The organism is Kitasatospora sp. NPDC088160 (assembly GCF_044741445.1).
Classification (GTDB): Bacteria; Actinomycetota; Actinomycetes; order Streptomycetales; family Streptomycetaceae; genus Kitasatospora.
This window is the reverse complement of the sequence record NZ_JBIUSS010000007.1, coordinates 79,882-137,552: the sequence shown is the minus strand read 5'-3', so window position 1 is coordinate 137,552 and position 57,671 is coordinate 79,882. Positions and strand designations below refer to the sequence as shown.

At 72.5% G+C, this 57,671-nt stretch carries 46 protein-coding genes (1 of these 46 running past the window's edge); 26 read left to right on the top strand and 20 right to left on the bottom strand.

Going from position 1 to position 57,671, the window contains the following annotated elements:
* Positions 1-2,000, top strand: partial view of a hypothetical protein gene (locus ACIOGZ_RS12855; protein ID WP_400985902.1) — the 3' portion only. The gene continues 544 nt to the left of window position 1, outside the view; the window shows 2,000 of its 2,544 coding nt (coding positions 545-2,544); its start codon lies off the left edge, out of view; the stop codon is at positions 1,998-2,000.
* A 32-nt stretch (positions 2,001-2,032) separates the two neighbouring features.
* A complete protein-coding gene (locus ACIOGZ_RS12850) occupies positions 2,033-2,284 on the top strand; it encodes a hypothetical protein (RefSeq protein WP_363629476.1) in 252 nt (83 codons plus the stop codon).
* On the opposite strand, the gene ACIOGZ_RS12845 is transcribed toward ACIOGZ_RS12850, so the two are convergent.
* The gene (locus tag ACIOGZ_RS12845; RefSeq protein ID WP_400985900.1) at positions 2,275-3,069 is read right to left on the bottom strand and encodes an FHA domain-containing protein; all 795 of its coding nucleotides are present in this window, start codon (positions 3,067-3,069) and stop codon (positions 2,275-2,277) included. The genes ACIOGZ_RS12850 and ACIOGZ_RS12845 overlap by 10 nt on opposite strands.
* Before the next feature lie 141 nt (positions 3,070-3,210).
* Here ACIOGZ_RS12845 and ACIOGZ_RS12840 point away from each other — a divergent pair, with 141 nt between their 5' ends.
* On the top strand, positions 3,211-4,923 hold the full coding sequence (locus ACIOGZ_RS12840; RefSeq protein ID WP_400985898.1) for a serine/threonine-protein kinase: 1,713 nt from the start codon (positions 3,211-3,213) through the stop codon (positions 4,921-4,923).
* A 580-nt stretch (positions 4,924-5,503) separates the two neighbouring features.
* On the opposite strand, the gene ACIOGZ_RS12835 is transcribed toward ACIOGZ_RS12840, so the two are convergent.
* On the bottom strand, positions 5,504-6,238 hold the full coding sequence (locus ACIOGZ_RS12835; RefSeq protein ID WP_400985896.1) for an SDR family oxidoreductase: 735 nt from the start codon (positions 6,236-6,238) through the stop codon (positions 5,504-5,506).
* On the bottom strand, positions 6,235-6,501 hold the full coding sequence (locus ACIOGZ_RS12830) for an Atu4866 domain-containing protein (RefSeq protein ID WP_363585970.1): 267 nt from the start codon (positions 6,499-6,501) through the stop codon (positions 6,235-6,237). The genes ACIOGZ_RS12835 and ACIOGZ_RS12830 overlap by 4 nt, the downstream gene beginning before the upstream one ends.
* A 142-nt stretch (positions 6,502-6,643) precedes the next feature.
* Here ACIOGZ_RS12830 and ACIOGZ_RS12825 point away from each other — a divergent pair, with 142 nt between their 5' ends.
* Positions 6,644-7,477: a helix-turn-helix transcriptional regulator gene (locus ACIOGZ_RS12825; RefSeq protein ID WP_400985894.1), complete on the top strand. Its 834-nt coding sequence runs from the start codon at positions 6,644-6,646 to the stop codon at positions 7,475-7,477.
* Positions 7,478-8,181: 704 nt separating this feature from the next.
* On the opposite strand, the gene ACIOGZ_RS12820 is transcribed toward ACIOGZ_RS12825, so the two are convergent.
* Positions 8,182-10,527, bottom strand: a complete 2,346-nt coding sequence (locus tag ACIOGZ_RS12820) for a tetratricopeptide repeat protein (RefSeq protein WP_400985892.1) — start codon at positions 10,525-10,527, stop codon at positions 8,182-8,184.
* 114 nt (positions 10,528-10,641) lie between these two features.
* Between ACIOGZ_RS12820 and ACIOGZ_RS12815 the strand changes: the two genes are divergently transcribed.
* Positions 10,642-10,845: a hypothetical protein gene (locus tag ACIOGZ_RS12815; RefSeq protein WP_363629485.1), complete on the top strand. Its 204-nt coding sequence runs from the start codon at positions 10,642-10,644 to the stop codon at positions 10,843-10,845.
* Positions 10,846-11,359: 514 nt separating this feature from the next.
* Here ACIOGZ_RS12815 and ACIOGZ_RS12810 read toward each other — a convergent pair.
* The 4 genes from ACIOGZ_RS12810 to ACIOGZ_RS12795 all read right to left on the bottom strand — a co-directional run bounded on the left by ACIOGZ_RS12810 (position 11,360) and on the right by ACIOGZ_RS12795 (position 17,853).
* Positions 11,360-12,349, bottom strand: coding sequence for a restriction endonuclease (locus tag ACIOGZ_RS12810; RefSeq protein WP_363629487.1), 990 nt, complete (start codon positions 12,347-12,349; stop codon positions 11,360-11,362).
* A 186-nt stretch (positions 12,350-12,535) separates the two neighbouring features.
* Positions 12,536-12,799: an AAA family ATPase gene (locus tag ACIOGZ_RS12805; protein ID WP_363629488.1), complete on the bottom strand. Its 264-nt coding sequence runs from the start codon at positions 12,797-12,799 to the stop codon at positions 12,536-12,538.
* Positions 12,800-13,189: 390 nt separating this feature from the next.
* Positions 13,190-13,879: a hypothetical protein gene (locus ACIOGZ_RS12800; RefSeq protein WP_363629490.1), complete on the bottom strand. Its 690-nt coding sequence runs from the start codon at positions 13,877-13,879 to the stop codon at positions 13,190-13,192.
* Entirely contained in the window at positions 13,876-17,853 is a 3,978-nt protein-coding gene (locus ACIOGZ_RS12795; RefSeq protein ID WP_400985889.1) for a CHAT domain-containing protein, read from the bottom strand. Before ACIOGZ_RS12795 ends, ACIOGZ_RS12800 begins: the two co-directional genes overlap by 4 nt.
* 566 nt (positions 17,854-18,419) lie before the next feature.
* Between ACIOGZ_RS12795 and ACIOGZ_RS12790 the strand changes: the two genes are divergently transcribed.
* The 6 genes from ACIOGZ_RS12790 (at position 18,420) to ACIOGZ_RS12765 (ending at position 23,789) form a co-directional block, all read left to right on the top strand.
* Positions 18,420-18,608 (top strand): DUF1508 domain-containing protein, encoded by a 189-nt coding sequence (locus ACIOGZ_RS12790; RefSeq protein ID WP_063350276.1) that lies wholly within the window; start codon positions 18,420-18,422, stop codon positions 18,606-18,608.
* Positions 18,609-18,716: 108 nt separating this feature from the next.
* Positions 18,717-19,934, top strand: coding sequence for a glycosyltransferase family 4 protein (locus ACIOGZ_RS12785; RefSeq protein WP_400985887.1), 1,218 nt, complete (start codon positions 18,717-18,719; stop codon positions 19,932-19,934).
* Entirely contained in the window at positions 19,931-21,127 is a 1,197-nt protein-coding gene (locus ACIOGZ_RS12780; protein ID WP_363585967.1) for a glycosyltransferase, read from the top strand. The genes ACIOGZ_RS12785 and ACIOGZ_RS12780 overlap by 4 nt, the downstream gene beginning before the upstream one ends.
* The gene (locus ACIOGZ_RS12775; RefSeq protein WP_363585966.1) at positions 21,102-21,983 is read left to right on the top strand and encodes an SGNH/GDSL hydrolase family protein; all 882 of its coding nucleotides are present in this window, start codon (positions 21,102-21,104) and stop codon (positions 21,981-21,983) included. Before ACIOGZ_RS12780 ends, ACIOGZ_RS12775 begins: the two co-directional genes overlap by 26 nt.
* 108 nt (positions 21,984-22,091) lie before the next feature.
* The gene (locus tag ACIOGZ_RS12770; protein ID WP_400985885.1) at positions 22,092-23,219 is read left to right on the top strand and encodes an NUDIX domain-containing protein; all 1,128 of its coding nucleotides are present in this window, start codon (positions 22,092-22,094) and stop codon (positions 23,217-23,219) included.
* A 153-nt stretch (positions 23,220-23,372) separates the two neighbouring features.
* Positions 23,373-23,789 carry a DUF6188 family protein gene (locus ACIOGZ_RS12765; protein ID WP_363585194.1) on the top strand — a complete coding sequence of 139 codons (417 nt, stop codon included), beginning with the start codon at positions 23,373-23,375 and terminating at the stop codon, positions 23,787-23,789.
* A 79-nt stretch (positions 23,790-23,868) separates the two neighbouring features.
* On the opposite strand, the gene ACIOGZ_RS12760 is transcribed toward ACIOGZ_RS12765, so the two are convergent.
* The 5 genes from ACIOGZ_RS12760 to ACIOGZ_RS12740 form a co-directional block, all read right to left on the bottom strand.
* Positions 23,869-24,243: a hypothetical protein gene (locus tag ACIOGZ_RS12760; protein WP_063350272.1), complete on the bottom strand. Its 375-nt coding sequence runs from the start codon at positions 24,241-24,243 to the stop codon at positions 23,869-23,871.
* A 68-nt stretch (positions 24,244-24,311) separates the two neighbouring features.
* Positions 24,312-24,707, bottom strand: coding sequence for a roadblock/LC7 domain-containing protein (locus ACIOGZ_RS12755; protein ID WP_350879110.1), 396 nt, complete (start codon positions 24,705-24,707; stop codon positions 24,312-24,314).
* An 82-nt stretch (positions 24,708-24,789) separates the two neighbouring features.
* On the bottom strand, positions 24,790-25,812 hold the full coding sequence (locus tag ACIOGZ_RS12750; RefSeq protein WP_400985883.1) for a transcriptional regulator: 1,023 nt from the start codon (positions 25,810-25,812) through the stop codon (positions 24,790-24,792).
* Between the two features lie 88 nt (positions 25,813-25,900).
* The gene (locus tag ACIOGZ_RS12745) at positions 25,901-26,284 is read right to left on the bottom strand and encodes a hypothetical protein (RefSeq protein WP_063350270.1); all 384 of its coding nucleotides are present in this window, start codon (positions 26,282-26,284) and stop codon (positions 25,901-25,903) included.
* Positions 26,285-26,951: 667 nt separating this feature from the next.
* Positions 26,952-27,560 (bottom strand): TetR/AcrR family transcriptional regulator C-terminal domain-containing protein, encoded by a 609-nt coding sequence (locus ACIOGZ_RS12740; protein ID WP_363585199.1) that lies wholly within the window; start codon positions 27,558-27,560, stop codon positions 26,952-26,954.
* A 272-nt stretch (positions 27,561-27,832) separates the two neighbouring features.
* On the opposite strand from ACIOGZ_RS12740, the gene ACIOGZ_RS12735 reads away from it, so the two are divergent.
* Positions 27,833-29,443 carry an amidohydrolase gene (locus ACIOGZ_RS12735; RefSeq protein WP_363585201.1) on the top strand — a complete coding sequence of 537 codons (1,611 nt, stop codon included), beginning with the start codon at positions 27,833-27,835 and terminating at the stop codon, positions 29,441-29,443.
* Positions 29,444-29,590: 147 nt separating this feature from the next.
* The gene (locus ACIOGZ_RS12730; RefSeq protein WP_400985881.1) at positions 29,591-31,153 is read left to right on the top strand and encodes an APC family permease; all 1,563 of its coding nucleotides are present in this window, start codon (positions 29,591-29,593) and stop codon (positions 31,151-31,153) included.
* Between the two features lie 73 nt (positions 31,154-31,226).
* On the opposite strand, the gene ACIOGZ_RS12725 is transcribed toward ACIOGZ_RS12730, so the two are convergent.
* Positions 31,227-32,216, bottom strand: coding sequence for an MsnO8 family LLM class oxidoreductase (locus ACIOGZ_RS12725; protein WP_400985879.1), 990 nt, complete (start codon positions 32,214-32,216; stop codon positions 31,227-31,229).
* An 89-nt stretch (positions 32,217-32,305) separates the two neighbouring features.
* The gene (locus ACIOGZ_RS12720) at positions 32,306-33,496 is read right to left on the bottom strand and encodes a peptidoglycan-binding protein (RefSeq protein WP_363585207.1); all 1,191 of its coding nucleotides are present in this window, start codon (positions 33,494-33,496) and stop codon (positions 32,306-32,308) included.
* A 374-nt stretch (positions 33,497-33,870) separates the two neighbouring features.
* On the opposite strand from ACIOGZ_RS12720, the gene ACIOGZ_RS12715 reads away from it, so the two are divergent.
* From ACIOGZ_RS12715 to ACIOGZ_RS12660, 12 genes are all read left to right on the top strand, one after another.
* Positions 33,871-35,196: a DUF6271 family protein gene (locus tag ACIOGZ_RS12715; protein WP_363585209.1), complete on the top strand. Its 1,326-nt coding sequence runs from the start codon at positions 33,871-33,873 to the stop codon at positions 35,194-35,196.
* Complete coding sequence (locus tag ACIOGZ_RS12710) at positions 35,193-35,696, top strand: GNAT family N-acetyltransferase (RefSeq protein ID WP_363629493.1); 504 nt, start codon at positions 35,193-35,195, stop codon at positions 35,694-35,696. Before ACIOGZ_RS12715 ends, ACIOGZ_RS12710 begins: the two co-directional genes overlap by 4 nt.
* A gap of 109 nt (positions 35,697-35,805) precedes the next feature.
* On the top strand, positions 35,806-36,819 hold the full coding sequence (adhP, locus tag ACIOGZ_RS12705; RefSeq protein ID WP_400985877.1) for an alcohol dehydrogenase AdhP: 1,014 nt from the start codon (positions 35,806-35,808) through the stop codon (positions 36,817-36,819).
* Between the two features lie 301 nt (positions 36,820-37,120).
* Complete coding sequence (locus ACIOGZ_RS12700; RefSeq protein WP_400985875.1) at positions 37,121-38,110, top strand: hypothetical protein; 990 nt, start codon at positions 37,121-37,123, stop codon at positions 38,108-38,110.
* A 209-nt stretch (positions 38,111-38,319) separates the two neighbouring features.
* Entirely contained in the window at positions 38,320-40,347 is a 2,028-nt protein-coding gene (locus ACIOGZ_RS12695; RefSeq protein WP_400807652.1) for an AMP-binding protein, read from the top strand.
* Positions 40,344-42,755 carry an FAD-dependent monooxygenase gene (locus tag ACIOGZ_RS12690; protein ID WP_400807650.1) on the top strand — a complete coding sequence of 804 codons (2,412 nt, stop codon included), beginning with the start codon at positions 40,344-40,346 and terminating at the stop codon, positions 42,753-42,755. The genes ACIOGZ_RS12695 and ACIOGZ_RS12690 overlap by 4 nt, the downstream gene beginning before the upstream one ends.
* A 17-nt stretch (positions 42,756-42,772) precedes the next feature.
* Positions 42,773-43,744 carry a carbon-nitrogen hydrolase family protein gene (locus tag ACIOGZ_RS12685; protein WP_363585217.1) on the top strand — a complete coding sequence of 324 codons (972 nt, stop codon included), beginning with the start codon at positions 42,773-42,775 and terminating at the stop codon, positions 43,742-43,744.
* Complete coding sequence (locus ACIOGZ_RS12680; RefSeq protein WP_400807645.1) at positions 43,741-44,922, top strand: cupin domain-containing protein; 1,182 nt, start codon at positions 43,741-43,743, stop codon at positions 44,920-44,922. Before ACIOGZ_RS12685 ends, ACIOGZ_RS12680 begins: the two co-directional genes overlap by 4 nt.
* A 52-nt stretch (positions 44,923-44,974) precedes the next feature.
* A complete protein-coding gene (locus tag ACIOGZ_RS12675; RefSeq protein ID WP_363585221.1) occupies positions 44,975-45,877 on the top strand; it encodes a fumarylacetoacetate hydrolase family protein in 903 nt (300 codons plus the stop codon).
* 48 nt (positions 45,878-45,925) lie between these two features.
* Positions 45,926-46,684 carry an Asp/Glu racemase gene (locus ACIOGZ_RS12670; protein WP_363629503.1) on the top strand — a complete coding sequence of 253 codons (759 nt, stop codon included), beginning with the start codon at positions 45,926-45,928 and terminating at the stop codon, positions 46,682-46,684.
* Between the two features lie 53 nt (positions 46,685-46,737).
* Positions 46,738-47,592: a PaaX family transcriptional regulator C-terminal domain-containing protein gene (locus tag ACIOGZ_RS12665; protein WP_350879095.1), complete on the top strand. Its 855-nt coding sequence runs from the start codon at positions 46,738-46,740 to the stop codon at positions 47,590-47,592.
* Positions 47,589-49,214 carry an amidohydrolase gene (locus ACIOGZ_RS12660; protein WP_400807640.1) on the top strand — a complete coding sequence of 542 codons (1,626 nt, stop codon included), beginning with the start codon at positions 47,589-47,591 and terminating at the stop codon, positions 49,212-49,214. The genes ACIOGZ_RS12665 and ACIOGZ_RS12660 overlap by 4 nt, the downstream gene beginning before the upstream one ends.
* Here the strand turns inward: ACIOGZ_RS12660 and ACIOGZ_RS12655 are convergent.
* From ACIOGZ_RS12655 to ACIOGZ_RS12635, 5 genes are all read right to left on the bottom strand, one after another.
* The gene (locus ACIOGZ_RS12655) at positions 49,211-49,798 is read right to left on the bottom strand and encodes a hypothetical protein (protein WP_400807637.1); all 588 of its coding nucleotides are present in this window, start codon (positions 49,796-49,798) and stop codon (positions 49,211-49,213) included. The genes ACIOGZ_RS12660 and ACIOGZ_RS12655 overlap by 4 nt on opposite strands.
* An 81-nt stretch (positions 49,799-49,879) precedes the next feature.
* Complete coding sequence (locus ACIOGZ_RS12650) at positions 49,880-52,273, bottom strand: ATP-binding cassette domain-containing protein (RefSeq protein ID WP_400807635.1); 2,394 nt, start codon at positions 52,271-52,273, stop codon at positions 49,880-49,882.
* A gap of 261 nt (positions 52,274-52,534) precedes the next feature.
* Positions 52,535-53,449, bottom strand: a complete 915-nt coding sequence (locus ACIOGZ_RS12645) for a carbohydrate ABC transporter permease (protein ID WP_400807863.1) — start codon at positions 53,447-53,449, stop codon at positions 52,535-52,537.
* 5 nt (positions 53,450-53,454) lie between these two features.
* Positions 53,455-54,435: a carbohydrate ABC transporter permease gene (locus ACIOGZ_RS12640; RefSeq protein WP_063350256.1), complete on the bottom strand. Its 981-nt coding sequence runs from the start codon at positions 54,433-54,435 to the stop codon at positions 53,455-53,457.
* A 125-nt stretch (positions 54,436-54,560) separates the two neighbouring features.
* Entirely contained in the window at positions 54,561-55,871 is a 1,311-nt protein-coding gene (locus ACIOGZ_RS12635) for an extracellular solute-binding protein (RefSeq protein WP_400807631.1), read from the bottom strand.
* A gap of 426 nt (positions 55,872-56,297) precedes the next feature.
* On the opposite strand from ACIOGZ_RS12635, the gene ACIOGZ_RS12630 reads away from it, so the two are divergent.
* Complete coding sequence (locus ACIOGZ_RS12630; protein WP_079136066.1) at positions 56,298-57,191, top strand: IclR family transcriptional regulator; 894 nt, start codon at positions 56,298-56,300, stop codon at positions 57,189-57,191.
* Positions 57,192-57,671: the final 480 nt, after the last annotated feature.

Genomic DNA, 57,671 nt, shown 5'->3' with positions numbered 1-57,671 from the left:
TGGCCGAGCACTCCACGTTCGTCTTCACCTCGCAGCGCCGGTCGTCGGTCACCGGCGTCCACCCGATCCGACTCGACGGACTGACGGCCCCGGCAGGGGTGGTCCTGGTGCAGACGGTCCTGGCCCGCGCGCTGCGGCCGGACGAAGCGCGGACCGTGACGGCGCTGTGCGACGCCCTGCACGGCAATCCGCTCCGCCTGCGGCGCATCGCCCTGTCGGCCGCGACCGGCAAGGGCCTGCCGGGCATCGCCGACCTCCCCGCGCTCCTTCCCGCGCTGCTCAACAGGCTCCGGCCGGAGGAGCGCGACCTGCTGTACCTGCTCGGCTCGCTGTCGGGCGCCGAATTGGCCGCCCGGCAGCTCGACGCCCTGCTCGGTCGGACGGACAGCGACGCGCTCGCCGGCGAACTGGTGCGGCACGGCCTGCTGGTCGCCTCGGAAACCGGCTACGGATGTCCGCCGGACGTCGCCGAGTGCGTGCTCAAGAGCCGGATGACGCAGTTCCCCGCCGCGCCGCTCTGCCGGGCGCTCACCACGTGGGTCGAGTCGCGGGAGACCACCCCGGACGAGGTCGCGGCCCACTTCCAGGCCCTGGACGTCGCGGTGCTGGGAGCGGAAAGGAGCGGACAGGCGCAGCTCGGCGTGGAGTTGGCCCGTGCCGCCTCGCCGAAACTGGCGCTCTCCCGGCAGTTCGACGCGTGGGGCAGCCTCCTCGGAGCCGGCTGGGCCGCCGCGAAGAGCGCGGGAGACCGCGCGGGCGAGGAGTTCTTCCTGGGGGAGGCGCGCACCCGCCGCAAGGCGATCGGCCGGGCGGCACTGACGACGGCCCTGGTGCTGGAGGCGGGGGTGCTCTGGCAGGAACTCGCCGCCCTGCAAGCGCACTCGGTGGCCCACCAGGCCGCCACGACGGCGATCACCGCCGTACCGCCGATCGATCCGGTCACCACGGCACACGCCGTCGGCCAGTCCCCGCTGATCACGCACCCGGCGGTCAGCCCGCCGACGGTCACCCACCCGGTCGTCCAGCCGGTCGTCCAACCACCGACGGTCACCCACCCGGTCGTCCAGCCACCGGCCGTCACCCACCCCCTCCCCGCCTCCGGCGCTCCGGCGCCCGTGCACCCGCCGGGTACACCGCAGGTGATCGACCTGTCCCACTCCGCTCCGCAGCCCCCGGCCGGGGGCCATGTGGCCGGCGCACACTCCCCCTCGCAGGCGGCGCCGCACCGAATCGACCTCTCGGGAGCGCACCACTCCGCCGCCCAGCCGACGCACGCCGTGAGCGCCACCACCACGTCCAGCACGGGCCACGCGGTCACCACCGCCGGCGCAGCGGCCGCCAAGGGCGGAGCAGCCCTCGCCGTCGCCTGCGTGGTCGGTGCCGCAGCCGTACTCGGCGTGGGCGCCATGGTCTACACCCAGAACCAGTCGAACCTGGCTAAGCCGGCCCAGCCCACCTACTCGCCGGCCCCGCCTCCGAGGGTCTACACCCCCGCCCCGCCGGTCTACACTCCCGCCCCGCCGGCCCCGTCTCCGAAGGTCTACACCCCCAAGCCGCCGGTCCCTGCCCCCGTCGTCACGCCGGACCCCGTCGATCCCGTGTGCGCAACGGTGGTACCGGAATTGGGAAAAGAGACCCGGCAGCACAACGCCGACCTGACCGCCGTTCACAGCGCCTTCGACTCGTACAACAACGCCGTAGCCGCGTACAACTCTCGACGGACCTCCACCGTTCCCGACGACAGCACGGTGAAATCCCGTATCGACATCATCCTCAAAGACCTGCGCGCCAGCGAGTCCACGTTGCGGGGAGCCCTATCGCAAGCGCGGGACGGATCCGTGGTATCCGACCTCAAGGGTCTTCTGACCGCTAGCCAGCAGGAGGAGAACCAGTTCCGCGCAGCTCGGAACGATCTCACCACCGGCTACAACACGGCCAGCCAGGCTTCGGCATACAACTCGGCCTGGCAGAGTCTGGCGATCCACTGCATCGCCTGGTAATCCGCCACAAGACCGACCAGGAAAGGCCGACCATGTCTACGGAATCCACCCCCGGCACCATCCACGCCGGAGACGTCTCCGGCACCTTCATCGTGGGCGACAACAACCACGTGACGAACACGAAGCATCACCCCGAGCAGCCGCAGCCCCAACCGCGCCAGCAGAACTCGGCCGAGGACCAGGCAGCCGTCTTCGCCGTGGAACACGGCACCATGCACGTCACCTACAACCACAACGCCGAAGCCGCGCCCGAGACGGAGGCCCGAGAAACGCGTCAGCCCTGATCGGCCAGCAACTCCAGGTCCTGGGCGTTCAGCGTCGCCGTCTTGAGCAGTTCCCTGATCAGGTTGACGCTGAGCGTCGAGCCGACCGGCTCGCCGACCTCGTCGCGCGTCAGTCCGCGCACGCCCCGCCGGCGCAGCCGTTCGCGCACGTCCTCGACCGTGTTGGCGACCGACTTGTGGGTCCAGGACTTGGTCGCGCGGGGCGAGGCGTTGACCAGCCGGGCGGTCTCCTCCCAGGCCGACGGGAGCGGGAAGGCGTCCTGGCCCTCCAGGTAGCGCCGGGCGAGCGCGGTGAGCACCAGCCGCTCCTGTAGGGAGAGCAGGTAGACCGTCTCGGGGGCCGCGGTATCGGCGCCGCTCGTGGAACGGGGGTGCAGGTCATCCCCGTCCACGACGCGGACCTCCACCAGGTGGGACCGCCGCTTGGACGAGTTGATCACCAGCGGGGTGTACCCGGGCCCGATGATCCGCTTGTGGCTGGTGAGCATCAGCACGCCGTCGGGCAATTCGATCGGCAGACTGCCGGTGTTGACCAGCCACCAGTCGCCATCGGTGCCGGCGCAGGTGAAGACGCCGTGCCGACGGCTGACGGTCGGGTCGTCGACACCGACCGGTACGTGCACGTCCTCGCGGTCGCGCCCGAACAGCAGGGTGTACCGGCGCGACGGCACGGCGTACCCGCCCTCCGGGCCGAGCACGAAGATCGTCCCCGGTGGCGCCGAGGGCACCCTGCCGGAAGGACTGCCCGGCGGCAGCATCTGAGGTGGGAAGTTTTCGTACGCCATCTCACATACCTCCGCTTCGGCTCGCGCCAGTGTATGAGCGCACCGAGAGGACCAGTCCTCCTGCGGGCACGCGGCGTGTCGAGCCTGCGGAACCGCCAACTCCGCTTGTCCGGAGTGGACTTGCTCGATAGCCTGCCCGCCGTGAGCGAGATCAGCCGGCGAGCTGCCGCGATCGACGGCATGGTCGCCGAACCACTCGGTCCGGGCGATCCGCAGGAGATCGGCCGTTTCAGCATCATCGGCCTGCTCGGCACCGGCGGCATGGGCGAGGTCTACCTCGGGGTCTCGGACAGGGGCTACGCCGCTGTCAAGCTCGTCCGGCCGCGGCTGGTCCCCAGCGAGCGCTTCGACCGAGAGGTCGGCATCCTCTACCGTGTGCCGCTCGGAGTCGGACCGCGGGTGCTGGCGAGCGACGCCACTCCGGAACGCCCGTGGTTCGCCACCGAGTACGTCCCCGGGCTCACGGTGGACGAGGCGGTCCGGCTGCACGGCCCGCTGCCCGCCGAGGCGCTGTGGCTGCTGCTGGCCGAGACAGCCGCTCAACTGCGGGCCGTACACGCGTCCGAGATCGCGCACCGCGACATCAAGCCCGCCAACGTCATGCTGGTGCGCGACGGCGTGAAGCTGATCGACTTCGGCATCGCGCGCGCCGCGGACCAGGCGAGGCTCACCGGGATCGGCGGCAGCTACGGAACACAGGGCTTCTCGGCACCGGAACAGCAGGCCGGGGACGAGGACGTGGCAGCGCCCGCGGACGTCTACTCGCTCGCGGCGCTCCTGCTCTACGCCGCCTCGGGTCGCACACCCGGCGCCGCCTCCGACGTGGAGCCGCTGCGCGCCGTGGACGCCGACCTCGCCGCCCTCCTCGGGCCCTGTCTCGCCACCGACCCCGGAGCACGCCCCACCGCCGACGAGATCGTCCTGGCGACGCGCACGCACCGGCTCGCCCCTCCCCCGTCCTGGCCGCCCGAGGTCATGTCACGCATCGACGCTCGACGTGCCTTCGCCGAAACGCCGGTCGGCAAGCTGGAGACCGTCCCGCCACCGGATACGAGCACGGACCCGAAGCCTGACGTCGGGCCCGCACCCCTGGCATCACCTCGCCGCCCGCGCAAGCACCTGTTCCTGTTGCCGATCGCCGCGGCGACCGCCCTCGGCGCGGTCGCGGTGTTCGCCCTCAGCCCGTCCACCTCCCCGCAGCACCACAACGCGCAGGAGTCCAGCGGCGTGCCGGTCGCCGTCGAGCCCTTGGCCGGGGCGACGCCCGGGCCCTCCGCGAGCCCGAGCACCTCGATCTCCGCCACCGCCACCGCCGAACCCTCTCCCCCGCCTTCAACCACCCCGGCCGGCACCACGCGGACACCCTCCCCGAGCCTGCGGCCCTCGACCTTCGCCACCGCCAAACCCGCTACCCAGCCCCCGACCACCCCACCTGGCACGGCCACCCCACCGAGCACGGCCCCCGCCGCACCCTCAGCGGCTGCCCCCAGCCCCACCTCGTCATCGATCAGCGGCATCAACGGCAGCGACGACCCGGCACAGGTCAAGGGCTCCGAGGCGGACACCAGTTGGCTCGGCCCCGACGCCGCCTGTTCCGCCTGGCTGGACGACAACGGCTCCGGCTCGCTCGCGGGCGTGCTCAACACCTCCCTGAACCAAACCTGCGTCGCCGAGCTCGCCCGCAGCGACGGCATCACGTACACCTTCCGCGCCTCCTGGGGCGCCGCGAAGACGAGCTTCGTCCCAGACATCGGCTACACGATGTGGATCTGCGTCTGGAACGCGAACAACCGGTCCGGCGAGCAGTGCTCCGCTCGCTTCGGCATGAACGGCACCACCCCGGTCCGCCGGTGAAACGAGGCTGCCGCAAGGAGCACGCCCGGGCCACCACCCCCAGCCGCCCGCACCCCAGCCCTCGTCGGCCATTCGGGCGAAATCCAGGCGCCGGATCCGTCCGGCGAGACTGCATCGAGGATGTACGAGACTGTCGCGAGGCTGCCGGAACGACTGCGGCCCGGGTCGGGATCATGCTCCTGACCTGGGCCGCAGTACGCGTTTCAGCTGTTCACGGGGTGGGCGCGGACGCTTTCGAACCGCCGACACCTGCTTCGTAAGTTCTCGCCGGCATCCGCAGATGCCGTCGGGGTCACCCCGACGACCGGCATACGGCCGAACGACGCACCAACGGTGATCCCACTGTCCGAAGAGGCTTCACCGGACGGTCGGAACTCCAGCTGTAGAGGCCACCACCCGTGAGGGCCGTCAGCAGATCATCGTCGGTCGTATCGTCCCCGTCGGCCGACCTGAGCCTCGTGGTCCAGCGACCTGCCGGTTCGCCTGGAGACCGGTGGCGTCGGCGGTCACCGGCCGGGCGGGGCGGCCACCTGATCAGGGGGCGAGCGGGGCACCGCGACCGACGGGAACCCGTGGGCGGTCACTGGGCGCTCGCCGCGGGGCGGACGACGAGTTCGTTGACGTCGACCTGCCGGGGCTGGGACACGGCGTAGGCGATGGCCTCCGCGACGGCGGAGGCGGGCAGTGCCACTGCGCGGTACGCCCTCATGGCCTCCCTGGCGGTGGGGTCGGAGATGCCTTCGGCGAGTTCGGACTCGGTCACGCCTGGAGAGACGAGGGTGACCCGGATGTCTCCGGCGGACTCCTGGCGCAGCCCTTCGGAGATCGCGCGGACGGCGAACTTGGTGGCGCAGTAGACGGCGGCGGTGGGAGAGACCTCGTACGCGCCGACGGACGCGATGTTCACGAAGTGCCCGCCGCCCTGGGCCCGCATCACGGGCAGTGCGGCGGCGATGCCGTGCAGGACTCCCCGCAGGTTCACGTCGATCATGCGGTCCCACTCGTCCGTCCTCAGGGCCTCCAGGGGCGAGAGCGGCATGACTCCGGCGTTGTTGACCAGGACGTCGACCCGGCCGTAGCGCTCACGGGCGGCGGACACGAAGGCCTGGACGTCGGCGGCGTCCGTGACGTCGAGACGCCGGAACGCCGCGGTGCCGCCTGCGGCGGTGAGCTCCGCGGTGAGCGCGTCGAGGCGGTCGGTGCGCCGTGCGCCGAGGAACAGGCGGTGGCCGTCGGCGGCGAGGCTGCGCGCGGTGGCCTCGCCGATCCCGCTGCTCGCTCCGGTGACCAGTACGACCTTGGGTGTCTGCGTCATGCCTGCTTCTCCTCCCGGTGGAGCACGAGGTGTTCGTGGTGGAGGACTCCGTCTCGGATGTCACCCGTGGCGGTGAACCCGGTGTCGTCGACGTAGTCGATGTGATGGCCGGTGACCGTGTAGCGGCCCGTGTAGGCGCTGCGGCGGTGGCCGCGGGCCTCGTCGTATCGACCGTCCGCCCGTAGTTCCTGACGGATGTGACCGTCCGCCGTCACCCACAAGCCGACCACGTCGGCTCGGCCCTCCTCGGTGCTGCCCGTCAAGGACGGACTCCCTTCGTCGATGGATGCGGATCCGTTCCGCCCGACCGAGTCTGGGCGGGACGCGGGTGACCGGCCAGGACGTGCCTTGCCTGGGTGCGGTGCACCCAGGCAAGGCACCGCCGGCGCGGCCTAGGGTGAGGGCGTGACCGACAACCACCTGGGAGAGTTCCTGCGCGCACGCCGTGCGGCCCTGCTGCCGCAGGACGCCGGCGTGGCGAGCCACGGGGTACGCAGGGTCGCCGGACTGCGCCGGGAGGAGGTCGCCGTCCTGGCCGGGGTGAACGCGGACTACTACACCCGCCTGGAACAGGGGCGAGAACGCCACCCATCGGCCCAGGTCCTCGACGCGCTCGGCCGCGCCCTGCGGCTTGACTCGGATGGGCACGCGCACCTGCACCAGCTGGCGGGGACGGTGCCGAGCAGCCGGTTCGCCCACACCACGGACCGGGTCGGCCCCGCCCTGCGCCAGTTGCTGGACGGCTACCCGGCCGCCCCGGCGTTCGTCATCAACCGGACTTTGGACGTCCTGGCGGCCAATGCCCTGGCCGAGGCCCTGCACTCACCCTTCGAGCGGATGGACAACCTCGCCCGGATGGCCTTCCTCGACCCGGCGGGCCGGCAGTTCCACGAACGGTGGGGCCACACGGCCCAGGCCGTCGTGGGCCACCTGCGGCAGGCCGCCGGGCTCGACCCGGACAGCCCCCGGCTGCGGGAGCTCGTCCGCACCCTCACCGGTCACAGCACGGACTTCACCCGTCTGTGGAACGCCCACGCGGTGCGCGGCAAGACCCAGGAGGCCAAGCACCTCCTCCACCCGGACGTCGGCCCACTGACCCTCACCTACCAGGCCTTCGACGTGCGCGACGCTCCCGGCCAGCAGCTGATCGTCTACCAGGCGGAGCCCGGCAGTTCCAGCGCGCAGGCCCTCAGCCTGCTTGGGTCCCTGCGCGCCACCTTGAACCGGGGCGCCGGGTAAACGGTGAGGACGGTCAGCTGCGTTGAGCGCGCAGTGATCAACTCGCCTGATGACCACGGCGCCACACTTCACTCTCCGTGACTCCGTGACTAGCCGTACGGGACCGGACACCCGCCCAAAAGGAAACAACCAGCCGCCGTCAGTCCCGAAGCCCACTCCCACAGAAAACTCGCCGTGTGCACCGGTTTCTCTCACCGCGGCCAATCAGCACACGACTCCGTAACTCGAATGGTCGCCACCAGACTGGGTCAACTAGCGAGCATCACAGAGGATTTGGCCCTACGGTGCGGTGCCAGGGGGCCATCGAGCGAAAGGCTGTCACTGGCATGGCCGGGAAATTCGAGCTGTACAAGGACTTCTGAATCGCGGCTGTTGGGCCGACTGGGGGAAGTGCCGGTTCACGGCCTCTGAGCTGGCAAAATGCTTCTCGTGATCTCTCGTCGACTCTCACCCGTCCTCGTCGTGTTGTGCACCAAATGTGCACCCGGGGAGGGACGGAGCTGACAGCATGCCAGGAGTTGCCATGGCATCGGGCACCATTGCACTCACTACAGAGAGCGACGGCGCCCTGGTACGCTTGGCGCTGATCCCATCAACGAAGCCGCGCGCATCGCTGACGCAGTCCTGCCTTGCCCCCGACCTATCACGAGTAGCCCCGGCTTGATTTTGAAGCCGTGCCGGCCAAGCAGATCGCCGGCACGTCCTCATGGCCATGGAGCGGTTGGTGTCCCGTCCGGGCCCAGGCCGTAGGGCCATCTCTCCTTGAAAAAGCCAGGAACCAGGCCAGACCACGGCGCAGGGATTGCAGCCTCTGTCCTATTTCCCTCAGACACAAGACTTTCGAACGTGTACATGTGACGTGACCCGGGATCCCAATAGTCGCTGGCGGTGATGCCCACATCGGAAGCCTCCCGGTAGAGCGCTTCGGCGCCCTTCCGATCACCGGACACTTCCCGCCCCCACGCCAGCATTATCAGGAGACGAGCTCTGCCAACCTGTCGGCATAGGGCTTCGGCGCCTTCCCGATCTCCGGCCCTGTCTCTCAGCACAGCCAGACATACCAAAGCGGCCTCGTCGCCTGCATCAGCAGCCTGCCGAAACAGTGCCTCGGCATCCATGCGTTCTCCAGCCCGTTCCCTCAACCGTGCCAAGTCGGAGAGGGCGTGGAAGTCGCCTTCGTCAGCGCCCTGCCGATACAGAGCCTCGGCGCCCTCACGATCCCCGGCTTCCTCCCGCAACCGCGCCAAGCGCAAATACGCGAACACGTGCCCGTTGTCTATGGCCTCCCTATACACAGCCTCGGCGCCCTCACGATCCCCGGCTTCCTCCCGCAACCGCGCCAGACCTGCAAAGGCGTTCAGATCGCCCTCGTCAGCGCCTTTCCGGTACATGGTCTCGGCACCCTGCCAATCCCCATCCCATTCCCGCAGCCGTGCCATGTTGGTCGGGTCGAAGTAGAAGCCAGCCTCGGCGGCAATACGGATGATGTCGTCGGCAGTCTGCCGATCCACTGCGTCCTGCCACGGCGGCGCCTTCTGCAGGATGGCCTCGGCCGTATCCGGATCGACGGTGTGAGACGTCAGATGGTGAGCCCACTGCAGGCGATGCCTGATTTTGACAGCAACGGCAAGCTTTCCGCGGACGTCGAGCTGGGTGAGGTGGGTGTGCGCTGCATGCCAGAACGAGGCGGGGGGGCACAGCATGTAGCGGTCGGTGCGGCCGTACTGTTCGAGGAAGTCGGCAAGACGGAAGACCGGTTCCACCTCTGGGGCAGACTTCCCAACAGGTTCCGTCGTGACTGGCGGGCGGCGCTGGGCACGAGGGGTAGTGCGGCGCAGCGGAGCGTGTTTGCCGTGAACTTCGATGGCGAGATCGGTGTACGCGGCTTCGACGGCCTCGATCCAGTCCTCGGTGAGTCGATCCCATTCGTCGTCGGTGAGGTAGTCGGTGGCGGCCTCGGTCAGGAATGCCTGTGGCAGGTGGAGGCCGACGCCGAGGCGCCGGGCGTCCATCGCCGCTTCCAGCAGGGCCCGGGCTGCTGGGGTGGCATGTTCGTAGCGGCGAAGAAGTTCGGGGGCGCCAGCGAGGTCCTGGGCAACGCGTCCGTGGGCGCGGGCACGGGTCAGGGCATCGAAGAGCAGTTGGTCTCCGGCCCGGGCGAGGTCGTCGGTTTTCCGCAGCGCCTCGCTGTCGAAGGCTTCTGGCACGGTGTAGGTGCGTCCGGCGAGGAGTTCGCGGGTTCGGCTGTGCGGATCAGCCGCGCCCGGGAAGGGCAGTTTCGTGTACTGATCACAGTAGTTGGGCCAGAGGGTGCCCAGGACGAGGACCGGAGCGCGGTTGGGGTCGGTAAGGAGGCTGTGGAGGGCGGCGGTGATCCGCTCGCCGCGCTGGGGATCGCCGAGGTAGTGCTGGGCCTCGTTGAGCCACACCACCGTGCGGGGCTGGACGCGCTCGAGGTCGGCGACAGCGGCTTCGGCTCGGATCGGATCGTTGGGGTGCCATAGCCGCCACCCGTTCTCTCCGAGTGGCTGGACCGCCTCCCAGCAGGCGCGGGTCTTGCCGGTGGACGACCATCCGACCAGCACCACGATCCGGCTTCGGCCCTGCTCGGTGTCGCGAACCGCCTCGGTCAGGACCTTGTCGTGCTCACGCCCGACATAGCCGGGCAGCACCTGACGCACCCGGGCACTGGAGCCGCCCAAGACCGTGACCGTTCCCGCAGGGTGAACCTCCAGGTCGTGCGGGTCCCACTCGGCGATCGGCCTGCCCAGGCCCTCCTCCACACCGTGCGCCAGTTCGGCCTCACCTGCTGCTACCCGTCGAAGCCCCAGCAGCTCGTCTGCCGACAGGCACAGCGCACGGGCGAGTGCCGCAACGGTGGCAGCTGACGGGACAGGGCCGGTGAGTTGGAAGGCCGTATGAACGGTGGTGCGGCTCAGCTTGACGCGATTAGCGAGCTGAGTCTTCGTCAGTCGCCGACGGGCAAGGCCGCCCTCCAGCCGATCACACAGTTCAGCCCGCGCCACCACCTGCTCATCGATCCCGCCCACACGGCCCCCTCCCCGGTGTTCAACAGTGTTCATCATCGTCCAGCCGGACCACGGTGAACAACGCTTCCGCGATCGTCGATCACGTCAACACCTCCCCCTCTCAAGGAGATCGTCGTGAACCGGATCGCTATCGTGCTGCTCTCCCTCGTCCTGGTCATGGCGCTCGCCCTCCTGGCTGCTGCAGCGGCAGGCGTGCTGGCCCGCATCGACGGAGCCACTTATCCGGCGGCGCTGATGCGTGGTGCCACCACCTTCGCTGCTGTCCTCACCCTGGCCGCCGCCATCGCCGGCGCCCTGTCCCCATTCCTCCTCAACTGAAGGCGCACACGAACCGCGCGCCCGCCCGGCAACCAGCGCCGAGGTCCATGTGCACAACCAGCCGGTGGTCGGGCTACCGCTCGGTTCTAGCCGGATCCTTAACCTTTGGCTGCTGGCCTGGGTTTCTTCTTCGTAGACGACGTCGCGATGCCTGCTTTACCGACCGTGTGGACGTCATGGCGAGGGATCGGTTGGGAGTTCTTGCGGCCGGGCGGTCGTCCTCGGCCCGGCCGGGAGGGCTTCGGCACACCTACGGGACAGGAGGCCATCTGGGTACGCCCCCGGCCTCAACCCCACCGAGGGATCTGGTCGCTGCTACGACGGGGTTCCTGGCCAACGTTGCGTTCGCGACCCTGACCACCTGGTGCGAACGGCCGAACGAGGGCTACGGAAGATCCAGTACCGCCCCCACCTCATCAACGGTTCCCTAGCCGGGACTGGGCTGGCCATCACCCCAACCTGACTACCGACATCGCGAGTTCAACCTGAGTAGCCGGCCACCTGGCGATCCCTGTCAGCTGCTCAGAACCCTTACCAACGACTCTCCGTGCTCGGCCCAGCGAAGGAGTCGGTAACGGTCAACCAACCGCACTCGCGCCCGCTCCGCAGTAGCGGCAGCCCCTCGCGTGAAGCCCCCGTTCGTGACCACCAGCGCGACCTCGGCGTTGTGAATCTGGAAGGCCGCTCCCGCTACCTCGCGCACGATTTCCGGACCGACATTGCGACGGTGGGCAGTGTGCTTTGCCTGCACCACAAACAGCTGCTTCATGGGGCCGGTGGCGATGCCATCAGCACCGTCATCACCAGAGCGACCGACGGCCTGGTGCACGGTGAAGCCGTCGCGCTCCAACAGCGCGGACACAAGCCGTTCAAAGGCAGTAGGGGTGAGGCTATCGACTACAGCAGCGGTGACACTACCGCCAGGTTCAAAAAGTACAGCGGGTTGCTTTTCAAGCAGCGTGCTCATACGTGTTGCCGCCTGCATGATCTCTGATTCCATCATTGTCAACGTGTCACGATGTTCAACCAAGGGGACAAACTTGGGCCTCTTCGTTTGCCGACTTCGCTCCCGGCACCGCTCAGCTCGGGAGTCCCAATACCTACGCTCAAGCTCACCCAGACGGCGGCGAGTCTCAAAGAGCTGCTGGTCCTCGTAATTCAGCCAGTAGTGGACCTCGCCTCGCCGCTCACGCAAATAGTCCTCACAGGCAACCATCACGGGCGTCGCTTCCTCGGCGACAAAGCCCATGTGCCCTTGCACCTGGGTCGAAATGTTCAAGAGGGTCTCAGTCAAAGCCACGGTGCCGATGAGCTTCGCTGAGTACTCCCCTTGCGGGGGCATCCATCCGACCCCCTTGCTGATGCGCCGGAGAGACGTGATCACCAACGGGAGTAGCTCGCCACGATTGCCAAGGGCCTCCGTCTCGCCGAGATGTCTGTCATAGACACCACAGCCACCCAAGTCCATCAGCTCGTCGAACAGTCCAGCTGTCAGATCTTCCACAGCCCAAGGCTATCGGTCAGCACTGACAGTCACTCAGCGGTCCTGGCTCAAGCACGAGTTGGCCACTTCAGGTTGAACTTGCGATGTCGGTGGCCAGGCTGGGACGATGGTCAGCCTGGCAGCACAAGGGGAGGTGACGTCTGTCAGGTGAGTGGCACTTCGCTCGACGGATTGTGGCATTGCTGGTCATTGAGTGACCTTCGGGCAACGCCTGGTGATCAACGGCGCCTCGGCGACCCACTGGCGGGTGTCGGAGGTCAGCATCACGTCCGTCGCCATGTTGGACAGCGTGGCGGCTGTGATCGGGTCGAGAACAAGGCGCAGCGCGTGTAGCAAGTTACTCTTGCCTACCCCGTTCTCCCCCAGGATGACCGCCGGCGTGGGGAAAGGATCGATGGTGGTGTCGCGGAAGTTCCGGAAGTTCTGAATGCGGATCTTGGACAGGCGCATCTGCTCTCCAGCTGCACTCGCTGGAACCGCACGCGGCAACAAGCCGAATTCGTGCAGTAGTTAAAGCTGAGCTTAGCCCCCCGGGCATGCCAGAAGCCCGCCAGTCGAAGCCGCTGCACCTGTGGGGGCCTGCCGTCGAGCCCGAGACTGAATTGAGCGACGCAGCCATCAACGTGAGCGGCGGGGCACTTCGAGCCCGAAAGTGATCGCGTTGGCTGCTGCCATCATCGATCACTTGGTGACGAACTCACAGGTCAGAACGTTGCGCTGTGATCCACGATCTCACCCACACCGGCATGTGCCGCGCCGTCCGCTCATGCATCGCTGACGCACTCCGTTAGTCGTAGCTCGCTGCGACGGCACGCCGATCGCACGGCTCGGATAGGTAGTTTACTGGAGGTCGATTGTCTGTAGCGCGGACGGCAGGTTCGCGCGGTAGGGAAGCAAGCCCAGGCGCCGCTGCCTGACCGTTGCCGCGATGGAGACGTGGGCCCGCACGGCCGCTCCGGTTGGGGCCTTGACCACGACGGTCAACGTCTCGTCACCGATCAAGGGGACCGCATTTGTCGCCTTGAACCGCCATTCGGGATCGCTGTCGCGCTCACCCATACCCACGAGGAACAGCTGTTCGTGCTGCTGACTGGGGCTGACCTCCAGGGTGGACTCGATGATGGCGAGTTTGGCTGTTAGCGCGATCCGGCCGCCCACTCCACCGCCGGGAGCGAGGCGCTTCTTCGGGGCAATGGACCAGGCGATCGGCTGTCGGTCCGCAGGCTCGTCGGGAGCCTCCAAGCGGATGCCGAGGCCGGCGTCGACGAACGGGTCGTCGTTGTCGGACGGCCGGAAGGCGCAGACCAGGCTGAGGAGCAGGTAGTCGCTGTGGGCGGACTCCGACTCCAGGAAGTCAAGCCACTCCTCGTCCCCCTGGGCCGCCTGCTCGGCCGTGAGCCGACGCACCGCAGCCACCCCCAGGGACACTCGCCCCCGCAACGGGGCTGACGTAGTCGGGGTGTTGAGTCGCGGCACCTGAGAGAGCTCGACATCCCACAAGACTGGTGCGTCGATGCTGACGTGGTTCACTGCGCTACTCCTTGAGGTGTGTCCGGCGTGCGCCAGTCGCCGATGAAACAGAACGAACCCCAGTCCCGGTATGCGGGGTACTTGGTGCGTGTGTGGCACTGGGCAGAGCGGAATGCGGACCGACGATCACCATCTCCACAGAGCTGTCGGTATAGCTCAGCGAAGAAGTCGGTGGCCACGTCCGGATGGACCGGCCACAAGCATCCGATGACGGCCGAGGCGCCCGCGGCCAGGAAGGCTGCCGGCAGGCCGCGCAGGTTGTCGTTCATGTCGTAGCGGCCCAGGGCCGACTCGCACGAGCTCATGGTGACGAGTTCGACGCCACGCAGGTCGGTTCTCAGAACGTCGTGCGCGAAAACCCGGCCGTCGTTGTCGGGATCGGGTGACAGGAAGAGGCACTGGTACCAGGAGGCCCACTCATTGTGCGCGCCATGCGCAGCCACATGCACGTAGCGCGAGGTGCCGAGCTCGTTCAGGAAGCGGCTGGGCGTGGCGGCGGCTCCGAGCACGGCTCGGCCACCCATCGACGCCGCCACCGAAGACGCATGGTGCTCCAACGCCGTCTCGGCGCCCAAGCCGTGCCGCACGCCGCCGGTCGCCGACCCGAACGCCACAAGCTCATGGCGTGCAGCGGGCGGCGTCAGCTCCGCGGTGGTGGCGGTACGGAGCAAGGCGAGGCTCGAGAGCTGTGTCACGGTCCATTCGTCCGCTACCAGCCCGTCTGCGGCGGGAAGCAGCGGAAAAGGGACGAAGTGGAGTGGCCCGTTCGGCCAGATGCATAGATGCCGCTTGCCTTGGGCCTGCCAATGTCCCATCAGCTCTGTGAAACCGGCCAGGCATTGTGCGCCGGCGTACTCCAGGGCGGTGCCCGCCTCACGGCTCACCACGCGGTGCAGCGGATCGGCCGTAACGGCCTGTCTCAGCACGGAAACAGGGCCGGCCACCGGGTGGATCAGCATCGTATGGAGACCGCGGGTGAGGCGGAGCAGGTCGCCGCCGACGTCGTTGAACGCGACGGTCCGCAGGCGCACCTCCTCGCGCGTCACCGCCAGACCCACCGTCCCGGTTCGGATGTCCGTCGCGTTCGGTCCCGGGAACTGCCCGAGGAACAACGACAGCAGCACCGTGTCCTCCGGGAGCAGCGCCTGGACTTCGTCCAGGCTCAGGAGGGAGTTTCGCGAGAGGTTCCGGGCCTGGTGGAGTTCTATGCTGATCCGGCGGTCGACGGCCCGCTGCAGGTTGCGTTGCCGCGCGTCAGGGCCGCTCTCGGGTTCGGCCTCGCCGGTACCGACGTAACAGAGGATGGCGTCATCCGGGCTCAGCGGCCGCTCCGCAGGCGGTGGTTGGGCGGCGTCGAGGCTCGCCCGGTCGATCGCGGCAGCGAGCGCAGGTGACGGGGTGAACGGACCGGAGCGTTCGGCTGCGATCGCGAAATGCATGCCCTTGGCCACCTGGTGCAGAAGAAGAACGGTGGCCGCATCGACGCGGGCGTGCGAAGAGAGGACGTGGCCGAGGGAGAGGTACAGCTCTCGGAGCTTCCAGGCGATTCCCTCGTCCGTGCTCGTTCGGAGCGAAGTCATGCTGCTGAGCAGTGCGCTGGCAGCACTGCTCGCCACCGGATGGTCACAGCGCCGGACACAGGCCAAACCGGCTTCGAAGGCGTCGAGCGCCAGATCCTCCTGGTCGCACATCATGTACTGTGCGCCGGCCACGGCGAAGCACTCGGCTGCCGCCACCCAGTTCGCCGCGCGATCGGCGCGCACGGCCAGGTCGTAGGACAAGCGGCCGTACAGGTTCGCCACCATCTCAACGTGCTGGTCCACCCAGTCCGGAGACGATCGAGCGGCCTCCAGGATCAGGGTTCGGCCCAGGGCCTGCTCGTCGCCCTCGCCGGAGTGCGCGGCAAGGTGGACGAGCGCCGCGGCCCGCTCCGCCGGCCCCCGGGTCCGGTCTGCTGTGAGCTCCTCCGCTATGGCCCGGATCCCGCCCGGCATCGGGCAGTCGAGCGTGTCCTCGTGGAGCAGGTGCACCTCGCTGGTCCAGCGCGCCCGCCGCTGGTCGGGCTTCCGGAGCCTGAGGCCCGCCCCGTCAGCAGCCTCGATGAGTGCGGCCTCCAGATCCCGGTGCCCCGTCTCTGCCGCGAGGACCAATGCCTCGGTAAACAGGCTAGCCGCCTCGTGCTCGCCCTGGCGCTCCCGGACTTCGTCCAGCGGGACCGGGAGCAGGCCGTCCAGCTCGCGGGGCAAGACCAGCTCACCGAGCAGGGCGAGAATCCGCAACAGGTACAGGTAGCCGAGCGGATCGCGGAACGGGTCCAGGGTCCCGACTGCCTCCCTGACCGCCGCCCTCACCTCCTGGTCGTACGAGGTCCCGGTTAAGCCGGCGAGCATGGAGAGAGCCTCGACCAGGGCCTTGAGCGTTCGGCCACGCCGGTGGCCGGCGGCTAGCGCCGCCGCCTCCCCGAGCCGGGCCACGGCCTCCTCGACCGCATGCCGCGGGTCCGGCATGGTGACGCCCTCCCAGCGAGCGGTGTGGACACCCATGTGCCGGGCCTCGCGGTCACGCCGGAGCTGTTGGGCCGAGGCGAACGACAGGTCTGCCAGCCCCCCGGTGTACGGGGTCAGGCACAACAGGCCGTCCGCGAACAGGGTCTCGGCGAGTTCAGCGACATCCTGCACGGCGTCACGACCGCGTAGTTCGTCAATCTGCCGGCCGGCCACCTCGCGCGCGTGCTGGAACAGCGCCGCGTCCGGCTGCTCGGCCAGGGCCAGCCGAGCCGCCTCGACGTACGCGTCCGCCAGCAACCACCACGGGCCGTCCCGATCGGTCCCCCAGCGCCGCTCAGCCGCTGCCAAGGTCAGGGCCAGCACGGCAACCGCTCGCCGGGGCATACCAAGCGTGACCAGGTCGACGGCCACCGCCGCCACGATCCGCACGGCGGCCTCCGACAGTTCGCTACCGAACTCGCCAACCCACCGCAGAGCCTCCTGCTCGGTGACAACCCGTTGGTCCACCTCGTCGCCGAGGGCGATCAGACGACGTGCTTGCGCCGCCTCAGCCTCAGTCGCTGGCGGTGCTGGAGCCGACGCGTCCTGTGTGCCCCGGCCGGTGACGGCGTCGCCTGCGCGCCTCAGCCGGAGCGTGTGCTCCAGCAACAGCCCGGTCGCCTTGGCCAGGTTCACAAGATCCGGGCGCCGGCCGTGCTCCAGATCGAGGTCCGCTGCCCGACGCAGCCAGTCGACCGCCTCCCGCAACTGGGCGACCACATCGCTCCGCTCGGTGCCCGGGAGCTCGGCCCGACGGCCAAACCCCGTCCCCACGCCGATCATTGCCGACACCTGCTCGGTGGACCCCGGTGCCGCCAGCTCCAGGGCCCGACGATACGAATGCGCGGCATCGACCAGATCCGCCGGGATTCCGGTCAGTTCGAAGCGGCCGACCTGGGCACTGCCGAGGGTCAGCAGACGCGTGGCGGTCCGCGAAGCCGAGTGCTCCGACAACGCCGCCACAGCCCTCAACAGCTCGACGGCCCGGTCCGCGTCGGCCAGTCGCGACCGGTCGTCCCGAGCCAGCGCCGTCGCACGGTACTGATGGGCCAAGCCCATCAGGGTGTCGTGGTACGCACCGTCCCCACTCCGGGGAATGCGCTGAAGCAGCTCAAGAGCCTCATCCAGAGCAGCCCAGTCCTGTTGCTTCTCGAACTCCACCACCAGGTCGGCCACATGCTCAAGCGGATCGAACCACGGATCGTGTCCGGTCTCCTGTACCAGCCTGGGCCAGAGCTCACGCGGGACCCTCCTGTGGTCCGCAAGAAATAGCAGGCCGAAGAGATGGATCGCCGTCTCGTGCTCCCCCTGCGCGCGATCACCATCACCAAGCACAAGTGCTCGCGCCCAGTGGAACGCAGCCGCTGTGTACAGAGCCTCGGTGTCGACGTTGCGTGACGCCTGAACCTCCTCGGCGACGAGGGCCATGAGTCGTATGGCAGACTCGCGCCCCGCTTCGTCGAGTAGCGCTTCTGTCTCCGATCGGTAGGCGTGCTCGGCAACCCGAGCCTTCAAGTCCTCGACAAGCGCGTCCCGCATGGCTCCCCCGTAGTGACCAACCGCCATCGTGACACGATCCGACCCACATGGCGGCGAAATGCCACCACCGGCTCCCCATCGCCGAGGCCGGCTGGGGCAACCTACGGTTCGGCCGCGCAGTCTTCCAGCTCCTACGCAGCCAGCCCCGCGCTCGCGCGGGTTGCGGAGATCAACTCGCCTGATGGCCGCTACACCACCTTTCACTCTCCGTGACTAGCTGCTCCGGACTGGGCCCCGCCCAACAGGCAACCACCAGCCATCGCCACTCCCGAAGCTCATTCCCCCAGAACTCGCCATGTGCACCGGCTGACCTCACGGCCCCAACAGCGGCCAGGCAGTACCCGGCTCCGCGACTCGAATGGATGCCACCCGGCTGGGCCAACTGTCCTGCACTCCAAAGGGTTTGGCCCTACCTTTCGATCGAGGGGGTCACCTGAGCGAAAGGCTGTTTCGGCATGGCCGGGAAATTCGAGCTGTACAAGGACGAGAGCGGGATGCACCGCTTCCGGCTCAAGGCGAGCAACGGGACGGTCATCGTCACCGGGGACCCGCACGAGAGCAAGGACGAGTGCCTCAGGAGCATCGAGTCGCTCCGCAAGCTCGCGCCGTACGCGGAGCTCAAGGAGGCGGCCGGGTCGCACTGAGGCGGCGCGGTGCGGGAGCGGGTCGGCGATGCAAATCGCCGACCCGCGTTCGCTTCTACGACAGATCCCTTTGGCCGGGTGCACGCCGGGCGCGGACAGAACACCGACATGCGCGTCGTCATCGTCACCGAATCCTTTCCGCCCGAGGTCAACGGAGTCGCCCACAGCGTGCTGCGGACGGCCGAGCATCTGGTCCGCCGGGGCCACCAGCCACTCGTCGTCACCCCCGCACCCGCGCGGGGCGCCGCGTGCCCGCCGCACACCTTCGGCGGCTCCGAAGCGGTGGAGCTGCCGGTGGTGCGCATTCCGTCGGTGCCGCTGCCCGGGTACCCGCAGGTGCGGATCGCGCTGCCGAGCCGGCAGCTGGCGGCCGCCGTCGCCGGGCACCGGCCGGACATCGTGCACCTGGCCAGCCCGTTCGTGCTCGGCGCGCGCGGGGTGCAGGTCGCGGCCCGCCTCGGCGTCCCCGCCGTGGCCGTCTACCAGACCGACCTCGCCGGGTACGCGCACGCCTACCGGGCCGGGCGGGGCCTCGGGGAGGCGGCCGCCTGGCGGCGGATCCGGGCCGTGCACCGGGCCGCGGCCCGGACGCTGGCGCCGTCCACCCCCGCCGCCCAGGACCTCACCGCGCACGGAGTACCCAGGGTGCAGCTGTGGCCGCGCGGGGTGGACTCGGCGCGGTTCCACCCCCGGCACCGGGACGAGGCGCTGCACCGGGCGCTCGCCCCGGGCGGGGAGGTGCTGGTCGGGTACGTCGGGCGGCTGGCGCCCGAGAAGCGGGTCGACCTGCTGGCCGCCGCGTCGGCCCTGCCCGGGGTGCGGGTGGTGGTGATCGGGGACGGGCCGTCCGGGCCCGGGCTGCGGGCCTCGATGCCCGGCGCGGTGTTCCTCGGCCGCCGGACCGGCGAGGAACTGGCCCGCTGTTTCGCGACCCTGGACGTGTTCGTGCACACCGGCCCGCTGGAGACCTTCTGCCAGACCGTCCAGGAGGCGATGGCGAGCGGCGTGCCGGTGATCGGCCCGGCCGCCGGCGGCCCGCTGGACCTGGTCGCGCACCACCGGACGGGCCTGCTGGTGCCGCCCCGGGACGGCGCCGCGGTGGCCCGGGCGGTGGCGGAACTGGCCGCCGACCCCGGGCGGCGGGCCGCGTACGGGCGCGCCGGACGGGCCGAGGTGACCGCGCGGACCTGGGAGGCGGTCGGCGACCTGCTGCTGCGGCACTACGCGGAGGTCCTCGCCGAGCACCGCGGCACACCGGTGGCTCCCCCTTCCGCTCCCCCGGCGGCCGTCGAGCCGGTCGCCGTCGTGGAGGAGCTGCCGGCATGACGGACACCGCCGACCGCGAACCGCTGACCATCGTGCGGCTCGCGAACTTCGTCACCCCGGTCTCCGGGGGCCTGCGCACCGCGCTGCGCCACCTCGGTGCCGGCTATCTGGCCGCCGGGCACCGGCCGGTGCTGATCGTGCCCGGGGAGCGGCGCAGCGAGGAGGAGGGCGAGCAGGGCCTGGTGGTCACCCTGCCCGGGCCGGTGCTGCCGGCCAGCGGCGGCTACCGGGTGCTCACCGACCGGCGGGCGGTGGCCGCCGAACTGACCCGGCTGAAACCCGACCGGCTGGAGGTGTCCGACCGCACCACGCTGCGCTGGACCGGCAGTTGGGCCCGGCGGCACGGCGTCCGCTCGGTGATGGTGTCGCACGAGAGCGCCGTCGGGGTGCTGCGCACCTGGGGGCTGCCCCGCCCGCTCGCCGACGCGGCCGCCGACCGGCTCAACGCGGCGACGGCCCGTACGTACGACGCGGTGCTCTGCACCACCGACTGGGCGGCGGCGGAGTTCCGGCGGATCGGCGCGCCCAACCTGGCCCGGGCCCCGCTCGGCGTGGACCTGGACGCGATGCGCCCGCTGCCGCCGGCCGCGCGGGCCCGGGAGCGGGCGCGGTACTGCGGGCCGGACGACGTGCTGCTGGTGCTCTGCTCCCGGCTCTCGGCCGAGAAGCGGCCCGAGCGGGCGGTCGAGGCGCTGGCCGCACTGCGGGCCCGGGGGCTGCCGGCCGTCCTGGTGGTGGCCGGGACCGGACCGCTGCGGGACCGGCTGGCGGCCCGGGCGGAGCGGCTGCGGCTGCCGGTGCGCCTCCTCGGGCACCTGGGCCGGCGGGAGGAACTGGCCCGGCTGCTGGGCTGCGCGGACGTGGTGCTCGCGCCCGGGCCGGTGGAGACCTTCGGGCTCGCCGCGCTGGAGGCGCTGGCCTGCGGGACACCGGTGGCGGTCAGCCGCTCCTCCGCGCTGCCCGGGCTGATCGGCCTGGCCGGGGTGGCCGCCGCCGACACCGGCGCCGGATTCGCCGCGGCGGTACGGGAGTTGCTGGCGCGCCCGGAGCAGGCGCGGCGGGCCGGCGCCCGGGCCCGGGCCGAGCGGTACGGCTGGCCGGCCGCGGTGGCCGCGTTCCTCGCGGCCCACGGCGTGCGGAACCCCGGCGCGGTGGAGGAGGGTTGGGATGAGCGTGCTCGGCACCGGGCGTGACCGGTCCGCGGACGGCCGGCCGGTCACCGGCGGGCCGGTGCGGTTCGTCGCGCTCGGGGACTCGCTGACCGAAGGGGTCGGGGACCCGGTCGGTGAGGGATGGCGCGGCTGGGCCGCCGTCCTGGCCCGGTCGCTGGCACCCGAGGGCGGCGTCGAGTTCACCAACCTGGCGTGCAGCGGCGCCCTGACCACCGACCTGACGAATCGTCAACTCCCTTCCGCGTTGGCGCTACGGCCACGGTTCGCGGCCGTGGTGGTCGGCGGCAACGACACCCTGCGGGCGGGCTTCGACATCCGGCGCACCACCCTGGATCTGGACGCCACCCTGGGCGAACTCTCCAGCCACGGCGCCGTCCTGCTGACCGCCTGCCTACCCGATCCGGGCACCCTGCTCCGCCTGCCCGCGCCGCTGGCCCGACCGCTGGCGCGGCGGATGCAGGCCGTCAACACCGTCGTGCACGCCCTCGCCGCCCGGCACCGGGCGGTGCACCTGCACATCGCCGAGCTGCCCTGGTGCGCGCAGCGTCGGCTGCTCAGTGTCGACCGGCTGCACCCCAGCGCCGAGGGCCACCACCTGATCGCCCGCGGGTTCCACGAGCTGCTCGCCGCCGCCGGCCACCCCCTCGGCCCGCCGCCCGTCGACACCCCCGCCGAGGCCCCACCCGGCCGGGCCGCCGACCTGTGGTGGATGGCCACCCAGGGCACCCGCTGGGTGGCCGCCCGCAGCACCGACCTGCTGCCCGGACTGCTCGCCCTGGCGGCGGCCGAAGGCATCGCCCGGCTGCGCGGGTCCAACGGGCGGCACGACGAGCAGATGGCCCGCGCGGCGGCGCAGGCCCTCGCGTCACTGGGGTGAGGCGGCGAGGGCTCGGCTAGGACGGCTCGTGGGGGGAACCATGAAAGGGGTCCGCCGAGTCGTCGGGGGGACACGGCCTTCGAACCGGGCCTGACGGAGGGAGCAGCGGTGGACGCGTCATCCGGGAGCGGGCGGGAGTTGCTGGCGGCGGCGGGGGTGCTGTTCCCGGACGGGCGGGGGCGGGTGCTGGTGGTGCGGTTGCCGTACGACCGGAAGCATCCGGTGGCGATCCCGGGCGGCGGGTGGGAGCCGCAGGACCGGTCCCCACGGGAGACCGCGCTGCGCGAGGTGGTGGAGGAACTCGGGTTCACGCCCCGGCTGGGGCCGCTGGCCTGCGTCGACTGGACGCTCGACCACTTCCGGCCGCCGATCGCCGCGTACCTGTACTGGGCGCAGCCACTCACCGCCGAACAGGCCGCGGCGATCCGGCCGGACGCGGCGGAGGTCGGCGGCTGGGCCTGGCTGACCCCGGACCAGGCGGGCCACGCGCTGCCGCCCCTGCTGTCCCGCCGGGTCACGGCCTGCCTGCGGGCGCCGCGGTCGGCCGGTCCGCTGGAGCTGGAGGACAGCAGGCCCGTGGGGCACACCCTCGACCACCTGCCGGCGGACGAACCGCCGCCCGCGTACACCGGGCTGGCCGGGGTCACCGCCCTGGGCCCCGCCCCCGGCGGGCCGGCGGCGGGGCCCGGGTACGAGCCGCCGATGGACCGGGCCACCTACATCGCCACCCGCCCGCGGATCCGGGCCAAAGCCCGGGCCCTGTTCACCGACGACGCCGGGCGGGTCCTGCTGGTCCGGCTGCGGCCGTGGGACGGGCCGCGCGGCCGGGTGCCGTACTGGACGCTGCCGGGCGGCGGGATCGAGGCGGACCGGGAACTGCCCCGGGCGGCCGTCCGGCGCGAGATCCGCGAGGAACTCGGCTGGGAGGTCGAACCGGGGCGGCTGCTGGCGCTGGACTGGCAGCCCGGGTCGGCCGCCGACCCGGAGGCCGACCCGGCGACCGGGCGGGACACCGCCGTGCTGGTGTCCGTGTTCGACGGGGGCACGGTGACGGAGCGGATGCTCGGTTCGATCGCGCTGCCGGAGGAGGAGCTGGTGGAGTGGCGGCTCTGCGGCCCCGCCGAGGCACGGACGCTGCTGACCGGCCCGTCCTGGGCCCGGACGGCCGCCGCGCTGGCCGCGCGGGAGGGGGCGGGCGGGCCGGCCGAGCTGGTGCGCGGACGCACCGCCGGGTAGCGGCGGGCGGGCCGGGCGAGCTCAGGAGGGTTCAGGAGGGTTCAGGAGGGCGAGTCGGGGGGGACCGGCCGGGTGGGTTGGTCGGACCGGCTGGTCGGACGGGGCTGTCGGGCAGGGCGGACAGGGCCGGGTCGGGTGGGTCACACTGGGGCCATGCAGAACGGGATCACGCAGCACGGGATCACGGAGGCGCTGGCCGGCCGGCGAGTGGCGTCGGTCAGCGGCGGCGACCGGCTGGACCTCACCCTCGACGGGCCGGTGACCGTCCGGGTGGCGCACGAGTTCCGCCTCGCCGCGCCCTCCTTCACCGCCCCGGCGGAGGTCGAGCACTACTTTCCGGCGCTGACCATCCGCCCGACCGGCACCCTGCTCGCGCTCGTCGGCCGGACCGTCGACACCGCCGAGATCACCCTCGCCGGCGGCCTGGAGCTGGCCTTCGCGGAGGGCGGCGCGCTGTCCGTCCCGCCGCACGCGCAGCTCGCGCCGTGGAGCGTGGAGACCGCGGAGGGGGCGATGTGCGCGGCGCTGCCGGGCGGCGAGGTCCGGTGGACGGCGCCCGGCGCGGCCTGAGCCGACGCCGGGCCGACGCGTCGTCCGGTCGGACTCTCCGGCCTGTCCGCCTGTCCGCCTGTCCAAGCTGTCCGGCCTGTCAGACCTCCAGGTCGGCCTCGATCCTGGTGAGCTGGTGGCGGGCCATCGCCAGGTTGGCCCGCGCCTTGTCCAGCGCCAGGTAGAGGAAGAGGCCCTTGCCGGTGCGGCCGGCGAGCGGCCGGATCAGGTGGTACTGGCTGCTGAGGGTGATCAGGATGTCCTCGATCCCGTCCTGTAGGCCGAGCATGTCCATGGTGCGCATCTTGGCGCGAACCACGTCCGTGTTCCCCGCCGCGGCCACGTTGAGGTCCAGCCCGCCGGGGCCGTCGAGGGTGGCGAGCGCCATGCCGCTGTTGTAGTCCACGAGTGCCGCGCCGATGGCGCCCTCGATGCTGGTCATGGCCTGCTTGAGCGCGCCGGCTGCGTCGGTCATCTGGGTAACTCCCTTTCGGTGGTGGTGTGCTGGGGTGGTAGGTGCGGTCGGGCCGGGGGCCTGACCGGTCAGGCCGGGTCGCGGGGGTCCTTGGGCAGGAGGCTGTCGCTGAGCAGCCCGGCGATCCGCTGGGCCGAGCGGCGGGCCTCCAGGTGCAGCCGGCCGACATTGACGTCCGGGTGCGCCAGCAGGGCCAGCACGCAACTGCCCCCGGCCGCGTAGGTGGCGACGTAGCCGTGCTCGCCGCGCACCAGCGACTCGCGGAACTCGCCCTGGCCGGTGGTGTCGGCGAGCCGCTGGGCCAGCGACAGCGAGGCCGCCGTCATCGCGGCCAGGCCGGAGGGTTCCGCCCCGTGGGTGTCGTGCGCGACCAACAGGCCGTCCACGCTGGCCACCAGGCCACCCGCGAGGTGCGGGACGCGCTGCTTGACGGCGCGGAGCTCGGCGAGCAGTTCGGTCTCCAAGGCGATCAGTTGTCTCCTTCCGACACGCTGCTTGAGCGCCCGCCTCATGGCCGGGACTGCGGGGTCGCGGGTGGAGAGTGGTTCAAAGTCGGGCCTCCAGAAGGGTTCGGACCCGGGTCAGCAGCGCGATGTCCGGGTCGGGGACGGCCAGCGGGTGGGCCGTGGCCGTGGTGGGCGGGTGATCGGAGTGGGTGGGGGCCACGGGACCGGACGGCGTGGCGCCGGTGAGGGTGGCGCCGGGGACCCGGCGGTGCAGGCCTCCCGGCGGGCGGGCGGGGGCCGACGCCTCGGGGGCCGGCGCCTCGGCTTCCGCGACGGGCGTCGCGGGCCTCGGCGCCCCAGGTACCACAGGCGTCGCGGGTGCCACGGATGTCGCAGCGCTCGGTGCCACCGCCGGCGCGGCGTGCCGCGGGGCGGCGAGCAGCCCGGCGGCGGCCAGGCGACGGACGTCCGCCGTGACGCCGAAGCCGGACCGGCCGAGCAGGCGCGCGAGGTCCGCCGGGGTTCTTCGGCCGTCGGCGTGGTCCAGCAGTTCGCGCCGGCGACGGCCGGGCGGGCGGTTCGACGGCCGTGGGACCGGCACCACCGGGCGGACCGGAGCGGTGTCGAGCTGCGGCCAGGGCCAGATCCGTTCCAGCAGCCGGCCCCGGCGCTCGACCTCGCGGCGCAGCCGGCCGGGGTCGACCGTGGCCACCGGGCCCAGCCAGTGCCGGGCGTCGGGCTCGAACCGCCAGACGCCACCGGTCCGGTCGGCGAGGACGAAGAACGCGGCGTCGAAGAGCGTGCCCAGGTGGCCGAGTTCGAGCTCGCCCCGGGTGAGCAGCCGCCGTTCGACCAGGGCCTCACCGACCCGGGCGCGCGGGCCGTGGAGCCGGAGCAGTTCCGCCCACTGCCCGGGGGTGATCCGGCCGCAGCCGGTGAGCAGTTCGGCCAGGCCGGGCGCGCGCGGGGAGTCGGCGTGGGCCACCTGGCCGTCGACGAGGTGCAGGCTGCCGAGCGGGCCGCACAGGGCGCCGGTGGCGCGGCGGGCGGCGAGCAGGCCGAGGGCCTCGCCGGGGGTCTGCGGCGGTGCGGGCGGGCGGACGGCGGCGGGCGCGGCGGTCATCCGGGCCACCGGCCGGTGGAGCGCGGGCGGCGGGGGCGGCCCGTCCGGCGTGCTGGCCGAAACCCGATGGCCGCGGTGGGCGTCCCGTTCACCCCAGCACCAGTTCCTCGGCGAGCGCCTGGAGGCGGTAGCGGGCGGCGGCGAGGTTGCCCTGGGCGCGGTCGAGCCAGAGGTGGAGGACGAGGCGGCTGTCGAAGACGGTGTCGATGAAGCAGATGAGGTGGTAGCTGCGGCCGGCGGTGACGATGACGTCCTGTAACGGCGACCGCCGGTCCTCCGCCCCGGTGAAGGTCTGGCTCTCAACGGCCGCCCGTACCAAGTCGGTTGTCTCGGCGGCCGCGGTCTCGTGGTCGCCGGTCGGGCACTCGCCGAGGCTGCCGAGCGCGAGTCCGCTGCTCCAGTCGACCAGGCTCGCGGAGCGTGCCCCGGAGATCGACATCGCTCCGGCGAGGCATTCGTCGATACCCGGCACACCGGCTCCTTCGAGGGGGTCTGGGCAGCCGGGCGCAGCACGGCACGGCCGGACCGCCACCAGCAGTGGCGGGCTCGACACGGAAGGCTACTGCCGGATTCCATATGACGAACATTCCAATGGCATATTCACATCAGTAGCGTCCACTTCCGGCCAAGGTATGACAAGGCGTCAGCCATCGCCGCCGGGCGAACCCGCTGGCCCGGGGACGGTCGCGGACCGCAGTCCACCGCCACCCGCCGACCACCTGGCAGGGGAGCTTGGCCGAGAACCGGCCGCACGGCAGGGTTTCGACCGCCGTCATGCGGTAGAAGGACCGGGCGAGCAGGTCTACACCACCGGGTCGCCGCCCGACTGCCGCCGGGGCCCTCGGGCATGACGAAGGAGCCCCGGGCATGACGAAGGGACCCGTTCCGCTGGACGGAACGAGCCCCTTCGGGTGGAGCGCCAGGCCCGGGTCGCACGGACTCTTCCTACTGAAAGTAGGACGTGCTCTGGTAGCACCGCTGACGCCTGTTCGGGAGGTTGTTTCCCTCCCGACGAGAAGAACATTAGCAGGTCATCACGCCTGCTCAGAAACCGGAGGGAGGAACGGGACCGGACCCGGCGGAACGGCGGCGACCCAACCCCGGCGCGGCGACCCCGACAGCCCCGGCACGGAGGGCGGTCAGGGCAGCAGCGCCCGGTAACCCGCGATCAGGGCGGTGAGGCCCAGCTCGAAGGCCCGGTCGGCGCGTTCGCGGCCGGCGGGGACGGCATCGAGGGCGTCGGCCAGGCGCGGGGTGGCGTCACGGTCGACGGCGTCGACCATGACGTCCGGGGCGACCAGGTCGAGGGCGGAGCCGAGGATGAAGCTCTCCAGGGCGGTGATCACGCCCATCACATCCCGTGCGGCGAAGCCCGCGCCCTCCAGGGTGGCGACGGCGCGCTCGTACAGCGCGTGCATGAACGGTTCGGCGAGCGGGGCGGTGGCGAGCAGGCGCACGATGCCGGGGTGTTCGGCGAAGGCGTCCCGGTAGGCGTGCGCCCAGGTGCGCAGCGCCGCGTCCCAGGGCTGGTCCCACATCGACTGCTCGCCGATGGTGCGGACGAGTTCGGCGCGCATCAGGGCGACGATCTCGGCCCGGCCGGCGACGTGGTGGTAGAGCGCGGAGGGGCTGACCTTGAGGGCGCCGGCGAGGCCGGGGATGGTGAGGTCGCCCGCCTCGTCGACCAGCCGCAACGCGGTGTCGACGATGCGCTGCCGGTCCAGCAGGGGTGTGCGCGGCCTGGCCATGCCGGTTCCTCGTCTTTCGGGGAGTCCTTCGGGGAGTCCTTCGGGGGCCCTCGGGGAGTCCTTCAGGAAGCCTTCCGGAGGATCTTCGGGAGGGCGAGGGGCCGGAGAGCCCTCCGGAGAACCCTCAAGATCATCGTTACCCAAGCGTTACTGAATGGCTTTCAATAAAACTCTTCCGCACCCGCCGGTGCCGCGCCTACGGTAACCGAACCCCATTCGGTTTAGGCAGGTCGTCCTCGTCACCTGCCGCGACCCGGAGAGGACGCTCCCCCATGCGTGCCGACACGATCTTCACCGGCGGCCGGATCCACACCGGAGACCCCGCCCACCCCGCCACCCACGCCCTCGCCGTCACCGCCGGACGGATCACCGCCCTCGGCGACCCGGCGCTCGCCCTGCGCGACGACCGCACCGAGACCGTCGACCTGGCCGGCGGCGCCCTGCTGCCCTCCTTCGGCGACGGCCACCTCCACCCGCTGCTCGGCGCCATCGGGCTGCGCGGCGTGCCGGTGCGCGACTGCACCAGCCTGGAGGAGGTCGTCGAGGCCGTCCGCACCTGGGCCGCCCGGCACCCCGAGGCCGAGTGGATCACCGGGGACGCCGTCAATCCGTGGCTCGCCGAGGGCGGCCTGTTCGACGCCCGGCTGCTCGACGCCGCCGTCCCCGACCGGCCCGTCCTGCTACGCACCATGGACCACCACACCGGCTGGGCCAACAGCGAGGCGCTGCGCCGCGCCGGGTACGGGCCGGACACGCCCGACCCCGTGGGCGGCGAGATCGTCCGCCGCCCGGACGGCTCCCCGCTCGGCACCCTGCGCGAGTTCGGCGCCCTCAACCCCGTCCTCGCGCTCGTCCCGCCGCCCCCGCTCGCCGAACAGGTCGCCGCCCTGCGCGAGACCACCGCCGCACTCGCCGCCGCCGGGCTCACCTGGCTCCAGGACGCCTGGATCGAGCCCGCGCAGGTCGACACCTGGCTCGCCGCCGTCGCCGAGCACGATCTGCCCGTCCGGGCCGGGCTCGCCCTGCTGCTCGAACCGGACGGCTGGCGCGCACGGCTCCCCGCCCTGGCCGCCGACCGGGAGCGGGTCGAGGCCGGCGGGCGCGGCCGGCTCACCGCCCGGGCGGTCAAGTTCTTCGCCGACGGCGTCGTCGAGTCCGGGACGGCCGCCCTGCTGGCGCCCTACAGCGACTGCCCGCACTCCCACGGCGTCGCCAACTGGACCGGCGCCGAACTGGCCGACGCCGTCACCGCCGTCGACGCGCTCGGCTTCCAGCCGCACATCCACGCGATCGGCGACCACGGCGTCCGGATCGCCCTGGACGCCGTCGAGGCCGCCACCCGCCGCAACGGCCTGCGCGCCCGCCGCCCGGTGATCGCCCACGTCCAGCTGGTCGACCCGGCCGACCTGCCCCGCTTCGCCGAACTCGGCGTGATCGCCAACTTCGAACCGCTGTGGGCCCAGACCGACCCGCTGATGACCGAACTCACCCTCCCCCGGCTCGGCCCCGAGCGCGGCGCCCGGCAGTACCAGATCGCCGCGCTGCTGCGCGGTGGCGCCCGGGTCTCCTTCGGCAGCGACTGGCCGGTCACCCGGTACGAGCCGCTGGCCGGTCTCGCCACCGCCGTCACCCGGCAGACCCCGGACGGCCTGCCGGCCGGCGGCTGGCTGCCCGAGGAGCGGATCGGCCTCACCGAGGCCCTCGCCGCGTACTCGGCGGGTGTCGCGCACCAGGCCTTCGAGGAGGCGGAGTGGGGCGTGCTGCGGCCCGGGATGCGGGCCGACCTGGTGCACCTGGCGGCCGACCCCTACGCGGTGCCGGCCGACGAGCTGGCCGCCGTCCCGGTGGCCGGGACCTGGCTCGGCGGCCGACGCACCCACTGAAGCCGACGCACGCACTGACCCAGGGCGGGCCCCCCGTACCCGTCCGCCGAAACGCCCCCCACGGCGTCCGGTCCCCGTCGACCGCCCGCACCCGATCGGCGGCCGACCGCTCTACCCTCGTCCGTACGACCCCAGGAGAGCTCCCCCATGACCCTGCCCTCCGAAGCGGCCTCCCCGACCGCACCCGGCTCCCCCCGCACCGGCCCCGGCACCGGCCGCGCCGGGCCCGACACCGGGCCCGACAGCACCGGGCCCGGCACCGCAACCGCCAGCTCCACCGGCCCCGCCCGCCTGGAAGGCGGCGTGCTCGGCACCGGCGACATCGTCTTCTTCGTCGTGGCCGCCGCCGCACCGCTGACCGTGATGGCCGGCGTGGCACCGTTCGCGATCGCCTTCGGCGGCATCGGCACGCCCGTCGCCTACCTGGCCACCGGCGTCATCCTGGCCCTCTTCGCGGTCGGCTTCACCACCATGACCGCGCACATCCGCAACGCCGGCGCGTTCTACGCCTACGTCACCCGCGGCCTCGGCCGCCCCGCCGGGCTCGGCGCCGCACTGCTCGCGGTGCTCTCGTACAACGCCATCCAGATCGGCATGTACGGCGCCTTCGGCTTCTTCGCCCACACCACCGCCGCCGACCTGCTCGGCCTGGACCTGCCCTGGCCGGTCTGGGCGCTGCTCGGCGTCGCGGCGGTCTGGCTCCTCGGCTACCGCTCGATAGACCTCGGCGCCAAGGTGCTCGGCGCGCTGCTGATCGCCGAGACCGGCATCCTGCTCGTGCTCGCCGTGGCGGTGCTGGTGCGCGGCGGCGCGCACGGGCTCGACCTGTCCTCGTTCGCCCCGCACAACGTGTTCTCCGGGGGCATGGGCGGGGTGCTCGGGCTCTCCTTCGCCGCGTTCATCGGCTTCGAGGCCACCGCCATCTACCGCGAGGAGGCCCGCGAACCACGGCGGACGGTGCCGCGCGCCACCTACGCGGCGATCGCCTTCCTCGGCCTCTTCTACACCTTCATCACCTGGATGATCGTGCAGGCCTTCGGCGCCACCGAGGCCGTCGCGACCGCCACCGCCGACCCGGCCGGGATGTTCTTCACCGCGATGACCGACTACGTCGGCGCCTGGGCCACCGACCTCCAGCGGGTGCTGATCGTGACCAGCCTGCTCGCCGCGCTGCTCGCCTTCCACAACACCATCACCCGCTACGGCTACGCCCTCGCCACCGAGCAGGCCGCCCCGGCCGCGCTCGGCCGGGTCCACCCGCGCCATGGCTCCCCGTGGATCGGCGGCATCGCGCAGTCGGTGCTGGCGGCGGTGGCCGTCGTGGTGGCGGCGCTGATCGGGGCCGACCCGTACAACCAGTTCTTCCTCTGGGTGAACTCCCCCGGCGTGGTCGGCATCCTGGTGTTGCAGGCGCTCGCCGGGCTGTCCGTGTACGCCTTCTTCCGTCGCAATCGCGAGGCGGCCGCGAGCGCCGGGGCGTTCCGGACGGTCGTGGCGCCGGTCGCCGCCACCGTGCTGCTGTGCGGGGCGACGGCGCTGGTGGTGTGGCGGCTGGACCTGTTCACCAATGCCGGACCGGAGGTCAACTGGCCGCTGGTGGCGATCGTGCCGGTGGTGTTCCTGACGGGCGTCGCCATCGCGCTGCGGCTGCGGGCGCGGCGGCCCGAGGTGTACGCCCGGCTCGGGATGTCGGAGGTCGACGCGGGCTGAGCTCGGAGGTCGACGGGCCGAGCAAGGCGGCGCCGCAGGGCTGGCCCACCCGCCTCGGCCCCGGCCGGCGGCCTCAGGCCTGGCCGACCGCCTCGGCGAGCAGCCGGTAGGAGTCGAGGAGGGCGGCGCGGTCGTAGGTGCTGGTGGTGACCAGGAACTCGTCCGCGCCGCTGCGCGCCACCAGGGCGGCGAGTTCGGCGACGGCCCGCTCCGGGGTGTCCGCGATGTGGCCCTTCAGCGACTGCTCGTAGGCGGCCTGCTCGCGCGGGCTCATCGGCAGGGCCAGGATCTCGGTGGCGGGCGCCAGCGGCGGGAACTCGCCGTGGGTGCGGGAGTACGCGCCGGACCACGCCTCCGGAACGAGCAGTTCCCGCGCCCGGTCGGCGCTCCCGGCGACCGCGACCGTGCCCGAGACCACCACGTACGGCTTGGCGGCCTGCGCCGAGGGGCGGAACCGGCTGCGGTAGCGGTCGATCGCCGCGAGCATCCGTTCCTCTCCCCGGACGGCGGCGATGACCAGCGGCAGCCCGGCGTCGGCCGCCAGGTCGGCGCCCGCACCGGTGGCCAGGACGAAGGCCGGCACCCGCAGGCCCTCGGCCGGGCGGGCGTGGACGCCGGGGTGGGCCTGCTGCGAGCCGTCGAAGTAGCCGAGCAGTTCGGCCAGCTGGGCGCCGAAGTCGTCCGCGGAGTCCTTCTCCCGGCCCAGCGCCCGCCGCACGCCGTCGGTGAACCCGACCGAGCGGCCGAGCCCCATGTCGATCCGGCCGGGGAAGAGCGAGGCGAGCACCCCGAACTGCTCGGCCACCACCATGGGCTGGTGGTTGGGCAGCATCACCCCGCCCGTGCCGACCCGGATCCGGGTGGTGGCCGCCGCCACCGCCGCGGCGAGCACCGTCGGCGCCGATCCCGCCACCCCGGGCACGCCGTGGTGCTCGGAGACCCAGAAGCGGTGGTACCCGAGCCGCTCGGCCTCGCGGGCGAAGGCCACCGTGTCCCGCAACGCCTGCGCCGGCTCCTCGCCCCGTCTGGTCCGGGAGCGGTCGAGGACGGAGAGCCTGGTCATGGGCGCAGCGCTGGTCACGCGGTGGACAACGCCCGCCGCCGAGCCGGGCATTCCCCCCTCCGCCATGCCCCGGTACGGACGGGCCCCGGTCAGTCCGTGACGGCGAAGCCCTGCGCCGCGCCCAGCCGGTGCAGCGAGTCCTGCCCCGGGATCCCGTCCGCGGCGGCGTCGGCGTACCCGCACCGGCGCTGCCACCCGGCGTAGGCGGTGACCGTCAGGCTGCCGAACGAGCCGTCCACCCAGCGCTGTTCGAGCAGCCCCTCGTCCGCCAGGGCCTGCTCGACGATCGCCACCTCGGCGCCGTACGTCCGGTGCCCCTGTTCGGCGCCGGGGTCGGTCCGGGCCGCCGCCACGACGTGCGCGAGCGACACCGTCCGGGGACCGGGCAGGTAGCCGAGCAGCCGCCGCAGCGAGCTCTCCCCCGGCACGCCGTCCGCCGCCTGGCCGGAGTAGCCCAGACTCCGCTGGTAGTCCGCGTAGTTCTCGGTGTCCGCGTCGCTCCAGTTCGGCCCGGGGCCGGAGCGGTAGTGGGCGCCGAAGCCCTGGGCGACGAGCCCCCGGCCGACCACGGTGACCTGGTAGCCCTGGGCGCCGTAGCCGTACGGGAGGCCGTTGATGGTGGTCTGGTACCGGGCCGGGGTCGGGTCCGCCGGGGGGTGCTGCGAGGGCGAGGGGATCGGGGTGCCGGGGCCGGCCGTGAAGTCGGGCCAGGAGCCGGGGTCGGTGTGGTCGTTGAACGGGACGTGGGCGTGCGCGTACCAGCCGCCGCTGGCCTCCCACACCTGCTCGTCGCGGTCGCTGGTGAAGTCGACCGGCCGGCCCATCGGCCACACGTCGGGCACGCCCCAGGAGGCGATCCAGGCGTGGATCCGGTCCCAGCCCGCGCACGGGGTGTCGACCAGCCGCGGGTACACGGTGCCCTGGTAGGTGCAGTAGGGGAAGAACACCGCCTCGATCTGGATCACCACGCGCCCGGCCCGGTTGGTGCGGGTCGGGCTCGTCGTCGGGCTGAGCAGGCTCTTCGAGCGGGAGTCGGCCGGGAACAACTGGGCGATCCGGCCGCTGAACGGGTCCCAGACCAGGTGCGGCGCGTCGCCGGCGCCGCTGCCGGTGAAGTAGTTCACCAGGTCCTCGTAGGTGCACCAGTCCTGCGGCGCGGCGGCGGTCGCGTTGCGGTCCCAGGTGATGTGGGCGATGGCTCTCGGGGGGTACTGCTGGTCGGTCGGCGCGTGGTCGCCGAGGTCGTGGATCTCGGCACCGGGCAGCCACAGGTCGGACATGCGGTCTCCTCCAGGCGGCGAACGGACGTCGTTGCGGGTATCGGCAGGTTCGCCCTCCGGATTGACCCCAACGGCGCAATGCACGGCAATGAACCACCCGCGCTCGCGCGCCCGTTCGGATCTGTGACGGGAATTCGTCCTCGCGTACGGACCCGGAGGCCCGCGCCGCGTGCCGCCGGACCCGCGCTCCACCCTGCCCGGAAGGAAGCCCGAGAGCCTCCGGAAAGCCGTCGGGCGGGGGCGCATTCCACCCCGCCGCAGCCGCTCTGTCAATCGTTGACTTCGGAACTGGTCTAGTCCACGGTGGTGCGCGAAAAGCACTCATACCGTCATCACCGCCACGATTCTGACGAACCGACGGAGATTCCACCGTTATGCAACGAGTCTGCCTCGCCCTGCCCACCATGCGATCCTGCCCCGACACCATCGTGGAACTCGCCGAGGAGGCGGCCTACGCCGTCGCGAACTTCGACGTCGAGGTGCACCTCCTCATCCTCGACACCACCGACGCCGCCCAGTTCGCGGAGAACGCGGGCGCCGTGGCCGCCCTGGAGCCCACCCCCGGCGTGGTCGTCCACCACCTCGGCAACGCGCAGCAGCGGGAGTTCCTGCGCCGGGTGGCCGAGCGCTCCGGCGCCGCCGACCCGGAACTGCTGCTCGACATGATGCTCCCGCCGGCCGTCGCGTACGGCTCCTGCGTCAACCGGCTCTTCCTGGGCGCGGCCGCCCTGGGCTGCACCTCGGCGCACCTGCGCAACGACGACGCCGACTTCCAGGTCGTCGACGGTCGGAAGATCTTCCCGATCCACCACGAGCTGCTCTCGATCGGCCGACCGGCCGGCGAGGCGGCGGCCGGTGTGACCCGCTCCGAGCTCGACCCGGCCGACGCGGACAAGCCGGTGATGCTGGTCAGCGGCTCCTTCATCGGCGAACTCAACGTGGACATCAGCGAGATCCACGAGTTGGACCCGGACATCTACCGCGACGTGGTGCGCCTGTGGACCCCGCCGGTGTGGCCGGAGGAGGACCGGGACGCGATGGTGGACGTCTCGTTCAAGGGCGCCGGCTCCGAGCCGTTCACCACCGACGAATCCGTCCTCGGCGTGCCCGACATCTGGGACGTCTACATGTGCAACATCGCGCTGGACCACCGGGCCTACGAGGTGCTGCCGCTGCTGCCCTCGGTCAAGACCATCGGCAGCGACTACGCCCTGCTGCACGCCATGGTCCACTCCCGGCTGCCCGGCGTCGTCCACAACCGCCACATCGTCAACTACTACACGCCCGAACGCCGCATCGGCGCCGGCTTCATCTCCTACCAGATGCGGTTCGTCAAGTTCCTGCTGTCGATGCTGTACCTGTACCCGGTCTACGGCGGGATGATCGACCTCGGCCGCGGGCTGCTGGACGAGCGGCACGGGCTGAAGGTCGAGCCGATCCTCGACCTGGTGCGGGGCAGCGTCGACTGGGACCGGGCCGGGAACGAGTACTGCCTGGACGTCCTGGACCGCTCCTACCGCAAGCTTGGCGGCAAGTACGCCGAGCTCGCGGACGCGGTGGCCGAGCAGCGCCAGCAGCTCCTGGACGAGGCGCAGGAGGACGCCGAGCGCTGGGCGGTGCTGATGGGAGCGTGGGCGTCGCTGGTGGCCGCCTCCCGCGCGGAGGGGCTCGGCACCGCCTCGGAGGTTGCGGCCGGGTGAGCGAGGACCTCCGGATCCGGCTCCTGGCCGAGGGCGACTGGGATGCCGTGGTCGCCCTGGAGCACGACGCCTACGCGGCCGACGGCCTGTCGGAGGGCCGGGAGGCGCTGCAGTCCCGCGCCCTCGCCTCGCCGCGGACCTGCTTCGTGCTGGAGCAGGACGGCACCGTCCGCGGCTACCTGCTGAGCCTGCCGTACCCGCCGCTGCGCTGCCCGGACCTCGACCGGCCGGAGGAGGCGGTGTTCGCGTCGGACAACCTGCACGTGCACGACCTGGTGATCGCCGAGGACCTGCGCGGCCGGGACGTCGCACTGGGGTTCATCCGGCACTTCCGGGAGCAGGCGTCCGAGCAGGGCTTCGAGCGGATCTCCATGGTCGCGGTCCGCGGCACCGACATCCTGCTGCGGCTGCTCGGCTACCGCGCCCACCGCGAGGTGACGGTGCCGTCCTGCTACGGCAAGCGCGCCGTCTACATGTCGATGCCGGTGGCAGCCGGCTGACCTTCACTCGTCCGGAGTAGTCCGGGCTGCGGCACTCACCCCGTCGAGTGATGCTGCTGACGGCTGCGCCCAGCCGCCAGCAGCATCACCACCGACCGAGGGAGAGCGCATGAAGGCCGCCGTCGTCCACGACTTCACCGCGCCGCTGGTCATCGAGGACCGCCCCGTCCCCGAGCCCGCGCCGCACCAGGTCCGGGTCAGGATCGAGGCGTCCGGCCTCTGCCACACCGACATCCACGCCGCCCACGGCGACTGGCCGGTCAAGCCGAGCCCGCCGTTCGTGCCCGGCAACGAGGGCGTGGGGATCGTCGAGGCGGCCGGCGGGGAGGTGCGCGACGTACGGGTCGGCGAACGGGTCGCCATCCCCTGGCTGGCCGACGCCTGCGGGCGCTGCGACCAGTGCGTCTCCGGCTGGGAGACGCTCTGCCTCCAGCAGCACAACAGCGGCTACTCGGTGGACGGCGCCTACGCCGAGTACGCGCTGGCGCACGGCGACTACGTGGTGCCCGTCCCCGACGGCCTCGACCCGCTCGACGCCGCGCCGCTGTCCTGCGCGGGCGTCACCACCTACAAGGCGCTCAAGGTCTCCGGCGCCCGCCCGGGCACCCGGGTCCTGGTCTCCGGCATCGGCGGGCTCGGCCACCTCGCGCTCCAGTACGCGCGGATCTTCGGCGCCGAGACCATCGCGGTCGACGTCACCGACGACAAGCTCGCCCTGGCCCGCGAACTCGGCGCCGACCACGTCCTCGACGCCCGAACCCAGGACGTCGCGGCGGAGGTCCAGCGGCTCGGCGGCGCCCACGCGGCCATCGCCCTCGCCGTCAGCAACGCCTCTTTCCAGGCCGCTTACGGTGCGCTGCGGCGCGGCGGCACGCTCGTGCTGGTGGCACTCCCGGCCGGCGGGAAGCTCGAACTGCCGGTGTTCGAGACCGTGTTGAACGGCACCAGGGTGATCGGCTCGATCGTCGGCACTCGCCAGGACCTCGCCGAGGTCTTCCGGCTGCACGCCCTCGGCCGCACCCGCGTCATCCTTGAGCCCCGCCGCCTGGAGGAGGTGAACGCCTGCTTCGACGAGGTGCTGGGCGGCAAGGTCTCCGCCCGGCTGGTCTTCGACCTGCGCTGAGCGACCTGCGTCGAGCAACCTGCGCTGAGCCCGGCCCCGGCCGAACGGGTGCGCCCACCGGTCAGCCTCGCCCGCCGGTTCGCCGCGCCCGGCATCCGTCCGTCCCCCGTCGGGACGCGGCTCGCGGCCGATCCGCCCCCTTGACCGGCCCGTTCGGGCACCAGAGGCCCCGCGGGTCACGCCCGCCCCACCCCCGTCCGGGCCCGGTTGCAGTTCCGTCTCCGTTCCGTCCGGTGGGGGGCGCGGCGCCGCCCGGTCCGGGATCGTGGGGGCAACGACTCGTTGGGCGGGGGGAGTTGCCGTGGGGGACGGCCAGGAGTTGGTGCCCGTGGTGGTGGGCGTGCTGGTGCGGGCGGCTGAGGGGGTGGCGGCCGGCCCGGGGCGGGCGGTCGCGGATCTGGTGCGGGTGCGGCTGCGGGCGACGCCGGAGGGCGCCCGGGCCGTGGACGCGGTCGAGGCGAACCCGGGGGACGCCCGGGCGCGGGCCGGGCTGACCGCCGCCGTCGGCGAACTGCTCACCGCGGACCCGGCGTTCGCGCGGTACCTGGCCACCACCGAGCTCGGCCGGCCCGCCGACCCGCCGACCGTCCACCTCCGGGTCGATCCGGCCGTCGCCGGGGCCCAGGCCCGGGCCGCCCGGATCGGCGCCGCCCCCGTCCTCGTCACGCTGGCGCTGATCGTGGTCGCCGCCCTGGTCGCCGTCGGGATCAACCTGGGCTCGCGCCCGCTGCTGCGGCCGGGCGGGCCCGACCTGGCCCACGCCGGGCGGACGCTGCGCGACCCGGCCCAGGTTCAGGGTGTGCTACCCGACCTGCGGGCCATGCCGGGCGGCTGGCAGGTGGAGAGCGGCCCACAGTCGGGAGCGGGCCCGGGCGAGGACGCGCCCTGCCTGCTCCCGGACACCTGTGACCAGCAACTCGCCTACGCCACCGTGACGTTCCGCGCCGTGACCACGCACAGCGCACAGTTCACCGTGGTCACCTTCGCCTCCGCCGACGCCGCCGGCCGGGCCTTCGACGCGATGCTCGCCCACGTCGGCGGCGCCGACGCGGCCGCCGCCGTCCCCCTCCCCTCGATCGGCGACCAGCGCGCCGCCCGGACGCACGGTGCGGAAGGGGCGGAGGCCCTGGTGCGGGTCGGCACCACGCTGCTGTACGTCCGCGATTCGGGCCCGGGCTCCGACGCCGCCACTCCGGTGCTGGTCCTGTTCGCCCGCCTGCTGGCCGAGCGCGCCCAGCAGGCCGAGGACGGCCGCGAGCCCGACGCCGCCGCCCAGGGGGCCACCGCCTGACCCGGCCGCCCGCAGCCCCTGCTTGAACGCGCCGCACCCCGACCGAGCCGGTCGCCGGGTGCGGCTGCCGTTGCGCCGGGACAAGGGTGGGGCCACCGGTGAGGCCGCGAGGGGCCCGCTCCCCCGAATGCGTGTATCGCTCTCTTGACTGGCGTCACCAACACGCCATACTGGCCTCACTCCCCGCTCGCACGATGAGGTGCCCGCCCATGGAGCTATCCCCCTCCGCGCACGTGGACACGTTCTGCCGCGACCATCTCCCACCCTTCGACCAGTGGCCAGAACTCCGCTTCGACATACCGGAGTTGTTCTATCCGGACCGGCTGAACTGCGCCCAGGCGCTGCTCGACGGAACGATCGCCCGGTACGGCCCCGACCGCCGCTGCCTGCTCACCCCGACCGGCCAGTGGACCTACGGCGAACTGCGCGACCACGCCGACCGGGTGGCCCGGCTGCTGACCGAGGACCTCGGCCTGGCCACCGGCAACCGGGTGCTGCTCCGCGGCCCCAACACCCCCTGGCTGGTGGCCTGCTGGCTCGGCGTCCTGAAGGCCGGCGGCGTCGCCGTCAGCACCATGCCGCTGCTGCGGGCCGCCGAACTGACCGGACTGCACCGGATCGCCCGGCCCACCATCGCCCTGTGCGACCACCGCTACCTGGACGACCTCGCCCGGGCCGAGACACCCGGCCTGCGGGTGCTCGCCTTCGGCGGGCCCGGCCCCCAGGACCTGACCGCCCGCTGCGCCGCCAAGAGCGGCGGCTTCACCGCCGTGCCCACCGCCGCCGACGACGTCGCGCTGATCGCCTTCACCTCCGGAACCACCGGACGGCCCAAGGCCACCCTGCACTTCCACCGCGACGTGCTCGCCAACGCCGACACCTTCTCCCGCCACCTCCTGCGCCCCACCCCCGACGACCTGTTCGCCGGCACCCCGCCGCTCGCCTTCACCTTCGGACTCGGCGGCCTGGTGGTCTTCCCGCTGCGCGCCGGCGCCGCCAGCCTCCTGCTGGAGCAGGCCACCCCCGAGCAACTCGCCGAGCAGGTCCACCGGCACCGGGTCGGCGTGCTGTTCACCGCGCCGACCGCCTACCGGGCGATCCTGGCCGCCGGGCTCGCCGACCGCCTGTCCGGCGTACGGCGTTGCGTCTCGGCCGGCGAGCACCTGCCCGCCGCCCTCTGGGAGGCCTTCCACGCGGCCACCGGGCAGCGGCTGATCGACGGCATCGGCGCCACCGAGCTGCTGCACGTGTTCATCTCCGCCGCCGACGGCGACATCCGCCCCGGCGCGACCGGCCGCCCCGTCCCCGGCTACCGGGCCGCCGTCCTGGACGAACAGGGCCGGCCGGTGCCGGACGGCGTGCCCGGTCTGCTCGCCGTCAAGGGCCCGACCGGCTGCCGCTACCTGGACGACGAGCGCCAGCGCGACTACGTCCGCAACGGCTGGAACCTCACCGGCGACACCTACGTCCGCGACCGGGACGGCTACTTCTGGTACCAGGCGCGCAACGACGACATGATCGTCTCGGCCGGCTACAACATCGCCGGCCCCGAGGTCGAGCAGGCCCTCGCCGCCCACCCCCACGTCGCCGACTGCGCGGTGGTCGGGGCGCCGGACGAACGGCGCGGCACCGTGGTGAAGGCCTACGTGGTGCTGCGCGAGGGCGCGCCCGCCGGGCCGGAGCAGGTACGGAGCCTCCAGGAGCACGTCAAACGGACCATCGCCCCGTACAAGTACCCGCGCGCGGTCGAGTTCGTCACCCGGCTGCCGCGCACCGCCACCGGCAAGCTGCACCGCGCCGAGCTGCGCCGGCGGGCCGCGACCGCCCCGGCCAGCGTGGCGATCGAGCGCCGGGTCGAGTGGTCCGACACCGACGCGGCCGGGCACTACCACTTCTCGGCCGTCCAGCGCTGGGCCGAGGCCGCGGAGGCGGCGCTGCTGCGCCGGCTGGGCCTGGCCGAGCTGTTCGGGCGGATCCCGCGGGTGCACTTCGAGGCCGACTACCGCGAGCGGCTCTGGTTCGGCGACCTGGTCCGCACCGAGCTGCGGGTGGTCCGGGTCGGCGGCTCCTCGCTGCACTACGCCTTCGAGGTGCACGGCCCGCACGGCCTGGCCGCGTCCGGGCGGATGTCGGTGGTGCACGCCGCGCCGAACGCCAAGGGCGCCGAACCCTGGCCCGCGCCGGTGCGCCGCGCGCTGGCCGAGGCCGGACCGCAACAGCCGGAGGTGGTGCGGTGACCACCGCGGCCCGCACCACCACCACCGCCGCACGCACCGGCGCGGCCCACCCCACCACCGCCCGCCGCATCGCGGTGATCGGCGCCGGTCCGGGCGGGCTCTACTTCGCCGCGCTCGCCAAACGGCTGGCACCGCACCGGGAGATCACCGTCTTCGAACGCGCCGGCCGGGAGGACGAGTTCGGCTTCGGCGTGGTGTTCTCCGACGAGACGCTGGACGGCATCGCCCAGGCTGACCCGGAGGTCTTCGCCGCGATCGGCGCCGAGTTCGCCCGCTGGAGCGACATCGACGTGCGCTACGCGGGCGAGGTCCGCACCTGCGGCGGGCACGGCTTCGCGGCACTCGACCGCAACCGGCTGCGCGCGATCCTGCAACAGCGCTGCGGGCAGCTCGCGGTGGACGTGCGCTACCGCACCCCCGCTCCTCCGGTCGACCGGCTCGCCGCCGAGTACGACCTGGTGGTCGCCGCCGACGGCATCCACTCGGGCACCCGCGCGGCCTACGCCGACACCTTCCGGCCCGACCTGGACGAGCGGCACTGCCGCTACATCTGGCTCGCCACCGACAAGGTCTTCGAGGCCTTCACCTTCATCGTCGAGCGGTTCGACTTCGGCACCCTCCAGGTGCACGCCTACCCGTACAGCGCGACCCGTTCCACCTTCATCGTGGAGATCGCCGAAGACGCCTGGCGCCGCGCCGGGTTCGCCGCCCTCGCCGCCCGGGAGCCGGCCCGCGGCGCGAGCGACGAGGCGAGCGTGCGGCGCTGCGCGGACCTGCTCGCCGGGCACCTGGACGGCCACCGGCTGATCCCGAACGCCTCCCGCTGGATCCGCTTCACCACCGTGCGCAACGCCCGCTGGCGCCACCGCAACGTGGTGCTGCTCGGCGACGCGGCGCACTCCGCGCACTTCTCGATCGGCTCGGGCACCAAGCTCGCCCTGGAGGACGCCCTCGCGCTCGCCGCGAGCCTGCACGAACAGCCGGCGCTGGAGCAGGCGTTGGTCGCCTACGAGGCGGAGCGGCGCCCGGTGGTGGAGTCCACCCAGCGGGCCGCGCAGGCGAGCCTGGAGTGGTTCGAGACGGTGGAGCGGCGCACCGGGCAGGGCGCCGACCGGTTCGCGTTCAACCTGCTCACCCGCAGCCGCCGGGTCACCTACGGCAACCTGCGGGCCCGCGACCCCGACTTCGTCGACGCGGTGGACGCCGCCGCCGGCGGCCCGCCCGGTGTGCCGCCGATGTTCCGGCCGCTGAAGCTCGGCGCCCTGGAGCTGCGCAACCGCGTCGTGGTGCCCCCGCTCGCCACCTTCACCTCCACCGACACCCTGCCCAGCGGCTTCGACCGGGCCCAGCTGACCGCGCACGCGCTCGGCGGCGCCGGGCTGGTCCTCGCCGGGATGGCCGCCGTCAGCCCCGGGGGCCGGGCCACCGACCGCTGCCCGGGGCTGTGGAACGACCGCCAGGAGGCGGCCTGGCGCGAACTCGTCGACGCCGTCCGCGCGGTGAGCGACACCCCGGTCGGCCTCCAGCTGACGCACGCCGGCCGCCGGGGCGCCACCGCCGCACCCGGCCCGGACGGGATCGGGCGCCCACTCGCCGACGGCTGGCCGCTGCTCGCTGCCTCCCCGCTCCCCTGGGGCCCGGACAGCCCTCCCCCGCACCCGGCCACCGCCGCCCAACTGGCCACCGTGATCGCGGACTTCGCCGAGGCGGCGGAACGCGCGGCACGGGTCGGCTTCGACGCGCTGGAGCTGCAGTTCGGCCACGGCCACCTGCTCTCCGGCTTCCTCTCACCGCTGACCAACCACCGCACCGACCGCTACGGCGGCCGGCTCGCGCACCGGCTGCGGCTGCCGCTGGAGGTGCTGGCGGCCGTCCGCGCGGTCTGGCCTGCCGGGCGGCCGCTACTGGTGCGGATCTCGGCCTGCGACTGGGCGCCCGGCGGCACCACCGGACCGGAGGCCGTCACGATCGGCCGCGCGCTGGCCGACGGCGGGGCGGACGCGGTGGACGTGTCCACCGGCGAGGTGGTCGCCCACCAGCGGCCGCCGTACGGACGCGGGTACCAGACCCCGTTCGCCGAGCTGATCCGCGCCGCCACCGGCCTGCCGACCATCGCGGTCGGCGCGATCTCCGGGCACGACGACGCCAACTCCGTGCTCCTGGCCGGGCGGGCCGACCTGGTCGCGATCGGGCGGGCCCAGCTGTACGACCCGCTCTGGACGCTGCACGCCGCCGCCGAGCAGGGCTACACCGGGCCGGGCGCGCACTGGCCCGGCCCCTGGTCGGCGGGCAGCCGCAGACCACCGGGCCCGAACGCCGACCGGGTCGCACCGCGCCTGCACCTGCTCGCCGAGCCCGCCGCGCCGGTGCACCGCCGCTGGCCGCCGCCCACCCCCGAACCGCGCTGAGCAGCCGAGGAGGCCCCATGCCCGACCTGCCCCGCTTCACCGCCGCGGCCGTCCAGGCCGCCCCCGTCTACCTGGACCCGGCCGCCACCGTCGACAAGGCCGTCGCCCTGATCCACGAGGCGGCCGGCCACGGCGCCGCCCTGGTGGTCTTCCCCGAGGTCTTCGTCCCCGGCTACCCGTACTGGAACTGGACGATGAACCCGGTGCAGGGCTCGCCCTGGTACGAGCGCCTCTACCGCGCCGCCGTCGACGTCCCCGGCCCGTACGTCGACACGCTGCGCGCCGCCGCCCGGCAGGCCGGCGTGGTGCTGGTGATCGGCGTCAACGAACGCGGCCAACACAGCCTCGGGGTGCTCCACAACACCTTGCTGATCATCGGCGCGGACGGAGAACTCCTCGCCGTGCACCGCAAGTTGGTGCCGACCTGGGCCGAGAAGCTGACCTGGACGCCCGGCGACGGCAGCTCCCTGCGGGTGCACCGCACGGCCGTCGGCCCGCTCGGCGCGCTCGCCTGCGGCGAGAACACCAACACCCTGGCCCGCTTCACCCTGCTGGCCCAGGGCGAACTCGTCCACGCCGCCAGCTACATCGCCCTGCCGGTGGCCCCCGAGGACTACGACATGGCGGAGGCGATCGCGCTGCGCGCCGCCGCGCACTGCTTCGAGGGCAAGCTGTTCACCGTGGTCTCCTGCTCCACCATCTCGCCCGAGATGGTGGACCTGATCGCCGGCGACGACCACCAGGTGCGCAAGCAACTCGCCCGCCCGCGCAGCGCGTTGTCCGGCATCTTCGGCCCCGACGGACGCCCGGTGGGCGAGCCGCTGGTGGACGAGGAGGGCATCGTCTACGCCGAGATCGACCTCGGCCGGTGCATCCAACCCAAGCAGATGCACGACATCGTCGGCCACTACAACCGCTTCGACGTCTTCCGGCTGCACGTGGACAACCGCCCACTGCGGCCACTGGTGTTCCCGGAGGAGCAGGCATGACCAGCCACGACGGCACGACCGACCGCCACGGCACCACCGACCCCCACGGCACCGCCGACCAGGGCCGCACGGCCGACCACGACGACGACCAGCTCGGCCGAGCCAGGGTCACCGACAGCCCCGAACTCACCGCCTACTACGAGGAACTGGCCGAGCACGAGGCCGGCGCCCTGTGGACGGTGGCGAACGAGATCGAGCCCTGGTACCCGCAGCCCAAGTCGGTGCCGGTGCTCTGGCGCTACGCCGACCTGCGCCCGCTGGTCCGCAAGGCGCTGCCGCTGGTCAAGGCCGACGACGCCGGCCGCCGGGTGGTGATGCTGGTCAACCCCGGGCGCCGCGAACTGAGCGCCGCCGTCGGCCTGCTGTACACCGGCCTCCAGATCATGGGCCCCGGCGAGGCGATGACCGCGCACCGCCACCAGGCCGCCGCCCTGCGCTTCGTCCACGAGGGCACCGGCGCCTGGACGGTCGTGGACGGCCAGAAGCTCAGGGTCGGCCCGCGCGACTTCGCCATCACGCCCAACAACTCCTGGCACGAGCACGGAAACGAGTCCGACGACGCCCCGGTGATCTGGCAGGACGGCCTGGACATCCCGCTGGTCAACATGCTCGACGCGAACTTCTACGAGGTCCACCCGGAGCTGTACCAGCGGCCCGGCCCGGTGGTGAACTCCTCGCTGCTGAGCTACGGCGGCAACCTGCTCCCGTACGGCGTCGAGACCTGGAGCAGGCCCTACTCCCCCCTGCTCGGCTGGCCCTGGGAGCCGAGCTACCACGCGCTGTGCCGACTCGCCCGCGCCACCGGGGGATCGCCGTACGACGGCGTCATCATGGAGTACACCAACCCGGTCACCGGCGGCCCGGTGATGCCGACCATGGCCGCCCACCTGCAACTGCTGCGCCCCGGCCAGGCCACCCGCGCCCACCGCCACACCGGCTCGGTGGTCTACACGGCGGCCAAGGGGCGCGGCGTCTCGGTGATCGCCGGGCGGCGCTTCGAGTGGCAGCAGGGCGACGTCTTCGTCGTCCCGTCCTGGGCCTGGCACGAGCACGCGAACCTCGACCCCGGCGAGGACGCCTGCCTGTTCTCCTTCAACGACTTCCCGGTGATGCACTCGCTCGGCCTCTACCGCGAGGAGGCCCACCCGGCGCACGACGGGCACCAGGGCCCGGCCTGACCCACCGGACACGCGCCCCACCACCGCCCGGCAACCCCGAGGAGCCCCGACCATGCACCTATTGACCTACTGCGCGGACGGCGACGAGACCCCGCGCCTCGGCGCCCGGCTCGGCGACCAGGTCGCCGACCTGACCGCCCTCGCCACCGCCGCCGGCGCCCGGCTGCCCGACGGCCTGCTCGACCTGGTCCGGGCCGGCGAGGCCGCGCTGGCCACCGCCCGCACGCTGCTGTCCCACGCCGGGCCCGGCCACCCCGCCGTCCGCCCGCTCGCCGAGGTCTCGCTGCGCGCGCCCCTGCGGCCCGGCAAGATCGTCGGTGTCGGCCTCAACTACGTGGAGCACGTCGCCGAATCGCACCGCACCCTGGACACCGAGCGCGAACTGCCCGACCGGCCGGTGCTGTTCAGCAAGCCCGCGACCGCCGTCACCGGCCCGGGCCAGCCCATCCGGCACAACGCCGACCTGACCAAGCAGCTCGACTGGGAGTGCGAGCTCGCCGTGGTGATCGGCGAGCCGGCCTTCCGGGTGGCCGAGCGGGACGCCTGGCGGCACGTCTTCGGCTACAGCATCGTCAACGACGTCAGCGCCCGCGACCAGCGCCGTTCCGGGCAGTGGTTCTTCTCCAAAGGGCAGGACAGCTACGCGCCGTTCGGCCCGGTCGTGGTCACGGCCGACGAGATCCCCGACCCGCAGGACCTCGACCTCTCACTCAGGGTCAACGGCGAGCTGCGACAGGACTCCAACACCCGCCACATGCTGTTCGGCATCGCCCGCCTGATCGCCGATATCTCCTCCGGCGTCACCCTCGAACCGGGCGACGTGATCGCCACCGGCTCCCCGTCCGGCGTCGGCGCCGGCCTGGTGCCGCCGCAGTTCCTCCAGCCCGGCGACCTGGTCGAGGCCACCATCGAGCGGATCGGCACCCTCGCCAACCCGGTGGTCGACGCCCGCTGAGCGGAGCACCCCACCCCGGCCAGCTCCCGAGAGGAGCCCCAGCACCCCATGACCACCTACCGGATCGGCCAGATCGTCCCCAGCTCCAACGTCACCATGGAGACCGAGGTCCCCGCCCTGCTGCGGGCCCGCGAGGCGGTCGCGCCCGAGCGGTTCACCTTCCACTCCAGCCGGATGCGGATGACCAGGGTCACCCCCGAGCAACTGCGCGCCATGGACGCCGAGTCCGACCGCTGCGCGGCCGAACTCTCCGACGCCCGGGTCGACGTGCTCGGCTACGCCTGCCTGGTCGCCGTGATGGCCACCGGCCCCGGCTACCACCGCGAGGCCGAACAGCGCCTGCACCGGCGCACCGCCGAGAACGGCGCCCCCGCCCCCGTGGTCACCAGCGCGGGCGCCCTGGTGACCGGCCTGCACACGCTCGGCGCCAAGAAGGTCGCCCTCGTCACCCCGTACCTGCGGCCGCTGGCCCGGACCGTGGTCGGCTACCTGGCCCACGAGGGCATCGAAGTGCTCGACTACGCGGCCCTGGAGATCCCCGACAACCTCGACGTGGCCGCCCACGACCCGGCGCGGCTGCCCGCCATCGCCCGGCGTCTCGCCCACGCCGAGGCCGACGCGGTGGTGCTCTCGGCCTGCGTGCAGCTGCCCTCGCTGTCCGCCGTCGAGGAAGCCGAACAGCAGCTCGGCAAGCCGGTCGTCTCGGCGGCGATCTGCACCGCCCACCAACTGCTGCGCGCCCTCGGCCTGCCGGCCGTCGCCCCCGGCGCCGGGCACCTGCTCTCCGGCGCCTACGCCCAGGCCTGACGCCGGGCTCCCACCGCTATGATCACCACGAGCTGCCGGGGAGGAGGCGCACCATGTCGGAGAGCACGACCCGGCCCAGCTCGCTCATCCACACCGTGTACGGCGAGTTCGTGCGCCGCCTCGGCGGCTGGATCTCGATCGCCGACCTGATCGCGCTGATGGCCGAACTCGACGTCGACGGCCCGGCGGTGCGCTCGGCCATCTCCCGGCTGAAGAAGGCCGGCACCCTGTTCCAGGAGCGCCGCGACGGCACCGGCTACCGGCTCGCCCCGGCGATGGGCCCGGTCTTCGAGGAGGGCGACCGCCGGATCTTCCACAGCCTGGAGCCCGCCGAACTCGCCGACGGCTGGGTGGTCGCGGTCTTCTCGGTGCCCGAGTCCGAGCGCGCCCACCGCCACCAGCTGCGCTCCCGGCTGAGCTGGCTCGGCTTCGGCAACGCCGCCCCCGGCGTCTGGCTGGCGCCCGCCCGGCTGCTGCCGGACGCCCGGCGGCTGCTGGAGCGCCTCGGGCTGAGCGCCTACGTGCACCTGTTCCTGTCCGCCGAGTACGCGGGCTTCGCCGAACTGCGCACCGCGGTGGCCGGCTGGTGGGACTTCCCGGCGATCGAGGCGCAGTACGCGGCCTTCGACGACGCCTGGCGCCCGGTCGCCGCCGAACTGCGCGGCCGGCCGCGGGTCGACCCGGTCGAGGCGTTCCGCGACTACGTCCCGATGCTCACCCAGTGGCGCCGGCTGCCCTACCTGGACCCGGGCCTGCCCGAACCGCTGCTGCCCGCCGACTGGAACGCCGTCGCCGCGCGGGCCGTCTTCACCGAGCTGCACGCGCTGCTCGCCGAGCCCAGCCTGCGGCACGTCGAGAAGGTCACCGGCCTGCCGGCCGGCGCCCCACCCCACCAGGAGCCGCGATGACCGACCCCGCCCCCGCCGACCTCCTCGTCCGCGCCTCCGCCGTCCACACCCTCGTCCCCGGCCGGCCGCCGCAGCGGGCGATCGCCGTCACCGGGGCACGGATCACCGCCCTGTCCCCCGACCCGCACGGCCTGGACGACCTGGTCGGACCGGCCACCGAGGTCCTGGACGCCCCCGCCGCGACGGTGCTGCCCGCCTTCGACGACACCCACACCCACCTGATCCTGGCCGGCCACAGCGTCCACGGCGTCCCCGTCCACCGGGCGCGCGACCTCGCCGCGTTCCTCGGCCTGATCCGCGAACGCGCCGCCCAGACCCCGCCCGGCCAGTGGATCCACACCACCGTCAACTGGCAGGAGGTGCTGCTCGCCGAGCAGCGGCTGCCCACCACCGCGGAACTGGACGAGGCCACCGCCGACCACCCCGTCCTGGTCCGCCGCGGCGCCTACAACATGGTGCTCAACTCGGCCGCGCTGCGCCTCGCCGGCATCACCGCCGACACCCCCGACCCGCCCGGCGGCCTGCTCGAACGCGACGACCGGGGGCGACTCACCGGGCGGCTGGTCAACAAGGCGGTCGAACTGGTCGAGCGGATGCTGCCGCGCCCCGCGCTCGCCGAACGGGTGGCCGGCCTGCGCGCCGCCTCCGCCGGCTATGCCGCCACCGGCATCGGCACCGTCCGCGACTGCCTCGTCCCGGTCGAGGACCTCGACGTGCTGCTCGCGGCCCGGGCCGCCGGCGCGCTCGCCGTCCGGGTCCGGGCGCTGGTCTCCGGCTTCGCCGCCCGCACCCCCGAGCAGGTCGACGAGCTGCTGGACCGGATGGACGCCTGGCGCGCCGCCGGCGAGGACGACGACCTGCTGCGGCTGTGGGGGGTGAAGTTCGGCATCGACGGCGGCTTCGAGGCCGGCGCGCTGGAGGAGCCGTACCAGGACCGGCCCTGCTACCACGGCCGGCTGCTCTGGGAGCCGAAGGAACTGGTCGCGGCCGTCGACCGGGTGGTCGGGCGCGGCTGGCGGGTCGGCGTGCACGCCTGGGGCGACCGCGGCCTGCGCACCCTGCTGGACGTCTTCGAGGAGGTGCTCGGCCGGCGCCCCGGCCTGCCGCCCGGCACGCTGGTGGTCGAGCACGGCGGACTGGCCCGGGCCGACCAGCGGGCCCGGGCGATCTCGCTCGGCGTCCCCGTCACCGTGCAGCACCCGCTGCTGCACGACGGCGCGCTCGCCCAGCAGCGGGCCTGGGGCGAGGAGCGGACCGCCGGGATCTTCCCGCTGCGCGAATGGCTCGACGAGGGCGCGCTGCTGGCCGCCGGCTCGGACTTCCCGGTCGGCCCGTACGGCGCGATGGTGTCGGTGTGGGGCATGACGACCCGCCGGACCACCGCCGGGGTGGTGGGGCCCGAGCACGCCGTCGACCGGGCCGAGGCGGTCGCGCTGCACACCGTCCACGCGGCCCGGCTGATGGGCGAGAGCGCCGAACGCGGCAGCCTGCGGCCGGGGGCGCTGGCCGATCTGACGGTGTGGCCGGTCGATCCGCTGAGCTGTCCGGTGGACGTGCTGCGCGAGCTGCGGCCCGAGCGCACGGTCGTCGGCGGGCGGACCGTCCACCCGGCCCAGGCCTAAGGACCGTCCGGCCGGACCTCCTGGAGCAGCCCCCAGGTGAAGTCGGCGGTGCACGGGCGCGCCCGCCCGTCGGCGTCCGGGGCGGTGAAGTCGAGCTGGAAGCGGGTCGGCGCGCTGCCCTCGCGCGGCCGGGCGGGCGGGAACGCGGCGCCCAGGTCGGCGACCACGCAGCTCCACGGCGCGAGGTCGGCGAGGGTGCGCAGCCCGGGCGCCGGGGCGCCCGGTCCGCGCACCAGCCACTCGTTCAGCAGCGGCCGCCCGGCCTGCGCCGGACCGAGCAGGCTCTCGAAGCGCAGCTCGGGCCAGAGCGGCAGCGCCCACTGCCGCGCGGTGCAGGCGAGGTCCCCGATCCGGCGCGGCACCACCGCCTGCGGCGGGCCGAGGACGGCGGCGCAGCGGTCGGCGCCGCGTGGGAACCGGGGCGAGCGGACCATCGCCTGCCAGCGCTTGTTCGCCTCCCGCATGGCGGCCCGGGTCGCGCCGAGCCGCCGCACGGCCTGCTCGACCGGTTCCGGGTTGAAGTCGGCCATCCGGCGCAGCAGCACGAGCTGGAACTCGGTGGCCCCGAAGCCGTGGATCGCCATGGCAGCAGGGTAGTGCCCGGGGCGTGGCACCGCCCTGCCGCCGAAGCGTTCGACCGCCGAAGGGGTCAACCGCCGGGGCCGTCAGCCCCCGACGTAGGCCGCGAGGTGCTCGCCGGTGAGGGTGGAGCGGGCGGCGATCAGGTCGGCGGGCGTGCCCTCGAAGACGATCCGGCCTCCGTCGTGGCCGGCGCCCGGGCCGAGGTCGATGATCCAGTCGGCGTGCGCCATCACCGCCTGGTGGTGCTCGATGACGATGACCGACTTGCCGGAGTCCACCAGCCGGTCGAGCAGCCCGAGCAACTGCTCGACGTCGGCGAGGTGCAGGCCGGTGGTCGGCTCGTCGAGGACGTAGACGCCGCCCTTCTCGGCCATGTGGGTGGCCAGCTTGAGCCGCTGCCGCTCGCCGCCGGACAGCGTGGTGAGCGGCTGGCCGAGGCTGAGGTAGCCGAGCCCGACGTCGGCGAGGTTGGCGAGGATGCGGTGCGCGGCCGGGATGCGGGCCTCGCCGGTGCCGAAGAACTCCTCGGCCTCGGTCACCGGCATCGCGAGCACCTCGCTGATGTCGCGGCCGCCGAGGTGGTACTCCAGCACCGAGGCCTGGTAGCGCTTGCCCTCGCACTCCTCGCAGGTGCTGGCCACGCCGGCCATCATCGCCAGGTCGGTGAAGACCACCCCGGCGCCGTTGCAGTTGGGGCAGGCGCCCTCGGAGTTGGCGCTGAACAGGGCCGGCTTGACGCCGTTGGCCTTCGCGAAGGCCTTGCGGATCGGCTCCAGCAGCCCGGTGTACGTCGCCGGGTTGCTGCGCCGGGAGCCGCGGATGGCGCCCTGGTCGACGGACACCACGCCCGCGCCCGTGGGGATCGAGCCGTGCACCAGCGAGCTCTTCCCGGAGCCGGCGACGCCGGTGATCACGGTCAGCACCCCGAGCGGGATGTCGACGTCGACGTCGCGCAGGTTGTTCGCCGTCGCGCCGCGGATCTCCAGGGTGCCGTTCGGCTCGCGCACCGCCTTGCGGACCGCGGCCCGGTCGTCGAAGTGGCGGCCGGTGACGGTGCCGCTGGACCGCAGCCCCTCGACGGTGCCCTCGAAGCAGACCGAGCCACCCGCCGTCCCGGCGCCGGGTCCGAGGTCGACGACGTGGTCGGCGATCGCGATGGTCTCCGGCTTGTGCTCCACGACCAGCACCGTGTTGCCCTTGTCCCGCAGCCGCAGCAGGTGTTCGTTCATCCGCTGGATGTCGTGCGGGTGCAGGCCGGTGGTGGGCTCGTCGAAGACGTACGTGACGTCGGTGAGCGCCGAGCCGAGGTGCCGGATCATCTTGACCCGCTGCGCCTCGCCGCCGGACAGCGTGCCGGAGGGCCGGTCGAGCGAGAGGTAGCCCAGCCCGATCTCCACGAACGAGTCGAGGGTGTGCCGCAGGGTCCCGAGCAGCGGCGCCACGGCCGGCTCGTCGAGGTCGCGGACCCAGGCGGCCAGGTCGCTGATCTGCATCGCGCAGGCGTCGGCGATGCTGATCCCGCCGATCAGCGACGACCGGGCCGCCTCGCTGAGCCGGGTGCCACCGCAGTCGGGGCAGGCGGTGAAGGTGACCGCCCGGTCGACGAACGCCCGGATGTGCGGCTGCAGCGCGTCCCGGTCCTTGGTGAGCATCGACTTCTGGATCTTCGGGATCAGCCCCTCGTAGGTGAGGTTGACCCCGTTGACCTTGACCTTGGTCGGCTCGCGGTGGAGGAAGTCCTGCATCTCCTTCTTGGTGTACTTGCGGATCGGCTTGTCCGGGTCGAGGAAGCCCGAGTTCGCGTAGATCCCCACCGTCCACCAGCTGTCGGTCTTCCAGCCGGGGATGGTGATCGCGCCCTCGGAGATCGACTTGGTGTCGTCGAAGAGCTGGGTGAGGTCGATGTCGGAGACGCTGCCGCGGCCCTCGCAGCGCGGACACATGCCGCCGGTGATGCTGAAGCTGCGCCGCTCCTTGATGGTCTTCCCGCCGCGTTCGACGGTGACGGCGCCCGCCCCGCTGATCGAGGGGACGTTGAAGGAGAACGCCTTGGGCGAGCCGATGTGCGGCTGCCCGAGCCGGCTGAAGAGGATCCGCAGCATCGCGTTGGCGTCGGTGGCGGTGCCGACCGTGGAGCGGGGGTCCGCGCCCATCCGCTGCTGGTCGACGATGATCGCGGTGGTCAGCCCCTCCAGTACGTCGACCTCGGGCCGCGCCTGGGTCGGCATGAAGCCCTGGACGAAGGCGCTGTAGGTCTCGTTGATCAGCCGCTGCGACTCGGCGGCGATCGTGTCGAACACCAGGGAGCTCTTGCCGGAGCCGGAGACGCCGGTGAACACCGTCAGCCGCCGCTTCGGGAGCTCGACGCTGACGTCCTTGAGGTTGTTCTCGCGCGCGCCGTGCACGCGGATCAGGTCGTGACTGTCGGCACCGGGTGCCGCCGGCGGCTGCGCGGCCGTCCTCGTGGGCTTGCTCATCGTCTTCCCCATCTGTGCGGCGGAGCCGCCGTCGCGGTGGCTGATCACCGGCCACCGCACCGGGGAGGGGAGCCCCGTCCACCGGTGCCGGCCAGGCATGGCGGAAGCCTAACCGCCGTCCCGAGGACGGCCCGGCCGGTGGGCCCGCGGATCGGCGTCCGGTACCGGCCGCACGGCGTGGCACGATCGCAGGGCGGCCGGACGGGGGGAGCCCGCCCGACCGCCCCGGTCGGCCTCAGTCCTTCACCACGCCGGCCGGCGTCAGTCCTTCACCGCGCCCGCCAGCCCGGACACCAGCTTGCGCTGGACCGCGATGAAGAAGATCAGCACCGGCACCGTCATCAGCGTCGACGCCGCCATGATGCCGCCCCAGTCGTTCTCGTCCGGCTTGAAGAAGACCAGCAGCGCGGACGGCAGGGTCTGGTTCTGGGTGGCGCTGATGATGAAGGTCTTCGCGAAGACGAAGTCGTTCCACGCGGCGATGAAGGAGAACACGCTGGTCGCGGCGAGGCCCGGGGCCACCAGCGGCAGCAGGATCCGCCACAGGATGCGGGTGCGGCTGGCGCCGTCGATCTGCGCGGCCTCCTCGATCGACACCGGGACGGCCGCGACGAAGCCGCGCATCATCCAGATGCCGAACGGCAGCGAGAAGGCCAACTGCACCAGGATCAGCGAGGCGAGGGTGTTCAGCCCGATGCCCGGCGCGAACCGGCCGGCGTCACGGAACATGAAGAACAGCGGGATGGTGAGCGCCTCGACCGGGATCATCTGGGCGATCAGGAACATCACCATGATGGTGGTGCGGAACCTGAACCGGAACCTGGTCACGGCCACCGCCGCCAGGAACACCACGACGGCCGAGAGCACCACCACCGACAGCGCGATGACCAGACTGTTCACGAAGTACCGGCCGAAGCCGTCCACGCTGAGCACCTGGCGGAAGCTCTCCAGCGTGGGGTGGGCCGTCCACGGCTTCGGATCCAGCGACCGCACCTCGCCCTTGGGCTTGAACGCGGACAGCACCATCCAGAAGATCGGGAAGGCGGTGACCACGGCCAGCACGATCGCGCCGGTGTTGGCGGCGAGCCGCCAACGGCCGCGGGTGTTGCGGGTGGTGCGGCTCCGGGTGGTACCGGTTCCGCCGGTGCCGGTCCGGGAGTCCCGGACGGGGTTCAGGGCGCTCACAGTTCGTTCCCCGTCCGTCGCAGGGTGCGGATGTAGAGGACCGTCGGGATCACCAGGATCAGCAGCATGATCACGCCGATCGCCGCGCCGAGCCCGTACTGCGAGGAGGCGAACGCCTTCTGGTACGCGTACACGTTGAGCACCAGGTTCTGGCCGGCGATGCCGCCGCCCTCGGTCATCACGTAGATCTGGGTGAAGACCTTGAAGTCCCAGATCACCGACTGGATCACCACGATGGTCAGGATCGGCCGCAGCATCGGCGCGGTGATCCGGCGGAAGGTCGTCCAGGTGTTGGCGCCGTCCAGGGCGGCGGCCTCCATGATCTCCTCCGGGATCGCCCGGATCCCCGCGTAGAGGGTGACCATCACGAAGGGGAAGGAGTGCCACACCACGACGGCGCCGACGATCAGGAACGCCGTCCACTTGTCGTAGAACCAGTTGAACTCGTGGAAGCCGGTGAGCCCGAGCTTCACCAGCGTGTGGTTGACCAGGCCGAGGTTGGTGTCGAACAGGAAGCTCCACACCGTCGAACCGGTCATCGCCGGAGCCGCCCAGGCCGCCATCGCGGCGGTGGTCAGCACCAGCCGGGGCCACCGCCCGACCTTGGTCAGCAGGACGGCGAGGGTCGCGCCGACGGCCAGGGTGGCGACCACGCAGAACGCGGCGAAGCCGACCGTCTGCAGCAGCACCGACCAGAACTGGCCGTCGCTCAGGATCTTCGAATAGTTGCCGAAGCCGACGAAGGAGGTCGGGGCGCCCCCGGAGGCCTGGGCCTGCCCGAAGTCCAGCACGGACAGCAGGCCCAGCTGGTAGATCGGGTAGGCGACCAGCGGGATCAGGATGACCGCGGCCGGCAGGAGCAGCAGCAGCGGGGGCCGGCGGCGCCGGCCGCCCGAGGGTGCGGCCGGCGCCGTGCCCCCACGGCGCCCGCGCGGGGAAGGCGGCGCCGTCGGGGCGGTCGTGGTGGATGCGGACACGTGCGGGACCTGCTCTCTTCCGCGGACCAGGAGGTCGGTGCGGGACCAGGAGGTGGTACGGAACCAGGGGTTGGTACGGGGGTTGGAGGCGGGGCCGGGGGTCGGAGGCGGGTGCGCGGCCGCCGTCAGTGCGCGGCGAAGGCCGAGGTGATCTGGTTCGCGGCGTCGCCCGAAGCCTTCGCCACGTCCGCCTTGCCGGTGACCACCTGCTGCAGCATGGTCGGGATCACCGCCTGGGCGTCGATCTGCGCCCACGCCTGGTCGAGCGGGACGAACCTGGTGCCGGCCGCGATGGTGTCGGTGAACGGCTTCAGGAAGGCGTCCTTGGCGGCGACCTTGCCGCTGACGGACTTGAGCGTCGGCAGGTTGCCCATCGCGTCGTACATCTGCTCCTGGTACGCCGGGCCCGCCAGCAGTTCGGCGAATTCAAGGGCGAGCGTGCGGTGCTTGGCCGCCTTCATCACGCCGAGGTTGTTGCCGCCCGCGAACGCCGGGGCGATCGAGCCGGCCTTCTCCCCGGGCAGCGGCACCACGCCGTACTTGCCCTTCACCGGGCCCCCGTCGACCTTGCTGCGGCTGGAGTTGGGCAGGATCGCCATCGCCGACTTGCCGGCCGCGAACAGGTCGACGGTCTTGCCGCCGGTGAGGTCGGCGCACTGCTGGGCGGGGCAGCCGTCGGCGCCGAAGAGATCGGTGTAGCGCTTGATCCCGGCCTGCGAGGCGGGCGAGTTGATGGCCGCCTTGTACGCGGAACCGTCCTTGGCGGCGATGTCGCCGCCCGCGTCCCAGACGAACGGCAGCGCCCCGAAGGTGTACTTGCCGCCGACGGCGATGCCGAAGGTGTCGGGGTTCGCGGCGTGGATCTTCTGGGTGGCGGTGACAAGTTCGGCGTACGAGGTCGGCGGGGTCAGCCCGGCCTCGGTGAACAGGTCGCTGCGGTAGTAGAGCGCGCGCACGGCGACCCACCAGGGCAGGCCGTACGTCTTGCCGTCCACCACGGCGGTCTTGACGATCGCCGGGTCGAGGTCGCCCTTGTCCTGCCACTTGTCGAGGTCGGCGCCGATCTCGGCGAGGCCACCGGCCGCGACGTAGCCGGGGAGGTCGGTGTTGCCGAACTCGACCAGGTCCGGGGCGCTGCCCGGGTCGTTGAAGGCGCCCTTCATCTTGGCCGCGCGGGCGGAGGCGTCGGTGTCGATGTAGCTGACCTTGACGGTGACGCCCTGGTGGGAGGACTGGAACTCGCTCACCGCCTTGCCGACCACGGCCTCCTTGGCCGCGTTGCCCGCCTCGTTGTACAGCCAGACCTGGAGGGTGCCGGTCCGGTCGTCGGCGGCCTTGTCGCCGGCCGGCGCGGCGGTGCCCGGCGCGCAGGCGGTCGCGGCGAGGCAGCTGGCGGCGAGCACGGCGGCCGCGGCAGTCCGTCTGATGAGTCGCATGGGTGGAGAACCTCCCCTCCCGACAGTTGCCGCCGAGACGTGCGCCGCTGGGGACGGGTACGTCGAAGCAGGCCCTGACCGGGGCCGATGGTGGGTGTGGGTGGAGGACGGCCCGGACGCGTTGGGGGGCGTCCCGGGCAGGCCGGTACGGGGGTACGGCAGGGCGGACCGTTCGGGTGGGGCGGCGTCGCCTGCTCGATGGCAGGGACGTTAAGCGCGGGCGATCGGCGCCAACAAGAGGGGGTTCGGGAAGTTTTGCACTGCACAACGTTGTGTCGAAGAAGCGGCGTTGCGGACGCGAACGGGTACCTTCTGACAACCGCCGCCGTCGAGCGGGGGGAACACCGGCAGCACGCGGCAGCAGCACACGGCTGCAGTACACGGCAGTGGCACTCGACAGCGGAACGAGACAGGGACGGACCACCCATGACGGAGACGGGGCCCGACGCGGAGACCGAGCGGCCCGCGGGCACGGCGGCCGACAGACCCACCGGCGCTGCGGCCGAACGACCCTCGGGCGCAGCCGCCGGGCGCAAACCCGCGACCGAACGCAACCAGTCGTCCTCGCTGCGCCGCGCGCTCGCCGTCCTCGGCCACGTCCGCGACCACAGCGACGGGCGCGGCGTCCCGCTCGCCCAACTCGCCGAAGCGCTCGGCCTCAACAAGAGCACCGTGCTGCGGCTCGCGGGCCCGCTGCTCGACGAGCACCTCCTCGACCGCGACCGCGAGACCGGCTGGTTCCGGCTCGGCCACGGCTCACTGCGCCTCGGCCAGGCCTACCTCTCCACCCTCGACCTGCGCAGCGTCGCCGCCGAACACCTGCGCCGACTCCAGCGCGAGGCCGGCGAGACCGTCCACCTGACCGTCTGGCAGGCCCCCGGAATCGTCTACCTGGACAAGGTCGAGGACGAGACCAACGTCCGCATGGCCTCCCGCGTCGGCAGCCGCGCCCCCGCCTACTGCACCGCCACCGGAAAGGCCATCCTCGCCTGGCTGCCCGACGAGGCCGTCACCGAGGTCGTCGCCGCAGGCCTGCGCCCGGTCACCGCCTGGACCATCTCCGACGAGACCCGGCTGCGCGCCGACCTCGCCCGGATCCGCGCCCGCGGCTACTCCATCGACGACCGCGAGAACGAACCCGAGGTCCGCTGCGTCGCCGCACCGATCTTCGACCACGCCGGCGAGGTCACCGCCGCCCTGTCGGTCTCCGGCCTGACCTCCCGCATGACCGCCGCCCGCGTCCGCGCCCTCGGCCCCGTCGTCGCCCAGGCCGGGCTGCGGATCTCCCGCGAACTCGGTTCCGACCGCCAGCCGTCCTGAGCCCCGGCCCGGCCCAGGCCGGGGCTTCCGGGCTTCCGGGCTTCCGGCCGGGGCTATTCCGAGGGCAGCAGGACCCGCTGCTCCACCGGGGAGGACAGGATCACCGACGTCGCCGTCCGACCGAGCACGGAGATCGCCTCCCCAAAAGCAAACAAGGCCCGGCACCTTTAGAAAGGCACCGGACCTCATCCGACAATTGGAGCGCCAGGCCCGGATCGCACGGACTCTTCCTACTGAAAGTAGGACGTGCTCTGGTAGCACCACTGACGCCTGACGAGGAATCATCTCCCTCGCGACACCCACAACAATACCAGCCCCACACCCACACACCGAACCCCGACCAACCCGCACCCCAAAAGCAAACAAGGCCCGGCACCCTTAGAAAGGCACCGGACCCCGTCCGACAATTGGAGCGCCAGGCCCGGATCGCACGGACTCTTCCTACTGAAAGTAGGACGTGCTCTGGTAGCACCACTGACG

What these genes read in the sequence shown, in the direction of transcription:
- ACIOGZ_RS12730 (WP_400985881.1), top strand. Translation starts at nt 29,591, where the DNA reads ATGACCCTGCCCTCCGAAGCGGCCTCCCCGACCGCACCCGGCTCCCCC.
- ACIOGZ_RS12775 (WP_363585966.1), top strand. Translation starts at nt 21,102, where the DNA reads ATGAGCGTGCTCGGCACCGGGCGTGACCGGTCCGCGGACGGCCGGCCG.
- ACIOGZ_RS12725 (WP_400985879.1), bottom strand. Translation starts at nt 32,216, where the DNA reads ATGACCAGGCTCTCCGTCCTCGACCGCTCCCGGACCAGACGGGGCGAG.
- adhP (WP_400985877.1), top strand. Translation starts at nt 35,806, where the DNA reads ATGAAGGCCGCCGTCGTCCACGACTTCACCGCGCCGCTGGTCATCGAG.
- ACIOGZ_RS12665 (WP_350879095.1), top strand. Translation starts at nt 46,738, where the DNA reads ATGTCGGAGAGCACGACCCGGCCCAGCTCGCTCATCCACACCGTGTAC.
- ACIOGZ_RS12835 (WP_400985896.1), bottom strand. Translation starts at nt 6,238, where the DNA reads ATGACGCAGACACCCAAGGTCGTACTGGTCACCGGAGCGAGCAGCGGG.
- ACIOGZ_RS12695 (WP_400807652.1), top strand. Translation starts at nt 38,320, where the DNA reads ATGGAGCTATCCCCCTCCGCGCACGTGGACACGTTCTGCCGCGACCAT.
- ACIOGZ_RS12650 (WP_400807635.1), bottom strand. Translation starts at nt 52,273, where the DNA reads ATGAGCAAGCCCACGAGGACGGCCGCGCAGCCGCCGGCGGCACCCGGT.
- ACIOGZ_RS12685 (WP_363585217.1), top strand. Translation starts at nt 42,773, where the DNA reads ATGCCCGACCTGCCCCGCTTCACCGCCGCGGCCGTCCAGGCCGCCCCC.
- ACIOGZ_RS12670 (WP_363629503.1), top strand. Translation starts at nt 45,926, where the DNA reads ATGACCACCTACCGGATCGGCCAGATCGTCCCCAGCTCCAACGTCACC.
- ACIOGZ_RS12790 (WP_063350276.1), top strand. Translation starts at nt 18,420, where the DNA reads ATGGCCGGGAAATTCGAGCTGTACAAGGACGAGAGCGGGATGCACCGC.
- ACIOGZ_RS12735 (WP_363585201.1), top strand. Translation starts at nt 27,833, where the DNA reads ATGCGTGCCGACACGATCTTCACCGGCGGCCGGATCCACACCGGAGAC.
- ACIOGZ_RS12765 (WP_363585194.1), top strand. Translation starts at nt 23,373, where the DNA reads ATGCAGAACGGGATCACGCAGCACGGGATCACGGAGGCGCTGGCCGGC.
- ACIOGZ_RS12635 (WP_400807631.1), bottom strand. Translation starts at nt 55,871, where the DNA reads ATGCGACTCATCAGACGGACTGCCGCGGCCGCCGTGCTCGCCGCCAGC.
- ACIOGZ_RS12760 (WP_063350272.1), bottom strand. Translation starts at nt 24,243, where the DNA reads ATGACCGACGCAGCCGGCGCGCTCAAGCAGGCCATGACCAGCATCGAG.
- ACIOGZ_RS12660 (WP_400807640.1), top strand. Translation starts at nt 47,589, where the DNA reads ATGACCGACCCCGCCCCCGCCGACCTCCTCGTCCGCGCCTCCGCCGTC.
- ACIOGZ_RS12740 (WP_363585199.1), bottom strand. Translation starts at nt 27,560, where the DNA reads ATGGCCAGGCCGCGCACACCCCTGCTGGACCGGCAGCGCATCGTCGAC.
- ACIOGZ_RS12850 (WP_363629476.1), top strand. Translation starts at nt 2,033, where the DNA reads ATGTCTACGGAATCCACCCCCGGCACCATCCACGCCGGAGACGTCTCC.
- ACIOGZ_RS12720 (WP_363585207.1), bottom strand. Translation starts at nt 33,496, where the DNA reads ATGTCCGACCTGTGGCTGCCCGGTGCCGAGATCCACGACCTCGGCGAC.
- ACIOGZ_RS12715 (WP_363585209.1), top strand. Translation starts at nt 33,871, where the DNA reads ATGCAACGAGTCTGCCTCGCCCTGCCCACCATGCGATCCTGCCCCGAC.
- ACIOGZ_RS12680 (WP_400807645.1), top strand. Translation starts at nt 43,741, where the DNA reads ATGACCAGCCACGACGGCACGACCGACCGCCACGGCACCACCGACCCC.
- ACIOGZ_RS12845 (WP_400985900.1), bottom strand. Translation starts at nt 3,069, where the DNA reads ATGGCGTACGAAAACTTCCCACCTCAGATGCTGCCGCCGGGCAGTCCT.
- ACIOGZ_RS12805 (WP_363629488.1), bottom strand. Translation starts at nt 12,799, where the DNA reads ATGCGCCTGTCCAAGATCCGCATTCAGAACTTCCGGAACTTCCGCGAC.
- ACIOGZ_RS12795 (WP_400985889.1), bottom strand. Translation starts at nt 17,853, where the DNA reads ATGGCCCTCGTCGCCGAGGAGGTTCAGGCGTCACGCAACGTCGACACC.
- ACIOGZ_RS12785 (WP_400985887.1), top strand. Translation starts at nt 18,717, where the DNA reads ATGCGCGTCGTCATCGTCACCGAATCCTTTCCGCCCGAGGTCAACGGA.
- ACIOGZ_RS12655 (WP_400807637.1), bottom strand. Translation starts at nt 49,798, where the DNA reads ATGGCGATCCACGGCTTCGGGGCCACCGAGTTCCAGCTCGTGCTGCTG.
- ACIOGZ_RS12675 (WP_363585221.1), top strand. Translation starts at nt 44,975, where the DNA reads ATGCACCTATTGACCTACTGCGCGGACGGCGACGAGACCCCGCGCCTC.
- ACIOGZ_RS12630 (WP_079136066.1), top strand. Translation starts at nt 56,298, where the DNA reads ATGACGGAGACGGGGCCCGACGCGGAGACCGAGCGGCCCGCGGGCACG.
- ACIOGZ_RS12750 (WP_400985883.1), bottom strand. Translation starts at nt 25,812, where the DNA reads ATGACCGCCGCGCCCGCCGCCGTCCGCCCGCCCGCACCGCCGCAGACC.
- ACIOGZ_RS12780 (WP_363585967.1), top strand. Translation starts at nt 19,931, where the DNA reads ATGACGGACACCGCCGACCGCGAACCGCTGACCATCGTGCGGCTCGCG.